66 protein-coding genes and 1 riboswitch (1 of these 67 running past the window's edge) are annotated in these 57671 nt (G+C 41.5%); of the genes, 18 read left to right on the top strand and 48 right to left on the bottom strand.

The window, feature by feature from the left end:
* Positions 1-282: 282 nt before the first annotated feature.
* A complete protein-coding gene (locus PH210_RS25605; protein ID WP_289989199.1) occupies positions 283-1482 on the bottom strand; it encodes a phosphoglycerate dehydrogenase in 1200 nt (399 codons plus the stop codon).
* 68 nt (positions 1483-1550) lie between these two features.
* Positions 1551-1629, bottom strand: a riboswitch (ZMP/ZTP riboswitch).
* Between the two features lie 60 nt (positions 1630-1689).
* The gene (locus tag PH210_RS25610) at positions 1690-2607 is read right to left on the bottom strand and encodes a DMT family transporter (RefSeq protein WP_289989200.1); all 918 of its coding nucleotides are present in this window, start codon (positions 2605-2607) and stop codon (positions 1690-1692) included.
* Between the two features lie 203 nt (positions 2608-2810).
* On the opposite strand from PH210_RS25610, the gene tagU reads away from it, so the two are divergent.
* A complete protein-coding gene (gene tagU / locus PH210_RS25615; protein ID WP_289989201.1) occupies positions 2811-3752 on the top strand; it encodes a polyisoprenyl-teichoic acid--peptidoglycan teichoic acid transferase TagU in 942 nt (313 codons plus the stop codon).
* 137 nt (positions 3753-3889) lie between these two features.
* Positions 3890-4807 (top strand): cell wall-binding repeat-containing protein, encoded by a 918-nt coding sequence (locus tag PH210_RS25620; protein WP_289989202.1) that lies wholly within the window; start codon positions 3890-3892, stop codon positions 4805-4807.
* 55 nt (positions 4808-4862) lie between these two features.
* Here the strand turns inward: PH210_RS25620 and PH210_RS25625 are convergent, their stop codons facing one another.
* From PH210_RS25625 to PH210_RS25635, 3 genes are read right to left on the bottom strand one after another with little or no spacing between them, the layout of a single operon-like run.
* Positions 4863-5495 carry a YcnI family copper-binding membrane protein gene (locus tag PH210_RS25625; protein ID WP_289989203.1) on the bottom strand — a complete coding sequence of 211 codons (633 nt, stop codon included), beginning with the start codon at positions 5493-5495 and terminating at the stop codon, positions 4863-4865.
* Between the two features lie 16 nt (positions 5496-5511).
* Positions 5512-7137 carry a copper resistance protein CopC gene (locus tag PH210_RS25630; protein WP_289989204.1) on the bottom strand — a complete coding sequence of 542 codons (1626 nt, stop codon included), beginning with the start codon at positions 7135-7137 and terminating at the stop codon, positions 5512-5514.
* On the bottom strand, positions 7134-7727 hold the full coding sequence (locus PH210_RS25635; RefSeq protein ID WP_289989205.1) for a DeoR family transcriptional regulator: 594 nt from the start codon (positions 7725-7727) through the stop codon (positions 7134-7136). The genes PH210_RS25630 and PH210_RS25635 overlap by 4 nt, the downstream gene beginning before the upstream one ends.
* Positions 7728-7947: 220 nt before the next feature.
* On the opposite strand from PH210_RS25635, the gene PH210_RS25640 reads away from it, so the two are divergent.
* From PH210_RS25640 to PH210_RS25655, 4 genes are all read left to right on the top strand, one after another.
* Positions 7948-8382, top strand: a complete 435-nt coding sequence (locus PH210_RS25640; protein WP_289989206.1) for a hypothetical protein — start codon at positions 7948-7950, stop codon at positions 8380-8382.
* Positions 8383-8538: 156 nt separating this feature from the next.
* The gene (locus tag PH210_RS25645) at positions 8539-8757 is read left to right on the top strand and encodes a DUF1659 domain-containing protein (protein WP_289989207.1); all 219 of its coding nucleotides are present in this window, start codon (positions 8539-8541) and stop codon (positions 8755-8757) included.
* A 114-nt stretch (positions 8758-8871) separates the two neighbouring features.
* Positions 8872-9090, top strand: coding sequence for a DUF2922 domain-containing protein (locus PH210_RS25650; RefSeq protein ID WP_289989208.1), 219 nt, complete (start codon positions 8872-8874; stop codon positions 9088-9090).
* A 259-nt stretch (positions 9091-9349) separates the two neighbouring features.
* Positions 9350-9487: a YvrJ family protein gene (locus tag PH210_RS25655; protein WP_223594024.1), complete on the top strand. Its 138-nt coding sequence runs from the start codon at positions 9350-9352 to the stop codon at positions 9485-9487.
* A 403-nt stretch (positions 9488-9890) separates the two neighbouring features.
* On the opposite strand, the gene PH210_RS25660 is transcribed toward PH210_RS25655, so the two are convergent.
* The 4 genes from PH210_RS25660 to PH210_RS25675 all read right to left on the bottom strand — a co-directional run bounded on the left by PH210_RS25660 (position 9891) and on the right by PH210_RS25675 (position 12041).
* Positions 9891-10031 carry a hypothetical protein gene (locus PH210_RS25660; RefSeq protein ID WP_289989209.1) on the bottom strand — a complete coding sequence of 47 codons (141 nt, stop codon included), beginning with the start codon at positions 10029-10031 and terminating at the stop codon, positions 9891-9893.
* Between the two features lie 224 nt (positions 10032-10255).
* The gene (locus PH210_RS25665; protein WP_289989268.1) at positions 10256-10681 is read right to left on the bottom strand and encodes an OsmC family protein; all 426 of its coding nucleotides are present in this window, start codon (positions 10679-10681) and stop codon (positions 10256-10258) included.
* A 178-nt stretch (positions 10682-10859) separates the two neighbouring features.
* Positions 10860-11450, bottom strand: a complete 591-nt coding sequence (locus PH210_RS25670) for a YiiX/YebB-like N1pC/P60 family cysteine hydrolase (RefSeq protein WP_289989210.1) — start codon at positions 11448-11450, stop codon at positions 10860-10862.
* A 12-nt stretch (positions 11451-11462) separates the two neighbouring features.
* Complete coding sequence (locus PH210_RS25675) at positions 11463-12041, bottom strand: YdcF family protein (protein ID WP_289989211.1); 579 nt, start codon at positions 12039-12041, stop codon at positions 11463-11465.
* 201 nt (positions 12042-12242) lie between these two features.
* Between PH210_RS25675 and PH210_RS25680 the strand changes: the two genes are divergently transcribed.
* Together PH210_RS25680 and PH210_RS25685 are read left to right on the top strand one after the other, a co-directional pair.
* Positions 12243-13307: a DUF3231 family protein gene (locus PH210_RS25680; RefSeq protein ID WP_289989269.1), complete on the top strand. Its 1065-nt coding sequence runs from the start codon at positions 12243-12245 to the stop codon at positions 13305-13307.
* An 80-nt stretch (positions 13308-13387) separates the two neighbouring features.
* A complete protein-coding gene (locus PH210_RS25685) occupies positions 13388-13573 on the top strand; it encodes a hypothetical protein (RefSeq protein ID WP_289989212.1) in 186 nt (61 codons plus the stop codon).
* A 175-nt stretch (positions 13574-13748) separates the two neighbouring features.
* Here the strand turns inward: PH210_RS25685 and PH210_RS25690 are convergent, their stop codons facing one another.
* From PH210_RS25690 to PH210_RS25765, 16 genes are all read right to left on the bottom strand, one after another.
* Entirely contained in the window at positions 13749-14756 is a 1008-nt protein-coding gene (locus PH210_RS25690; protein WP_289989213.1) for a MupG family TIM beta-alpha barrel fold protein, read from the bottom strand.
* The gene (locus tag PH210_RS25695; protein WP_289989214.1) at positions 14753-16114 is read right to left on the bottom strand and encodes a PTS transporter subunit EIIC; all 1362 of its coding nucleotides are present in this window, start codon (positions 16112-16114) and stop codon (positions 14753-14755) included. The genes PH210_RS25690 and PH210_RS25695 overlap by 4 nt, the downstream gene beginning before the upstream one ends.
* The gene (locus PH210_RS25700; RefSeq protein WP_289989215.1) at positions 16098-16349 is read right to left on the bottom strand and encodes a hypothetical protein; all 252 of its coding nucleotides are present in this window, start codon (positions 16347-16349) and stop codon (positions 16098-16100) included. The genes PH210_RS25695 and PH210_RS25700 overlap by 17 nt, the downstream gene beginning before the upstream one ends.
* Before the next feature lie 17 nt (positions 16350-16366).
* Positions 16367-17221 (bottom strand): MurR/RpiR family transcriptional regulator, encoded by an 855-nt coding sequence (locus tag PH210_RS25705; RefSeq protein ID WP_289989216.1) that lies wholly within the window; start codon positions 17219-17221, stop codon positions 16367-16369.
* A 15-nt stretch (positions 17222-17236) separates the two neighbouring features.
* A complete protein-coding gene (murQ, locus tag PH210_RS25710; RefSeq protein ID WP_289989217.1) occupies positions 17237-18136 on the bottom strand; it encodes an N-acetylmuramic acid 6-phosphate etherase in 900 nt (299 codons plus the stop codon).
* Positions 18137-18257: 121 nt separating this feature from the next.
* Positions 18258-19109: a Cof-type HAD-IIB family hydrolase gene (locus PH210_RS25715; protein WP_289989218.1), complete on the bottom strand. Its 852-nt coding sequence runs from the start codon at positions 19107-19109 to the stop codon at positions 18258-18260.
* 271 nt (positions 19110-19380) lie between these two features.
* On the bottom strand, positions 19381-20277 hold the full coding sequence (locus PH210_RS25720) for an acetamidase/formamidase family protein (protein WP_289989219.1): 897 nt from the start codon (positions 20275-20277) through the stop codon (positions 19381-19383).
* A gap of 21 nt (positions 20278-20298) precedes the next feature.
* Positions 20299-20826, bottom strand: a complete 528-nt coding sequence (locus PH210_RS25725) for a chromate transporter (protein ID WP_289989270.1) — start codon at positions 20824-20826, stop codon at positions 20299-20301.
* A complete protein-coding gene (locus PH210_RS25730; RefSeq protein WP_223593998.1) occupies positions 20826-21401 on the bottom strand; it encodes a chromate transporter in 576 nt (191 codons plus the stop codon). The genes PH210_RS25725 and PH210_RS25730 overlap by 1 nt, the downstream gene beginning before the upstream one ends.
* A 25-nt stretch (positions 21402-21426) precedes the next feature.
* Entirely contained in the window at positions 21427-23037 is a 1611-nt protein-coding gene (locus PH210_RS25735) for a gamma-glutamyltransferase family protein (protein WP_289989220.1), read from the bottom strand.
* Between the two features lie 162 nt (positions 23038-23199).
* Positions 23200-24192: an ABC transporter ATP-binding protein gene (locus tag PH210_RS25740; RefSeq protein WP_289989221.1), complete on the bottom strand. Its 993-nt coding sequence runs from the start codon at positions 24190-24192 to the stop codon at positions 23200-23202.
* Positions 24149-25180 carry an ABC transporter ATP-binding protein gene (locus tag PH210_RS25745; protein WP_289989222.1) on the bottom strand — a complete coding sequence of 344 codons (1032 nt, stop codon included), beginning with the start codon at positions 25178-25180 and terminating at the stop codon, positions 24149-24151. Before PH210_RS25745 ends, PH210_RS25740 begins: the two co-directional genes overlap by 44 nt.
* Positions 25177-25833: a DUF1028 domain-containing protein gene (locus PH210_RS25750; protein ID WP_289989223.1), complete on the bottom strand. Its 657-nt coding sequence runs from the start codon at positions 25831-25833 to the stop codon at positions 25177-25179. Before PH210_RS25750 ends, PH210_RS25745 begins: the two co-directional genes overlap by 4 nt.
* 10 nt (positions 25834-25843) lie before the next feature.
* Positions 25844-26737 (bottom strand): ABC transporter permease, encoded by an 894-nt coding sequence (locus PH210_RS25755; protein WP_289989224.1) that lies wholly within the window; start codon positions 26735-26737, stop codon positions 25844-25846.
* Positions 26734-27687: an ABC transporter permease gene (locus PH210_RS25760; protein ID WP_223593986.1), complete on the bottom strand. Its 954-nt coding sequence runs from the start codon at positions 27685-27687 to the stop codon at positions 26734-26736. The genes PH210_RS25755 and PH210_RS25760 overlap by 4 nt, the downstream gene beginning before the upstream one ends.
* Positions 27688-27772: 85 nt before the next feature.
* A complete protein-coding gene (locus tag PH210_RS25765; RefSeq protein WP_289989225.1) occupies positions 27773-29341 on the bottom strand; it encodes an ABC transporter substrate-binding protein in 1569 nt (522 codons plus the stop codon).
* 271 nt (positions 29342-29612) lie between these two features.
* Between PH210_RS25765 and PH210_RS25770 the strand changes: the two genes are divergently transcribed.
* On the top strand, positions 29613-30062 hold the full coding sequence (locus tag PH210_RS25770; RefSeq protein ID WP_289989226.1) for an Lrp/AsnC family transcriptional regulator: 450 nt from the start codon (positions 29613-29615) through the stop codon (positions 30060-30062).
* Between the two features lie 219 nt (positions 30063-30281).
* Here PH210_RS25770 and PH210_RS25775 read toward each other — a convergent pair whose 3' ends face one another.
* The 9 genes from PH210_RS25775 to PH210_RS25815 all read right to left on the bottom strand — a co-directional run bounded on the left by PH210_RS25775 (position 30282) and on the right by PH210_RS25815 (position 39271).
* Positions 30282-30713 (bottom strand): hypothetical protein, encoded by a 432-nt coding sequence (locus PH210_RS25775; RefSeq protein ID WP_289989227.1) that lies wholly within the window; start codon positions 30711-30713, stop codon positions 30282-30284.
* Between the two features lie 188 nt (positions 30714-30901).
* Positions 30902-31177, bottom strand: coding sequence for an amidohydrolase family protein (locus PH210_RS25780; RefSeq protein WP_289989228.1), 276 nt, complete (start codon positions 31175-31177; stop codon positions 30902-30904).
* An 835-nt stretch (positions 31178-32012) separates the two neighbouring features.
* Positions 32013-32507 carry a VanZ family protein gene (locus PH210_RS25785; protein ID WP_289989271.1) on the bottom strand — a complete coding sequence of 165 codons (495 nt, stop codon included), beginning with the start codon at positions 32505-32507 and terminating at the stop codon, positions 32013-32015.
* A gap of 141 nt (positions 32508-32648) precedes the next feature.
* Complete coding sequence (locus tag PH210_RS25790) at positions 32649-33455, bottom strand: prohibitin family protein (protein ID WP_289989229.1); 807 nt, start codon at positions 33453-33455, stop codon at positions 32649-32651.
* A gap of 187 nt (positions 33456-33642) precedes the next feature.
* The gene (locus PH210_RS25795; protein WP_289989230.1) at positions 33643-34650 is read right to left on the bottom strand and encodes a DUF3231 family protein; all 1008 of its coding nucleotides are present in this window, start codon (positions 34648-34650) and stop codon (positions 33643-33645) included.
* A 262-nt stretch (positions 34651-34912) separates the two neighbouring features.
* Positions 34913-35647: a ZIP family metal transporter gene (locus PH210_RS25800; protein WP_289989231.1), complete on the bottom strand. Its 735-nt coding sequence runs from the start codon at positions 35645-35647 to the stop codon at positions 34913-34915.
* Between the two features lie 439 nt (positions 35648-36086).
* Positions 36087-38219, bottom strand: a complete 2133-nt coding sequence (locus PH210_RS25805; protein WP_289989232.1) for a heavy metal translocating P-type ATPase — start codon at positions 38217-38219, stop codon at positions 36087-36089.
* Positions 38212-38580, bottom strand: a complete 369-nt coding sequence (locus tag PH210_RS25810) for an ArsR/SmtB family transcription factor (protein ID WP_289989233.1) — start codon at positions 38578-38580, stop codon at positions 38212-38214. The genes PH210_RS25805 and PH210_RS25810 overlap by 8 nt, the downstream gene beginning before the upstream one ends.
* 244 nt (positions 38581-38824) lie before the next feature.
* Positions 38825-39271, bottom strand: a complete 447-nt coding sequence (locus PH210_RS25815) for an ArsI/CadI family heavy metal resistance metalloenzyme (RefSeq protein ID WP_289989234.1) — start codon at positions 39269-39271, stop codon at positions 38825-38827.
* 178 nt (positions 39272-39449) lie between these two features.
* On the opposite strand from PH210_RS25815, the gene PH210_RS25820 reads away from it, so the two are divergent.
* The gene (locus PH210_RS25820) at positions 39450-39776 is read left to right on the top strand and encodes an ArsR/SmtB family transcription factor (protein ID WP_289989235.1); all 327 of its coding nucleotides are present in this window, start codon (positions 39450-39452) and stop codon (positions 39774-39776) included.
* 73 nt (positions 39777-39849) lie between these two features.
* Positions 39850-40017 (top strand): hypothetical protein, encoded by a 168-nt coding sequence (locus PH210_RS25825; RefSeq protein ID WP_289989236.1) that lies wholly within the window; start codon positions 39850-39852, stop codon positions 40015-40017.
* 387 nt (positions 40018-40404) lie between these two features.
* Here the strand turns inward: PH210_RS25825 and arsC are convergent, their stop codons facing one another.
* The 4 genes from arsC to PH210_RS25845 form a co-directional block, all read right to left on the bottom strand.
* A complete protein-coding gene (gene arsC / locus PH210_RS25830) occupies positions 40405-40824 on the bottom strand; it encodes an arsenate reductase (thioredoxin) (RefSeq protein WP_289989237.1) in 420 nt (139 codons plus the stop codon).
* A 13-nt stretch (positions 40825-40837) separates the two neighbouring features.
* Entirely contained in the window at positions 40838-41479 is a 642-nt protein-coding gene (locus PH210_RS25835) for an aquaporin (RefSeq protein ID WP_289989238.1), read from the bottom strand.
* Between the two features lie 21 nt (positions 41480-41500).
* Positions 41501-41848, bottom strand: coding sequence for an ArsR/SmtB family transcription factor (locus PH210_RS25840; RefSeq protein WP_289989239.1), 348 nt, complete (start codon positions 41846-41848; stop codon positions 41501-41503).
* A gap of 189 nt (positions 41849-42037) precedes the next feature.
* On the bottom strand, positions 42038-42916 hold the full coding sequence (locus PH210_RS25845; RefSeq protein ID WP_289989240.1) for a DMT family transporter: 879 nt from the start codon (positions 42914-42916) through the stop codon (positions 42038-42040).
* Between the two features lie 116 nt (positions 42917-43032).
* On the opposite strand from PH210_RS25845, the gene PH210_RS25850 reads away from it, so the two are divergent.
* Positions 43033-43902: a LysR family transcriptional regulator gene (locus tag PH210_RS25850; RefSeq protein WP_289989241.1), complete on the top strand. Its 870-nt coding sequence runs from the start codon at positions 43033-43035 to the stop codon at positions 43900-43902.
* Positions 43903-43943: 41 nt separating this feature from the next.
* Here the strand turns inward: PH210_RS25850 and PH210_RS25855 are convergent, their stop codons facing one another.
* The 4 genes from PH210_RS25855 to PH210_RS25870 all read right to left on the bottom strand — a co-directional run bounded on the left by PH210_RS25855 (position 43944) and on the right by PH210_RS25870 (position 46887).
* The gene (locus tag PH210_RS25855; protein WP_289989242.1) at positions 43944-44333 is read right to left on the bottom strand and encodes an MmcQ/YjbR family DNA-binding protein; all 390 of its coding nucleotides are present in this window, start codon (positions 44331-44333) and stop codon (positions 43944-43946) included.
* A 73-nt stretch (positions 44334-44406) separates the two neighbouring features.
* Positions 44407-45858 (bottom strand): 4-hydroxyphenylacetate 3-monooxygenase, oxygenase component, encoded by a 1452-nt coding sequence (gene hpaB, locus PH210_RS25860; RefSeq protein WP_289989243.1) that lies wholly within the window; start codon positions 45856-45858, stop codon positions 44407-44409.
* A gap of 174 nt (positions 45859-46032) precedes the next feature.
* A complete protein-coding gene (locus PH210_RS25865; RefSeq protein ID WP_289989244.1) occupies positions 46033-46155 on the bottom strand; it encodes a YjcZ family sporulation protein in 123 nt (40 codons plus the stop codon).
* A 456-nt stretch (positions 46156-46611) separates the two neighbouring features.
* On the bottom strand, positions 46612-46887 hold the full coding sequence (locus PH210_RS25870) for a hypothetical protein (protein WP_289989245.1): 276 nt from the start codon (positions 46885-46887) through the stop codon (positions 46612-46614).
* Between the two features lie 345 nt (positions 46888-47232).
* On the opposite strand from PH210_RS25870, the gene PH210_RS25875 reads away from it, so the two are divergent.
* A complete protein-coding gene (locus PH210_RS25875) occupies positions 47233-47802 on the top strand; it encodes a YitT family protein (protein ID WP_354670023.1) in 570 nt (189 codons plus the stop codon).
* A gap of 25 nt (positions 47803-47827) precedes the next feature.
* Here PH210_RS25875 and PH210_RS25880 read toward each other — a convergent pair whose 3' ends face one another.
* Complete coding sequence (locus PH210_RS25880) at positions 47828-48334, bottom strand: hypothetical protein (protein ID WP_289989246.1); 507 nt, start codon at positions 48332-48334, stop codon at positions 47828-47830.
* Entirely contained in the window at positions 48335-48808 is a 474-nt protein-coding gene (locus tag PH210_RS25885) for a hypothetical protein (protein WP_289989247.1), read from the bottom strand.
* Positions 48809-48918: 110 nt separating this feature from the next.
* On the opposite strand from PH210_RS25885, the gene PH210_RS25890 reads away from it, so the two are divergent.
* Both PH210_RS25890 and PH210_RS25895 read left to right on the top strand, forming a co-directional pair.
* Entirely contained in the window at positions 48919-49227 is a 309-nt protein-coding gene (locus tag PH210_RS25890) for a hypothetical protein (protein ID WP_289989248.1), read from the top strand.
* Positions 49228-49259: 32 nt separating this feature from the next.
* A complete protein-coding gene (locus PH210_RS25895) occupies positions 49260-49682 on the top strand; it encodes a hypothetical protein (protein WP_289989249.1) in 423 nt (140 codons plus the stop codon).
* Positions 49683-49712: 30 nt separating this feature from the next.
* Here the strand turns inward: PH210_RS25895 and PH210_RS25900 are convergent, their stop codons facing one another.
* The 4 genes from PH210_RS25900 to ftsZ form a co-directional block, all read right to left on the bottom strand.
* A complete protein-coding gene (locus tag PH210_RS25900) occupies positions 49713-50960 on the bottom strand; it encodes an SH3 domain-containing protein (RefSeq protein WP_289989250.1) in 1248 nt (415 codons plus the stop codon).
* Positions 50961-51108: 148 nt separating this feature from the next.
* On the bottom strand, positions 51109-52134 hold the full coding sequence (locus tag PH210_RS25905) for a serine hydrolase domain-containing protein (protein WP_289989251.1): 1026 nt from the start codon (positions 52132-52134) through the stop codon (positions 51109-51111).
* A gap of 123 nt (positions 52135-52257) precedes the next feature.
* A complete protein-coding gene (locus PH210_RS25910) occupies positions 52258-52776 on the bottom strand; it encodes an LURP-one-related family protein (protein ID WP_289989252.1) in 519 nt (172 codons plus the stop codon).
* Positions 52777-52858: 82 nt separating this feature from the next.
* A complete protein-coding gene (ftsZ, locus tag PH210_RS25915; RefSeq protein ID WP_289989253.1) occupies positions 52859-54118 on the bottom strand; it encodes a cell division protein FtsZ in 1260 nt (419 codons plus the stop codon).
* 1007 nt (positions 54119-55125) lie between these two features.
* Between ftsZ and PH210_RS25920 the strand changes: the two genes are divergently transcribed.
* The 3 genes from PH210_RS25920 to PH210_RS25930 all read left to right on the top strand — a co-directional run.
* Complete coding sequence (locus tag PH210_RS25920; RefSeq protein WP_289989254.1) at positions 55126-55851, top strand: TerC family protein; 726 nt, start codon at positions 55126-55128, stop codon at positions 55849-55851.
* Between the two features lie 86 nt (positions 55852-55937).
* On the top strand, positions 55938-56546 hold the full coding sequence (locus PH210_RS25925; protein WP_289989255.1) for a pyridoxamine 5'-phosphate oxidase family protein: 609 nt from the start codon (positions 55938-55940) through the stop codon (positions 56544-56546).
* A gap of 566 nt (positions 56547-57112) precedes the next feature.
* On the top strand, positions 57113-57671 hold the 5' portion of the coding sequence (locus PH210_RS25930; RefSeq protein ID WP_289989256.1) for an SIS domain-containing protein. It continues 176 nt past the right edge of the window; only the first 559 of its 735 coding nucleotides appear in the window; the start codon lies at positions 57113-57115; the stop codon falls past the right edge of the window.

Here is a 57671-nt window from a genome sequence, read left to right on the forward strand (position 1 = left end):
AGAGGCCTCCAAGCGAAGTGGATACGAAGCGCGGAAGAAAAAAATACGCCACAACCTGGCCGAAAAATATCTTTTTTATTGACGGAAGTCCAACAAAGGCATTAAAATACAAAAAAAAGACGACCTTTCGCATTCAATAGGCTTGAATGAAAGGCGTCTTTTTAAAATTTGAGGATATTTAGGACATTTCCTTTTTTATGAAGTCAGTTTTCTCCTCTAGGACCGAAGAAAAATGCCCAGGGCTATTTTCAGTTTACTTTAAATTTAATTACTTTTTCTTACTTATATAACCCGGACGTTAACAATACCCGCAATCTGCTTAATTTTTTCTTCCAAGCTAGGGATGATATCGCCGTTTACTTTGTTATCAATATCGATGATGGTATAGGCATAATCCCCTCGGCTTCTGTTGACCATGTCTGCGATGTTCAATTGGTAGTTTGAGATGGCAGAGGTAATCTGGCCGACCATATTAGGAACATTATGATGGAAAGCTGCAACTCGGCGCTTACCTGTAAACGGCAGGGAAGCGTTTGGAAAGTTGACTGAGTTTTTGATGTTTCCTGTTTCCAAAAAGTCCTTCACCTGACGCGCCGCCATAATCGCACAGTTTTCCTCTGATTCTTGAGTGGATGCACCAAGATGAGGAATAGGAATGACATTTTTCATTTTTAGCACATTTTCATTCGGGAAATCGGTGATATACTTGCCAACCACACCGCTTTCCAGGGCGGCAGCCATATCAGCTTCATTCACAAGCTCGCCGCGTGAGAAATTCAATATATGAACACCAGGCTTCATCAGGCTAAAAGTGGCTTGATTGAACATTTCCTTTGTATCAGCCGTTAACGGAACGTGAACCGTAATATAATCGGACTCCGCAAACAATTGCTCAATCGTCATCGCTCTTTGAACGTTGCGGGACAAGTTCCAAGCCGTATCAACAGAGATGAACGGGTCAAACCCAATCACATCCATATCTAAATCAAGCGCATCATTCGCTACAAGCGCGCCGATCGCCCCTAATCCAATGACCCCAAGCGTTTTTCCCTTAATTTCTTTTCCAACGAATTGCTTCTTTCCTGCTTCGACAAGCTTTGGAATCTGCGCACCCTCACCTTCCAACGTTTTGGTCCAGGCAATTCCTGCAAAAAGGTTACGGGATGAAGCCATCAAAGAGGTTAGCACCATTTCTTTTACCGCGTTCGCATTCGCACCAGGGGTATTAAAAACAACGATTCCTTGGTCCGTACATTGAGTAACCGGAATATTATTGACACCAGCTCCTGCACGGGCAATGGCTTTGACCTTGTCGCCGATTTCCAATGTATGCATGTTAAAGCTTCGAACCAAAATGGCATCTGGATTTTCACAGTCATTATCGATAGCAAATTGACCCTTTTGAAAAACCTTAAGCCCGCTATCGGCAATATTATTAAGCGTTTTAATCGTTTGAACCTTTTCTAAAGTGGTTGTGTTCATCCTTATTCTCCCCTTTTCGCTTGTGGTGGTTTCCTAGAAAACAGAAAGAGGCAAGGGATAATATCCCTTACCTCTGCCCAGGCGAACGGCTGCGACACTATGTGCTCCCTCACGGTGATCCGTGTTTCGCCAGTTACACATAGCCTTTTTCATTTATTCTAATTTACCAAATTGTCTATAAACTTTCAACCCTTAAAATATTTATTCTTAGGTTACATCGAACTTCTGTGGCTCCTTTGAAGCCGCCGACTGATGCTTTGACCCTAGCAAATTAACAACAATGACACCGGCAATCGCAATTGCGCCGCCGTTAATCGAAATCAGTGTTGGCCATTCATTCAGCCAAATTCCTGCCACGAGTATAGCAACTACCGGTTCAATATATAACATGCTCGTAACGGCGCCGGCCTTTCCTGCCCCAAGCGCAATTGCCCATGTGACATATCCGATTGCCGTCGGAAAAATCCCAATGTAAAGCGCAGATAGATTGGCCTCCATTGTCGCATGTTTGATATCGTCAAACAGCCCGGGAAAGAATATGAAAAATGGAAGTGTTCCGGCCCATGTGAAATAGGCAGTTAATTCCATTGATGTATAGCGTTTCAAAAGTGGTTTTTGATAAGCAAACAACACAGAAGTTGCCACAGCAGCCATAAGCACTAAATAGGAACCTTTTGATATTTGAAAAGACGGACCTGATGTTGCCATTGTTATCAATCCGATCCCGATAAAGCCTAAAGCTAATCCAATCCAGCCAAACAACCCCATGCGTTCTTTTAAAATAAATACCGAAATAAGAGCGGTAAAAATGGGTGCAGAAGATACTAACATACCTGCCGTCGCTGCTGAAACGGTTTGTTCACCGAACGTAACCCCAATATGATAAATGCTGATGCCGACCCAGCCAAGAACTAATATTCGGAGCAGATCCTCTTTTTTTGGCAGCCTGAATTTTGTCCCCGGCCATAAGGCATAAATAGCAAAAAGGGCCGATGCAATGAGATAGCGGCTGAGAATCAAGTGTCCGGAGGAATAGCCCCCTTGCAATCCTACCCGAATCGCTGCAAAGGTCGAGCCCCATATGGTGACAGTGATGGATGCCATGATAAAAGCTTTGGTGTTCAATTCTTCTCACCTCAATCCAATATATACAACCTCAAGATTATCATGGGAAAAGAATAGTTACAATAGTTTGAATTGTTGTGATTATTCCACAAGTCCTTTTGCTATTTACCATTTCCATATTTTATACATATCACTCGTGTCATAATTTTGCTAAACTAAATAGCAATTGCAATAAACTTTGTAAGTTTTTAGGAGGTTTTTTTATGAGATCTCAAAAAAGGAAAAGTAAAAAATGGATGAAAGTGACCAGTGCCATTCTTGCCATTATGTTACTAGGTGGAGCAGCATACGGATACACTGTATATAAATCTTTAAATAACGCGGTTGAAACAATGCATCAGCCGATTGAACGAACACAATCTGAAAAACGGGACAAGCCTGTCGAAGTAAAGGCCAAAGATCCATTTTCAGTCTTAATGCTTGGTGTGGACGAGCGCAAAGGAGACAAAGGCCGCTCCGATACGATGATTGTGTTAACCGTCAACCCTAACAACAATTCCGTGAAAATGCTTAGCATTCCGCGTGATACCCGAACCGAGATTGTCGGAAAAGGGAAAGAAGACAAGATTAACCACGCCTACGCTTTTGGAGGAGTTCCAATGGCGATGGATACCGTTGAAAACTTTCTTGATATACCAATTGACTTTTACATTCAAGTCAATATGGAGGGCTTTACGGAAATGGTCGATGCAGTTGGCGGCGTTACGGTCCAAAATGACCTTGATTTTACCCAAGATGGCACTCATTTTGCCAAAGGCCAATTAAACCTAAACGGCAAAGAAGCCTTAAGCTTTACAAGAATGCGACATGAAGACCCTAGAGGCGACTTTGGCCGTCAATCAAGACAACGACAGATCATTGAAGGAATTGTCAAGGAAGGCGCGAGTCTTTCAAGCTTAACCAAGTTTTCCGATATTTTTACCGTCCTTGGTAATAACGTTAAAACGAACCTGACATTTGATCAAATGGTTGCCATCCAACAAGGCTATAGGCACGTTGGATCTTCGATTCAGCAAATGGAATTAAAAGAACAAGGAAAAATGATCAATCACATCTATTATGGATTGGTTTCAACTGAAGAAAAGCAGCGCGTTCGTAACGAATTGAGGACACAATTAGAATTGGCAGGGAATAGCGAAAGCTGATTGGAGACGATCCAATCAGCTTTTCTTTTTGCCAAAGATTAAAATTAGATTAAAAATTGGGTGAAAATATCAATTTACTAGATTGATATTTTAATAGTAGAATACTCTCTAGAATCAGATAATTAGGAGGCACAACATTGAAAAAAACATTAAAAGCTGTAACTTTAGTTGCAGGTCTTACACTCCTTTCTTCACCAGTATCATCTTTCGCAGCAACTTACGGAACCACTGCTGTCCAGTACCATAATCAGTGGGTAAAGAAAGGTTCTTTCTGGACATACTACAATGCAAATGGGGCTTTGCAAAAAGGCTGGCTTTCGCTGAACAACAAGTGGTATTTCTTTGATGCAAATGGCTACATGAAGACGGGCTGGGTTTCAGTCAGCGGCAAATGGTATTATTTTGATGCAAACGGAGTTATGAAAACAGGCTGGGTTAAAGTTTCCACTCAATGGTATTTCTTTGATGCATCAGGTGTAATGAAGACGGGCTGGGTAAAGTCTGGTTCTGACTGGTATTATATGAATGCAAACGGAACAATGAAAACAGGCTGGCTGCAAACAGGCGGCAAGTGGTACTACCTAAATCCTACTTCCGGTAAAATGGCGCTTGGCTGGAATAACATTAACGGAAAAACCTATTACTTCTACAACACTGGAATTATGGCCGTCAATACAACAATCGAAGGCAAACAAATTGGTGCTGACGGTGCAGCAGTTGATCCAACTTTAAATAAAATTAAAGAAGTTGCTGCGGGTTACGGCGTAACAGTTGAGTATGACGCAGAAAATGATGTTTATGATTTATTCCAAGGTGATGAATACATCGCGAGTGTTGTGGCGGATGGAATAGTATTTGCAGATGCTGCTCACGAAGAGCTATTTAAAAAACTTGCTCTTGCTCTTGGAGCACCGGTAACAGAGACTGAGCTAAATGATTTAATCGCACAAGCTCAAGCTAGTGAAACACTTGATGTTGACACTGGCTCTGTCTACGTTGCTGCAGATGAAACTGGATTTGAAATCGTATGGGGAACGGCTTATTCAGGTGAGTAAGTTCCCTATAAAAAATGACCTATTCAGCTTTTTGAATAGGTCATTTTTTAATCATTTATTTTTTACGAGCCGCTACCACAAGCGCACCCAAAGATAACACCACTGCACCAATAGATAAAATCAATGGAAGTGAATTAGAATCTGAATCTTCCTTATCATCTGCTGCTTTAACCTCTTCTTTTTTAGGTTCTTCTGTTTTCGCTTCATGATGATCGGCCTCAGCCGCACCCGCCACGATATCCGTAATCGAATGAGGGGAATCTGATCCTTCGTCACCTGTCCATTCTACAACACTGCCATCTTTATAATATTGAAAAGCATCCCAAGCGGCCTTGCCTGCCGTATCAGGGTTTTTCCCCACAAAAGTAAACGACTGGAATTGTCCTGGTAAAATGCCCTCGCCTGTTGCTTCAAACGTAAACGTTTTGACTAGGCCCTTTTCATCTTTTTCATCCGAATACTTCCAGCCAGGAACCGGCTGGTATGACTTAATTTCAATTCCAGCTGGTGCCTTAATGGTTACCTTTGTTGTTGCTACTTCTTTTTCAACCGGAACCTTCACCGTATACGTTTCCCAGGCACCTGTTGTGGATGTTTTCGGAATAACGGTCACGTGCGCACTTGCGACACTCGCAAATAAGAATAACCCCAAAACTGTTGGTAAAAATGCTTTTAAAATATGTTTCATCCTCATATCTCCTCTTCTATTGGCTCCCTACAAGAACCTTGAAATCAGTATCCATTGTTTCTAAATCCTTGGTTAGGACGTGAACACGAACGTTCCAACGGCCCGACATATTGAAATTCAACCCTTTTGAGCCGTATTTGCCATCCTTGAGCTTCGATAACCGGACCGTGTCGTCCCCCATCTCCATCTCAAGCGAAGTAAACGTCAGCGTGACCTGCTCAACCGCCTTAATCGGGCGTCCGTTTCGGTCTTTCAAGGATACCTCGAAGGTATTTTTTCCAATGACATTCGGTGTCGCCGCAAACGTGATGCTGCTTCCTTTAACTTTATTCGTCTCCTTCACAGGCCCGGGCGACGCCATCGCGGTCGGCAAATTAGTCAGGATCACAGACAGTATCAGAACGATGATTCCGGCTGACATTTCCCCCCATAACGATCGTGCAATTCCTTTTTCTTTATTACGCTTTCCTTTTAAAAAATTAACCCCCGCAAACAGCATCATGATGACTAGGAGCAGCACTTTCCCTAACAAGGCCCTTCCGTAATCCGTAACGAAAAGCGACCGCCAATTTGGAATGTACAACAAGCTGCCGTAAACACCGGTTGCGGATAAAATGATCACTATAGCTATGCCCCATTTGGAAAACCGGCGGATCGTTTCAAAATAGGCTTGTTTTTTTCGCAATGGAAGCAAGGCAATCAGCGCTATTAAGCTGCCAATCCAAATCGATGCCGCAAGGAGATGAACAAAGTCCATGATCAACGGAAGCAAACCGCTTTTGGATGAGGCTGCGTGGCTGGTAAAGGTCTTCGTCCTTAACATCCCGATGCCAAACGCCAGCGAAATCCAAACCCATATTTGTTTTTGAAATGGTTTATAACATACTAAAAAGGTTGACGGCCAGAGAATCAGCAGCATCACAATAGCTGTGATCCATGTCTTCCCAAACACACTCTTCGTCAACAAATCCCCTAATACTTTAACGTGGAAAACCTTTCCCCACGATAAACCCGATTCAATCGTTGCCTGGAGCGGCAAGCTCATAATAATGCTGAAGCATAGGACTATGAACGAATAGACGATTACTTTTGTAAAACGATTTCGAACCCATGTGTCCTGACTCAATTCCTTTGGAAGGACGAATAGGTAAAAGAACAGAATCCCGACAAATCCGGCGCTGCTCATATATTGCAGCCAGCGAATTAGGATTAAATCCAGTTTGGGCTTATACCCTTTTGACCCCTGGGTGGTGGCAGAACCCTTGGAATCATGACCGATTTGGAAAGGAATTACCCCTTCAACCGGATGGCCATCACCGGATACCACTCTCCATTGGATGCTGTAGGTATCGTTTGGCAGGTTGCTAATTAAGTCCGCCTCGATGATGGAAGGATCATTCGAATTGATTCTTTCATTCTTCTGGTCCACCCGCTTTCCATTCGAATCGAATACCTCAATCGAATGATAATCAGGCTGAATTGGTTCATCAAACTGAATCGTTACTTTTTGCAGCGGTTCATCGAAAACCTCATTTTCGGTCGGCGTCGATTTTTTAATATAGGCATGGGCGGAAGGAAAGGTCGGAAATAGAAAAATAAATAGGACTGGAATAAAGAGAAGAAAATTCCTGCTTACTCTCATTCGACCATTCCCTCTCTATTGTTGCAGCAGCAGCCCTTCTTGCCGTTCATTCTCGCTTGGGTTTCTTCAATCGCTTCCTCAAACGAAAGAATCATTCCGCCAAAGCCCTTTTGAAATTGCTCGGCCTGTTTGAGCGAAGCAAAGGTTAATGCTTGCGGCTGGCAGCAATTCAAATTAAAATCCGCATCCATTAAAAAGTACGCCATTTTTGCGCTGATGGTCGTATTTTGGAGGAAATCCCGGCATATAATTTGCGAGACCTCTTTTTCAATATCTTTAAATCTTAATAACCCGCAATGTGGACAGCATAGCTGCTCAACCTTTAAATCATGGGTAATGATTTGAAACGGGTGACGGTTATTTCCTTCTTTGAGGCAATATGTACATGCAGTCGAGGAAACATCCACGGCCGGCACAAAACTGATTCCACCGGTAGTTTTGATGATTTTTTTCTCATCTATAAGCGGCTTAATGTCTCGATAAATGGTCATTTCAGAGACCTGGAGACGCTTACTGATTTCTGTAATCGAAAGTGTGCCTTCTTTTTTCAGCCATTCTAACAATTGTTGTCTCCGTTCTATTGGCAGCATTCTCGCACCCCCTCTTGTTAGGTTAAATTACTTTTTCTCTATAAACAACATTTAATTGTGAATAAAATGTGAAAAAACAACAACTTTTTCACACTTTTTAACATGATATTAACAATATGCACCGTCTGGCAGGACTATGACTAAAGTTGGATAGGTAACATAATTCTCAAAAAAGTATCATATATTGCTTTTAAAAAAGGGGGAGAAGGCAATGGTACTTTTGTTAAGCATACTGTTAGTTTTTCTCCTAACGAGTTATGTTACCTACCTAACGTATCAAAAGAGGAAAAGGATCAGCACGATGACGGGCATGATGATTAGCATGTCGAGCTCCATGATAGCAAGCGTCACCCTTGGAACGATTTTAGGCATTAGTCTCCAGGACAATGATTTAACCCTTCCCACCATTATCGCGGTATCTATCGGAATACTGGTCGGACATCTAACTGGAAAACCCGTCTCCCTTACCGCCTCATTAAACGGCGTACTTTCTGGCATCATGGGCGGAATGATGGGGGCGATGCTGGGCGTGATGTTAAATCCCAACACCGCCGTGGCAATGATTTACTTTATCATTGTTGTCTTTGTTTTTGTTAACATCTTGCTCATTTTATTAATCCACGAACAAACACAACTCTATGGCAGGAAACCATAAAGTTGTGTTTGTTATTCAAATTAATTGGGCTCACCCATTTTCTTCAAAGAGCGGCTTGCATAGCCGCTCTTTTTCTATTTAAAAAAAGAATTCCTCTCCACCCTATCCTTTCCGCCTCTAAATTCCTATATAAAAGGTGAAAGGAGGTGAGAGACAATGGCACAAACGTTATTAGAAGGAACAAAGCTGCGTATCGTTTTCGAAGCCGGCATGGACGAAAAGGGCAAACAGCTTTACAAAGCCAAAACATTTAGCAATATCAACAACCAAGCAACGGCTGACCAATTATTCCAAGCAGCCCAAGCCATCACCGCACTAACCAGCGACGTTCTAAACAAAGTAGAGCGAAACGACAGCTCCGAAATCCTAGCATAGGATTAGTTGTCCATGGTGTTGTCAATTTGGTGTCAGGCACCATTCGTGGACATTTGTCCACTCTACGTGGACACCATTAATAAGCAGTAACTTTATTGATAGGAGGTGAAGAAAATGGCTAAAACGTTGGAATTGCAGTTTGGTACGGAGTTTGGCAAGACTGCTCGTTTATCGATCGATAATCCAAAGGAACCGGTTGATGAGGCGGTTGTTAAACTTTCGATGGCACAGATTATTGCATCCGGGGTTTTCGCTTCTGCCAGCGGCAAGTTAGTGGAAGCAAAAGGAGCAAGAGTCGTCGACCGTAATGTAACTGAATATGAACTTATATAAAGAAAAGCGGAAGCGCCTTGACCAGGGAAAAAAGCAGTTCATTTTTTCCTAGGGGCGACAAGCATAAGACAAGCCGGCGGAAAGGTTGTTCTTTAACCTTTTCGACGGATTGGCTTATGACCTCGAGCCCCTAGGCGCTGTAGCTGGACAATTCTCAAAGTAGAAATATATTTTTTCATATTAAGAAGAGGCCGGATTCTCGTCAACGATGAAGCCGGCCTCTTTTTACAAACTCTTTATTATGAAAGGAGCGAATACCATGGATCAGATTATCCCGATCATTAACGAGGTGGGATTCCCCATCGCTGTGACCCTCTTCTTGCTTTATCGCGTTGAGTCAAAGCTTGATATGGTCGTCCAGTCGATTCAGGATCTTCCCGACAAAATGAAAGTGTAATTTTGCATCAGTGGTTCGTCGAGTAAAAAACTACGTGACGCAATTCAATCGTAATCTGAAATACGGTCACGTAGAAGCGGTCTACGTTACCCATTTCCATCGTAATCTGAAAATACGGTCACGTAGAAGCGGTCTACGTTACCCATTTCCATCGTAATCTGAAAATACGGTCACGTAGAAGCAGTCTATGTTACCCAATTCCGTCGTGATTTGAAAATACGGTCACGTAGAAGCGGTCTACGTTACCCAATTCGATCGTATTCTGAAATACAGCCACGTAGAGTCGGTCTACGTTACCCATTTCCGTCGTGATTTGAAAATACAGTCACGTAAAACAATTTATACAAATAATTTCATTTATAATAAATGAAAATACCCCCCATTTAAAATGGGGGTTTTGATTTTACTCAGGATGATCCATTGGTTTTCGTCGCGGCTGGGATTGAGCCAGTTTCTCCTTGATCCTTGGATCAATCTCATCCGTCCGCGTCTCCCAAATACTATATTTAATTGAATTTGGCGGATTTGTGCTTTCATTTGTCATCCATGCCCACCTCCATTAAATATAGTTTCTACAATAAATAATTTAGATTATAAGTGGAAAATTATATAAAAACATATTATTAGGAGCTGAGCAGATGGATCTATCCATCATTTGGAAATCATTAATTTTAATTGCAGCAGGGACTTTCCTGCTAAGAATATCCGGCAGAAAATCGATTGCCCCAAAAGACCCTTCTCATTGGGGAAGGGCTTTTTCCATGCGATCTAAATTTGATTTTCCCCTTTAACCCCATTAATAGAATAGCTCACGGTTATTTCGGCATTTAGGGAATGAGAAACGGAACAATATTTATCCTTCGACAATTGAATCGCCCGTACAACCTTATCCTCAGGCAGTTGCCCTTCTAGCGCATAATGAATGTTAATCCCTGTAAATCGCTTTGGGTGTTCTTCGGCACGTTCGCCTTTAACCTCCATTTGAAAAGACGAAGGCTCAAGCCGCATCTTATGCAGGATGGAAATAATGTCGATTCCGGTGCAGCCCGCAACTGCCTGCAGCAGCAGCTCCGTCGGCCTGGCGCCGGAATTCTCCCCCCCCACCTCGGGAGCCGCATCCATGGTAATTTCATGTCCGGAGGGCGTCACACCCGAAAAGGCCATTTTCTCTTTCCATTTAATTGTTAACTCCATATTCATACCCCTTTCTCCTGATATTCTTACCAATCGGTCGATTCCATATTTGTTCTTTGTCTATTTTTCAAGGTGCTTTGTCTATTTTTTTGGGGGTTTTGTCTATTTTTGATTGCACTTTGTCTATTTTTAAGGTTAGATTGTCCATTTAGACAAAAATTGGAAATCCTTCTACCAATCACGGCTGAATTTCAAACAACGGCCTAACTTTCGCATCCGCGGCAATATGCTCTGGAAAAATAAATCCCATCGGATCGCGCCCAAATACAATATCCATTTGCTTGAAGCATACATCCACAAATTCCGAACAAATAAACGCCTTATCATCCTTGTGCTTACCAATCCCTAAACCGACGCGGGCCACAATCCTGGCGATTTCGTCTTTATCATAATTATAATTCAGCAGGTCCACTGCATTTCCGAGCATTTTATTGATTTTTCCTAAATCAAAATGAGGATTTCCCACCTCTTCATGCCGGGCCAAGTACAATTCCCCCTTATACTTTTGGTTACTATTTTCATAGTTATAAAGGTAATGAGACAACGGAACGGCCCTGACCCCGTCATTCTCAACACTTTCTAAAACCACTACACGATCATTCCAATAGCATAACAAGGCCACATGGCTAAACATCGAATCCGAAACCTTCTTGATCAATTCACTAACAATATGGCGGCCGCTGCAAAATAACAGGTCCCCTGTCCTGATCTCTTGTCGTGCCAATTGATACGGCAGCTGCTTAACACCAATGAATTTACTTGTCCCCATTAGATATCCCCCTCAATAGTTCTTCCCTAAGGCATATCCCGCCATTTTTATATATTCATTAACGGTAATCATGATGCTTTTGTTATTACTCCACCACTTCGTCTTGTTAAAATAACGATCCTTCGCCCCGGCGTAATAAAGCTTGACTCCACTATGTTCAAAATCGCGTTCAAAAATCATTTTGACTCTTTTCATATGATAATTGGACGAAACCACAATAGCAGAATCGATTGGATAAGACTTAATAACCTTCCGGGTGAAATCAGCGTTTTCATAGGTGCTATCCGCACGGTCCTCCAAAATAATCGCACTTTCCGGAACCCCAAGCTTTAATGCATGCTCTTTCATCAGCTCGGCAGCCGTCACATCGTTATAGATGATGCCGCCAGAAATGACAAAATATTTGCCGTATCCCTGATGATATAACTCAGCGGCTTTTTCCACGCGTTCGCCGCGGTCCCCGCTTAAGACAATAATCGCATCTGCTTTTTGAACGGCCTCCTCGACGACCAGGAACTTCCCGGCATTCACCAGCAACAGGAGCAATACCACTGCCAACGCTATTAAAATGACAAATTTCTTTTTATTCATGAATTCCCTTTTCCTTACCTAATCTATTATTTTTAGTATATTAAAGGCAAGGGCCAGATTCAATTAAATCTGGCTCTTTAATAATTTGTATAATGGTAGATATTTCAAATTGTGCAAAATTCATTTTCCCCAACAAACGAATAAATTTTTCCAAAAGGAGCAATATAACTAAAAAATGGTAAGGTGAATGTTTTGGCAAAAATGATTAAACCAATAAAGATTGGTTCCAAAAAGACTAATCCCATCGAAAATCTTTTAGTTTCAGAAAAATTTTCCGTTTCCGAAAAACTAACTTCAGCCGAAATAGCGAAGCTTTGGGCGACCTATATGGGAAATAGCATGTCTACCTGTATATTAAGATACTACCTGAAGCACGTAGACGATGAAGATATAAAAAAACTGCTGAATCATGCTCTATCATTAGCAACGGAATTTTTGAGTACAATCACAGGAATTTTTAAAAAAGAAAACTTTCCAATCCCAGCTGGTTTTTCAGATGAGGATGTTAATCTTAGTGCTCCCAGGTTATTTGAAGATCAATTCTACGTCCATTATTTAAAATATGCCGCCAAAGCGGGGCTCAGCATTTATAGCGTGGCCATCCCTCTAATGTATCGAGCAGATGTAAAGGAATTTTTTATTCACTGCATGAATTCCACCATTGAATTGGTGGAACACATAAATGATGTATTAATGAAAAAAGGGTTTATTATGAAACCGCCTGCCATTCCGATACCGGAAAAAGTAACATTCGTCCATCAAGATTTTCTAAATGGGTATTTTGGTCAAGTACGGCCTTTACACGCCATGGAAATCACCCATCTATATGACAATATTGAAAATAACGTGGCAAGCAAAGCCCTGATCTTAGGTTTTAGTCAAGTAGTAAAATCGGAAAGGGTCCGAGATTTATTTTTAAAAGGCAGAGATATTACCCATAAAGATTTAGAGCGGTATATGCATAAGCTGAATGAAGAAAACTTACCTGCGCCGTCTTTTCTTGATCATTTAGTCACAACATCTACCCATGCTCCCTTTTCGGATAAATTAATGTTGTTTCATAAAGTAGATATGTTCTCGATGAAGATTCGGGCATTTGGAAATTCCACAGCTGTAAATGGAAGACATGATATCGGGTTCCTGTACACAAGAGGGTTAATGAATATCTCCCTTTTTGTAGAAGAAGGGGCAAAAATCATGATAAATAACGGCTGGATGGAACAGCCGCCCGAAGCAGTCAATCGAGACAACTTAGCATCAAAATAAAATGGGCTTCCCGTTTAATCTATGAAAAATTTGTCCATCCTTAAAGTAAGAAATAGATTAAAAACTTGGGAGGCTTCAAGATGGGGAGAGAATTAATCAATATTTTTAACGAACTTAAATTAGTTAAAAACAAGGAACTGGATGAATGCAATGAGGAGCTTAGCAACGAAGATTATAGCTCCATCGTCAAAAAAGCATTGCTTGCCTACAAACATGAACTTCTAGAGAATCTGGAAATGTATGATCACTATCTTGATTTAAAATAAGAATTATCAAAAGACTCCTGCAAAATGGAGTCTTTTGCTTTTACTCTTATTTATCCTTCGAATGAATGAATTTTGAGGAGTATCTTTTACTCGCGAAAAAATTTGAAATACTCGCGAAATTTCCCATTTTACTCGCCAACTCAACAAAAAAAACCAAAGGAATATATCCCTTGGTTCAAACTTGAATTAATTTCACCATTTGCCCGGGCTGCAGCAAGGAAAGCAGTGGCAAATCAGCCTCGATAACCCTGCCGACTACATTCACCCGCTCATCCGCCGGCAGATCATGAAGTGCAATTTGCACCTCGCCTCGATACCGGCCATAACGGTCATTGTCCATCGCAATCGTTCCCCTTGGCCGCACAACCGTATTCTCAGGGACTATTGCCTCCGAACTCCTCGTATCCATGAATCTTAACACATCGCGGGAAAAATCAGGACGGAGCCGGAACTCACCTTCCTGGAAGCCTTCAACATGAATCGGAATCAGACCATTACGGTCAAAATCCAATAACTGTCCAAGAAGCTTCTCACTTACCCCGGGATCGCCGATATAAACGTCCTCTACACCAGCTTGGAACAACTCCAGCGCCGCCACAAAAGAGTCAACAGCACGATGCGCTTCCAATGTCGGCAGTCCTTCAAACAGCGGACCACGTTTCTCTCCGTCCCCAGGAATATACGCACTAACCGGAATGCCATACCGTCCAAAAAGATCATTTTGCGCTTGAAAAAAGGATTCCGATAATCCCGTTTCGCGCCTTGGATAGAAATTATGCCAGGCCAGCAGCTGACTTGCCTCAAGACCGCCGTCCAATAGTGCGCGCAGCTCTTCTTCAAACATAATGCTGGCATTAAGTGCGAGCTTAAAATCCTTCGCTAACTCCAAAATCGTTTCATTATCAAAAAAATCATCCAACCGTAAACCGCCAACCCCTAAGGATTTTAACGAAGACAGACTTTCCAATCCCAAATGCGCAGGCGTTCTTGCTGACACATCCGCATAAACCTGGATTCCAGCATCCTTTGCCGTTTGCAGCAATCTTTTCGCACGACCGGCTAAATCCCCGGACTCTTCAGGAATGTGAAGCGAGGTAAACGCCCGCTTCACACCCATTTTTCCTGCAAAGATAATCCGCTCTTCCGCCAAAGGATCATTTAAGTAGAAGGAAATGCCGATCAATCAAATTCACCAGCCATCTCATCCTTGAAACCGAATAAATAAGTGAATAGGAAACCAGCGGCATAAGCAATGACGACCCCTACTAAATATAGCAGCACCTGACCAGTTACAACTAGGAAGGCAAGCGGTAAACCAGATACCCCTACTGCGATCGTCGCTACATGGAAGGCTGCCTGGAAGGCACCGCCGACACCGGCTCCTAAACACGCAGTTAAGAATGGACGTCCTAGTGGCAGCGTCACACCGAAGATTAACGGCTCCCCGATACCAAGAATACCGGCAGGAAGTCCTCCGCCAATCGCTCTTTTTAAGCGAGTTTTCTTTGTTTTAAAATAAATCGCAAACGCCGCACCGACTTGGCCTGCACCGCCCATTGCCAGGATTGGAAGAAGCGGGTCATTGCCTAATGAATTGATCAATTCAAGATGGATTGGGGTTAAGCCCTGATGCAAGCCCGTTACAACGAGCGGCAGGAAGGTTGCCCCTAGGACGAAGCCTGCAACGATACCACCCATATCTAGTAAAGACGTTAATCCTTTTGTAATCGCGTCTGAAATAAAACCACCAAGCGGCATAAAAACAAGATAAGTTACAATACCAGTAATCAATAAAGCAACCGTTGGTGTAATAAACAGATCAAGTGACTGTGGAACAAATTTGCGAACTCGTTTTTCAACAAGGGCAATGAAAATAGCGGCAAATAGGACACCGATCAAGCCCCCGCGTCCAGGAAGCAGCGCTGTATCAAACAATTTGATGCCTGCAACAGCCGGGTTAATAATCAAGATACCGGCAATCGCTCCAAGTGCTGGTGAACCGCCGAATTCTTTCGCTGCATTGATCCCCACTAAAATCCCAAGGTAACCAAACAAACCGCCGCCAATGACAGACAAAATTGTTGCCAGCTGTGAATCTCCTGCAAGCCATCCCGCCTGAACGATTGCTTTCGTGATCCCTGTGATCAAACCAGATGCGACAAGAGCAGGGATTAGCGGAATGAAAATACTAGAGATTTTTCGTAAAAACAGTTTAAATGGAGTAGCATTTTTTTGATTAATTTCCGCCTTCTTGCTCGCGGCCTTTTCTTTCAAGTCAATTCCGCCGGCTTCATCTATTAATCTTCCAAACTCTTCAGTCACTTTATTTACTTTTCCAGGGCCAAGGATAATTTGCAGAGTTTCCTCTTCGACTACTCCAATGACTCCTTCTATTTTCTTAATGGCCGCTTTATCGATAATCGAATCATCCTTCGGTGTGACACGAAGTCTTGTCATACAATGTGTGTAATTGCCGATATTCGCAGGGCCGCCTAATTGTTCGAGAATCTTTTCTGCTAAAATTTTATTTTCTCCAGCCATGTTCTTTCCCCTCTCTCTGTTGTTTTATCTTTTTGCTTTGTTGAACTTGGTTGTTGATTTGCGCTCCAGGCGCTTTGCTTTCCGCGGGCGTGCCGGGGAGCCTCCTCGGCGCTTTGGCGCCTCCGGGGTCTCCCCTGCCCCGTACTCCCGCTGGAGTCTTCGCGCCTTCCGCTCCAATCAACAAAGTTTCGAAATCAACATACCCTTTAAAAAAAGTCAACGGAATGGTCGTCACATCACCCCCCGAAAGGATTATTTGCCTTCCTTAATAAACCGGATGGCTTCTCTTGTTTTATCAATCGAGTGAATCGTGTCCTCATATTGAACTGTGGCCATCGATAAAAACAAAATATCCATGATATATAACTGGGCAAGCCGTGATGACGTGGCGGCACTTCGAAAAGGCGCCTCGCTCGAATAAGAGGTAAACAACTTAATGTCCGCCATGGATGAAACCGATGATTGTCCGTATTTCGTTAAACTGATCGTTTTCACGCCGCGCTCTTTCGCCAGTGCCATAATTTTCATCACTTCAGAGGTTTCGCCTGAATGAGAGATCCCAAACACGACATCCTCCTGACTGGCATTTGCGATTAACGTAGCGACAAGATGGGTATCCGTGAAAGCGGTCGCATTTTTATGAATCCGAAGGAGCTTTTGCTGAGCGTCCTTCGCGATAATGCCGGATGCGCCAATGCCAAAGAAATGAACATTTTGCGCAGCCGACAAGGTGTGAACAGCACGTTCCAATTCTTCAAAATTGATCATCTCTTCAGAATCGCGGATGCTTTGGATACTGTTGGAGGTCGTCTTCTGAACAATCGAGAAAAACGATTCCCCCGGCTCGATATCACGATAGCCTTGTTCGACCGGCTTCACTAAATCCCCAGCGATCCTCACTTTTAAATCTTGAAAACCATTTAATCCTAGTGACTTACACAATCTGATAACCGCGGCACCGCTTGTATGGGCCTGCACGCCAATGTCCTGCACGGTGCTGTTTAAAACCGTTTGCGGATTCTCAAGAATAAACTCTGCAATTTTTCGCTCTGAAGCGGGAAGCTGTTCCATCATATTTTGAATCATTTTTAAACCGCCTGCTGCCACACCAAGGACCACCTTTTACATTTGGATTGCTTTTTTTACATAACCGTTTGCTTTTATTAATAATTGTTCTGCTTCTTGTTTCGTTGTATTCGTCTTAATCATGACAATCGCCGTTTTCACCTGCAGATCGGCTTGTTCCAATGTTTCCGAAGCCGTTTCATAGGAAACTCCGGTAATTTTGCGGATGATGCCAATTGCGCGTTCCTTTAGCTTTTGGTTGCTCACATGAACATCCACCATCAAATTCTCATAAGCTTTTCCTAAAAGAATCATCGAGGAAGTGGAAATCATATTCAATATCATTTTGTGGGCTGTGCCCGATTTCAAACGCGTCGAACCGGTTAGTACTTCTGGACCGACAATCACTTCAATGGCTTGATCAGCTTCTTTACTGATCGCCGCATTTTGATTGCAGGAAAGTGCGACGGTTTTTGCGCCGAGGCTTCGTGCATAGCACAGCGCTCCGATCACATAAGGCGTCCGGCCGCTGGCTGCGATGCCGATGACGGTATCGTCCTTTGTCAGCCCCAACTCTTTCAGGTCACGCTCGCCAAGCTCTGGCTGATCCTCTGCCCCTTCTACTGCTTTTAGAAACGCGCCTTCTCCCCCTGCGATCAATCCCCGCACCATTTCAGGATCTGTGCTGAAGGTCGGCGGACATTCGACGGCATCCAGTACTCCTAAACGGCCGCTCGTGCCTGCGCCCATATAGATGAGACGGCCGCCTTTTTTAAAGGAAGCCACTACAAATTGAACAGCTGCCTCCACTTCTGGCAGCACTTCCTTGACCGCTAAAGCGACCAATTGATCCTGCTCATTCATGATTCGTAATATATCAAAAGGATTGGCTGTATCGATTTGCATCGATTGTTCATTTCGCGATTCTGTCGTTAATAATTCGAGATTTTCGTTCATTGCTGCGTCTCCTCCTGTTAGTTTGTCTAAGATGTAAGCGATTACCTGTACCTTTATTATATCCTCTTTGAAACTACATTTCAATATTTTTATAAAAATATTGAAATGTTATTTTAAAATCTTATTCTAATAAATAACGGCGAATCGCCTGGGCAACTCCCGCTTCATTATTTCCCCCGGTTACCTGATCCGCCAATTGTTTCACTTTTTCCGGCGCATTTCCCATGGCAATTCCCAGGCCAGCAGCTTTAAGCATGAGCGTGTCGTTATAATTATCCCCGATTGCTGCGGTTTGCGAGATAGGAATCCCGAGTTTTTCGGCGAGTTTGACCAGCGCGGATGCCTTCGTCACACCACTCGGGGTAATTTCTAAATTAAGAAAATCGAAACTGCTGCTGATTTCCATGTCGACAATTTGTTTGGAAAAATCATCGAGCCTGTCTTGATCATCAAAGACAGCAATTTTAGTTATGCCTGGTGTTTGTTCCTTCAGGTATTGGTAAATATTATCAATCACCTTCACCTGGCACCGCTGCCGGAATTGCTCGCAGTTTTGCCGGCTGCCCCCTGAATTTTCAAGAGTAGGAATGTTATTTTCAATCCATCTTTCGTTCCATTTATTCACTTGCGGAACCAGGAGCGTATCCCCTTCATAAAAATGCGCATAAATGCCCTCTGCCTCACACAGTTCCCAAAAGTTGATTAGCGATTCTATGGAAAAAATGGATTGATCACTGATTTCTCCGTTCTCATCCATGAGGATCGCCCCATTATAAGCAATAATCGGCTCACCCTTAAGGCCGATGGTACTGGCAATCCATTTGGTTGAAAGCGGCGTGCGGCCGCTGCAAATCACGACTCTTCCGCCTCTTTGGCGATAATCCTGGATCGCCTCGATCGTCTCGATAGCAATTTCCTTTTGATCGTTTAATAATGTCCCATCTAAGTCCGTTGCCAATAGGCGATACTTCATTTTTATTTCCCCTTCGTCATATATTTTAGTATTATTATATTTTTTATGGAATTTTATTTCAAAATAGAAGTTGGATGGAGGGGTGCATGGCTCTTTAGAAATGATTGGGCATTTTTTGGAGTGGTTTGGACATTTTTTGAGCTGCTTTGGACAAATTTACATGCACATTGGACATTTTATGCGGTTCTTTGGACATTTATTTAGGTTGTTTGGACACTTTAACAATAATTGGAAAAATAATAACAAAAAACCGAAGGAATACCCCCTCGGTTTAAAAAATTCCAGACCCATACTTCCCTAAAACCCACTTTGGAAAAAGAAACCGTGCTGTAACCAGCGGGTCTACCACCTGGCAGATTTGTGTCTGGCCAACGGCACTGCACAACATATTGATTTGATTAAAAGAAAGATCAATCCGCTCCTCCAAAAAGGCAACCATGTCTTCCACTGAGCGCTTAACCGCCAGATCCAGCGTCTCCTCAGAGGCAATCGTACTAATAAATTCTTCCGATTCCAAAATCGGATTTTCAATACTAAAGCCTTTAATGACCTTTAAAGTGACAGTTACCTTGGCAGCAATTTCAATTCCCGTCACGCCAATTTCTCCGTCCCCCATAGCAGCATGCAAATCGCCGAGCGCAAACAGCGCACCATCTGCATGAACCGGAAAATAAAGGGTAGCCCCTGTGGTAATCATTTTATTATCCATATTGCCGCCATGAGAACCTGGCGTCCCGCACGAAACAGCTCCATCCTTCGGCGCCACCCCGATTACCCCAATCATCGGGTTTAAAGGGAATTCAATTTTATCATTAAAAACCGCTTTGCCGTCCCGAATCGGGATGAGCTTCGCTTCGAATTCTTCAATACAATCACCAAGTACCCCCATACCAGGACTGACCGCCATTACCCCTTGTTCCGCAAGCTCGATCTCATCAATCGTAACAGCAAGAATATCTCCAGCCACAGCGCCGTTTACAAAAATAGGGCCGGTCGCTGGATTGACCTTATCCCAATCCATCGCATGATAAGAAACATCCTCTGAAACGATTTGGTTCTCAAAACAGTCACAGGTCTCGATGACAACCTGTGTGCCGGAATCCACCTGTAAAACCGGTTTGTTTTCCTTACTAAACGCATAAATCAAATTGGACTGATTGACAAACATGCATTTATCCTCCCACACTCTTTATAAAAACAGCGCCCCATAAGCTAATGAGCCCATAATCACGTATGCAGGGTGCACCTTAAATTTTTCCAAAAGCAAAAAGCTCGCTGCAATTAAGAAGACCGTTTGGAGCACACCAGAATTATGGTAGGACGTGAAGAAAAAGTTAAACGTCATCACACCTAGCAGAACCGCAATCGTTGGGCGGATATAGGTCGTCATCCGCTTCACCCGCGGTGATTCCTTATACTTATATAATATACCTAACAGAACAATCATTAAGAACAGCGAAGGGGCAACCGTCGCAAACACCCCTACCACCGAACCGATGACTCCGCCCACTTCATAGCCAATATAACCGGCCATTTTCGTTGCAATTGGTCCCGGCAGGGCATTACCGAGCGCCAATACTTCACTAAACTCCTGAACCGTCATCCAGCCGTAGTGGCCGACAACTTCATTTTCGACAAGCGGGATCGAAGAAGGACCGCCGCCATAACCGACGATTCCCGGTATGAAAAAGGCAAGGAAAATATGCCAATATAACATCATCCCACCCCTCTTTCCACATTTTTTTCCGCAGCCTTAGGGGCCTTATCCTTTTTAACAAGAGCAAATATTAATATCGCTGCAATCAGGATCCCTGGATGGATCCCTAAAACCTGTAATAATAGCAAGCTGCCAATAACAACTAAACCGGCTTTTATTTTTCCAAGCGTTTGGTACGATTTCTTGAAAAAATCCCAGGTTAACGTGGCCATCATCACACCTACAACTGGAACAACAGCCTTCGTCATTCCCGCCACCCATGGCAGGTCCTTCACAGAGGACAAGGAGGTAAGCAAGATGATCATGAGTAAAATGGTTGGGAGAATCGAAGACAGGATGGCATTGATCATTCCCAAATATCCTCCAACCCGGTAACCGATATATCCTGCCATTTTGGTATTAATCGGACCAGGCAGCGTATTCCCTAACGCTAACACATCTGCAAATTCATCATCATTCATCCACTTAAACCGCTCGACCACCTCTTTATGAACGAGCGGGATGGAAGAAGGCCCTCCCCCGTAGCCTAAGATTCCAGAACGAAAAAATGCAATACTGATATCAAGCTGTTTCATTATTTATTCAACACCTTTTTTGGATTTACCAGGCCGCAATCGTACCGTCCGTTCTCGATTCTGTTCCGCCTGAAAGCACACCTGTACTTGGGTCGCGCCAAATGATCTGTCCTCTTCCGAATGGACCGCCTTCTAGAGCAATTTCGATCTCATGCCCTTTTCTTGCCAGTGCTTGTGCAATATGGGTAGGGAAGGTGTTTTCAACGAGAATTTTCTTGCCCTCCATCCATTGCCATCTTGGCGAATCCAAGGCGGCTTGCGGATTTAAATGGAAATCAATCGTGTTCATAATGACTTGAGCATGCCCCTGCGGCTGCATATATCCACCCATGACACCAAATGGTCCAACCGCTTCATTATCCTTCGTTAAGAAACCTGGAATAATTGTATGGTACGTCCGTTTACCCGGCTCAAGACGGTTTTCGTGCGAAGAATCCAACGAGAAATCGGCGCCGCGGTTTTGCAGGGCAATGCCTGTTCCCGGAACCACGATTCCCGAGCCAAAGCCCATATAGTTACTTTGGATAAACGAAACCATATTGCCTTCGCCATCGGCTGTTGCTAAATAAACAGTACCGCCTTTTGGAGGAGTTCCTGGTTCAGGCGTCAGCGCTAAATCCCCGATCAAACTTCTTCTTGCAGCCGCAAATTCTTCCGATAATAATTGCTCGGATGTTACTGACATTTTGTCTGGGTCTGTCACATACTTCTTGGCATCAGCAAAGGCTAGTTTCATCGCTTCCATTTGTTTATGATAGGTTTCCACAGATTCTTTTTCCGCGATATCATAGCCTTTTAGGATGTTAAGCGCCATCAGGGCAACAATCCCTTGGCCGTTTGGCGGAATCTCCCAGACATCGTAGCCTTTGTAATTCACTTTAATCGGCTGGACCCACTGAGGCTTATAAGCCGCTAAATCCTCTTTCGAAAGGAAACCGCCGTGCTGCTTAGAAAATTCGTCAATTTTCTCCGCTAATTCGCCGCGGTAAAAGCTTTCAGCCTTCGTTTCCGCAATGGCGCGCAGTGTGCTTGCGTGGCCTTCCGATTTCCAAATCTCCCCGATTTGCGGTGCCTTGCCATCTGGAGCAAAGGTTTCGAACCAGCCTTTATACTCATCACCCGTAAACAAATCTTTAAATCTATTAAAAGCAGAGTTCCAGTACTTTCCTAATACAGGGGAAAGCGGGTATCCCTTTTCGGCATATTCAATGGCAGGCTGGAGAACCTCGGTTAATGGCAGCTTGCCAAATCGTCTTGAGAGTTCTGCCCATGCTCCCGGTACACCCGGAACCGTTACAGGCACAAGGCCAAACGTTGGCATTTTTTCATGTCCCTTTTCCTTTACGGCTTCAATCGAAATGCTTTTTGGTGCTGGGCCGCTTGAATTCAAGCCGTGAAGCTCGCCTTTTGTCCAGACTAACGCAAACGCATCGCCGCCAATCCCATTGGAGGTCGGCTCTACCACTGTTAAGCAGGCAGCTGTGGCAATTGCCGCATCAATGGCATTTCCGCCCTTCTTTAAAATATCGAGGCCGGCTTGTGCAGCTAACGGCTGAGAAGTGGCGACCATTCCATTCCGGGCGATGGTGGCTGTTCGTTGGGATGGATACGGATAATTTAAGTAATCAAATTTCATGATGTTCCCCTCTCAATCATATCGTATGTTAAGTAGTTTATTTAATTTCCTTTTGTAAACAATTTTATCTTATTTGCCTTACAAATGAAATATACCTTTTTGTAAAATATATGTTATTTTAACGAAAACGTCCTTACCATTACCGGTAAGGACCCATCCGATTTATGCAAAATGACAAGCAACAAAATGATTCTCGCTTACTTCATTAAAGGCCGGTTCCTCTGTTCGGCATTTATCTGTTGCTAATGGACATCTTGTATGAAAACGGCAGCCACTTGGAACATTGATCGGACTTGGAACATCCCCAGTCAAAATGACTCTCTCACGTTTCTTTTCCTCCTTCGTCGAAGGAATCGCTGAAAGCAAGGCTCTCGTATACGGATGAAGCGGATTGTCATACAAATCCTTTTTATCTGCTAACTCTACCATTTTCCCCAAATACATGACAGCAACCCGGTCGCTGACATGCTTGACGACGCTCAAATCATGGGAAATGAACAAGTAGGTCAACTGGTGTTCCTTTTTTAAACGCTGCAGGAGATTCAGAATTTGCGATTGAACCGATACATCCAGCGCGGATACGGCTTCATCGCAAACGATTAATTTCGGATTCGTACACAACGCGCGCGCGATACTGACCCGCTGGCGCTGCCCGCCGGAAAATTCATGCGGAAAGCGGTGATAATACTGTTCGTTTAAGCCAACCTCTACCAGCAAGCGGCAGACATAATCGTACAAATCCTTTTTCGGAACAATCTTATGTGTCTCCACGATTTCCGATAACATGGCCCCTACAGTCATACGCGGATTTAGCGAACCGTATGGGTCCTGAAAAACAATCTGCAGGTCCTTCCGGTGAGCCCGCAATTCTTTTTTCGGAGCCTGTGTAATGTCATTTCCTTCATAGATAATTCTTCCAGAGGAAGGTTCATGGAGCCTTAGGATGGCTCGTCCCATGGTCGATTTCCCGCAGCCGGACTCTCCGACAATCCCTAAGGTTTCTCCCTTTTTCAATGAGAAGGTGATGCCATCTAAGGCTTTAACCACCTGTTTTTCTTTTGAAAAAAATCCTTGGTCGCCTACAGGAAAGTGTTTTTTTAAATCTTGGACCTCAAGAAGATTTTGCTGCTGCGATTTCTCTAATTGAAGACTCATGCCCTTCACCTTCCCATTTATCAGTGTATTTCCAGCAGCTTACCGAATGCTGCCCATCAATCGAAGTAATTCCCGGTGCGTTCATTTCGCAAATTTCCTTTGCATGTGAACAGCGGTCAAAAAAACGGCATCCCGCAGGCATGGCGTCTGGAGATGGAACAGAACCTTTTATCACAAAAAGCTCTTCAACCTCTTCCTCCGAATCCACATCAGGTATACATTTCATCAGACCTTGCGTATAAGGGTGGGACGGATTGTTAAAAATGGCATCCCTGCTGCCATATTCGACCGCTTTTCCTGCATACATCACAAGGACGGTATCGGCCATTTCAGATACAACCGCTAAATCATGGGTGATCATAATAATTCCCATGTCCAGGTCGATTTGCAATTTCTTCATTAGGTCTAAAATCTGCGCCTGAATCGTCACATCAAGCGCTGTCGTTGGTTCATCGGCAATCAGGAGCTCCGGGTTACAGCTTAAGGCAATCGCAATCATCACCCGCTGTCTCATCCCGCCGCTCAATTCATGCGGATACGCATCGATGCGTTTTTCCGGCGAAGGAATCCCTACAAGCCGAAGCATGTCAATCGCTTTTTCACGCGCTTCTTTTTTATTGAGGTTTTGGTGAAGAGTAATTGTTTCGGCTATTTGCTTGCCGACCGTCTGTACTGGATTTAAGGAAGTCATCGGTTCCTGGAAAATCATCGAGATCTGATTTCCGCGAATCTTACTCATTTGCTTCATGGACTTATTCGTTAAATCGTCACCCTTCAACAGGATTTCTCCTTCGATTTTTCCTGTTTTCGGAAGCAGCCCCATGACAGAAAGGGAGGTCATACTTTTTCCACAGCCGGATTCGCCGACAATACACAAGGTTTTTCCCTTTTCCACCTGAAACGATAAACCGGCTACAATGTTTGTTGTTTTCTTTTTCCCGACAAAACTTACCTTTAAGTCTTTAACCTCTAACAACGTTTGCGTCATAATCTTGACCCCTCCTTTCTTTTTACTAGATTTACCGTGTATGGAAAAAGATTTTCCTGGCATTTTTCATAGACACGAATCAATTCTTTAACGGGATCAGCATGTTCATCGACACGGATGTCTACAAGAGGATACTCTTCCTCGTGCACCACATAAAGCGCCGCCGACTGCCTTCCCCGTTTGTCACCGCCAGCTTCCTGGCCGCTGCTTAAGGCCGCCATTAGCCGCTCTGGTAAACTTACATTCTCTAATCCTTGAAAAGTTTCAAACATCGCTTCTAAAGTTTCCGGTCCGGTCAGCATGTTCCCGGCCACAACAAATTGATCACCAATTAAATGCCCCTGCCACGGAACGGTTTCGGCACCGGTAAAACCGGCCGCATTCCCGTTCTTATCGACGATGGCACACTGTCTTCTTTCACAATGCGGGTCATCTTTCGTAAGCCGCTCTATGATTTCATCAACGGATAGCCCTTCAGCCAAAAGCTTCAACCCATCAATTCCGTAAAACGGATTGACCAGGGCCTGGGTCGCAACCGCGCCAACGCCTGCTTTTACATAAGGAACTAAGGAGCCGACCGCCGGTCTTGCCGTCGAAACAGCAACCCCTAACATCCCCGTTTTCTCACATCGTGCTGTAATTGAAAAAGTCATGTTATTCCCCTCACTTCAGCTTTGGATCTAACGCATCGCGCAGGCCATCACCAAATAAGTTGATCGATAAAACGGTTAAAAAGATGAATAATCCCGGAAACAAGGAAATCCACGGTGCATCTTTCAGATATCCCTGACCCATTGACAGCATCGCACCCCAGCTTGGTGTTGGCGGCTGCGTGCCCAATCCTAAATAACTTAATGAAGCTTCAGAAATAATCGCCGCTGCAATCGATAAGGTCGCTTGTACTAGAATAGGAGGCAGACAGTTCGGAAAAATATGACGGAACATAATTTTCACATCGCTGATACCGGAAGCCTTCGCAGCCGTCACATATTCGCGCTCCCGCTGACTCAACACTTCGCCCCTGACAAGTCGGATAAAGTTCGGTGTAAAAATGATCCCAATCGCAATCATTGCATTTTGCAAGCCGGCTCCAAGCACCGCAGCCAAAGAAAGAGCCAAGACTAGCGGCGGGAACGAAAGCAAGGCATCGGTAAAACGCATAACCACAAATTCATCCAATACGCCTCGGTAATAACCTGAGAAAAGACCAATCGGAATCCCAAGCAAGAGTGCAATTCCTACAGAAATGATACCAGCCTGAATGGAAACCCTTGCTCCATAAATAATTCTGCTGAATATATCGCGGCCAAGTTCATCCGTACCCATGATATTGGAAGCACTTGGGCTTTGCAGGAATTTCGCATAATCCTGATGGCTCGGGCTAAATGGTGCGACCATTGGCGCGAATACAGCCATCAAGATTAATAACAGAGTAAATACGCCGCCTGCCACCGCTAATTTATTTTGGAAAAAACGAGCACTCATTTCCTTCATTCGCCGTTTTTTCGGACTTTCAACTTTTGGTAAAACTTGCTCTAACTTTGCTTCCATCGTCATTGTCCTCCTGTTAGCTTAATTCTCGGATCAAGAATGGAATAAAGAATATCAATTAAAAAGTTTACGATCACAACCGCAATCGCCATAAATAAGACGGCTCCTTGAACCACTGGGAAATCTCTTGTTAAAATCGCATCGACCACCAAGCGGCCAAGACCCGGAACGGCAAAAATGGTTTCGGTAATAACGGCTCCTCCCAAGAAGGTGGCTAATTGCAAACCGCTGACCGTTACAACGGGAATCAATGCATTTTTTAAGGCATGTCCTAGGACAACACCCTTTTCAAGAACCCCTTTTGCGTAAGCTGTCCTGATATAGTCAGCTTGCAAAACTTCCAGCATGCTCGAGCGCAGCATTCTCGTAATTTCCGCACTCAATCGGACTCCGACCGCCAGCGCTGGCAAAATCATTAATGAAATACTTTTTCCAAAATTCACCCATGGCTCTACATACCCGGATGGAGCAAACCAGCCTAATGAAATGGAAAAAATGAAAATAAGCAAAATTCCTAAGAAAAATGGGGGAATCGAAACCCCTGATAACGCAAACGTTGTGCCGAAGTAATCAAAAATCGTTCCTTTTCGAGTAGCTGAGATAATTCCGGCTGGAATCGCGATCACCATGGCAATAAAAAACGACATAACCGAAAGCTGAATCGTTACCGGCAGTTTCTGAAGCAGCACGTTCAGAACCGGTGTATTATCTTTGACGGAGTAGCCTAGATTACCTTGAAGAACATTCGTTACCCAATGGATGTATTGTAAATAAAGCGGATCATTCAAGCCCATTTTTTCACGCAAGGCATTGAGAGCTTCTTTCGTTGCCTCTTGGCCTAAAATCATTCTAGCTGGGTCACCTGGTGTGAGATGGACTAATGAAAAGACAATAATACTGACTAAAAAAAGAATCACGACCATAAGACCTAATCTTCGAATTAAAAACTTGACCACGTATGTCCCTCCCTTTCTCAGACTCTATCGATGATAATGAAAGACATCGGCTTGGAGAATCCTCCAAGCCGACGCAAGCATTTGCTTATTTAAATGAAACGTCTTGGAAGCGCATCATGGTGTCTGGGATGTGCTTGTAACCTTGTAAATTATTTTTATATGCTTTGTAATCTAGTTCGTGATATAGGAAGATGTAAGGTACTTCTTCTTGTCCAAGCTTTGCTGCTTGTGAATAAATCTCTTTACGTTTCGCTTGATCGGTTTCAACACGGGCTGCTTCTAATAGCTGGTCCATTTTCGGATTGGAATAACCGTAGTTAATGGAACCAGTAGTATGGTAAAGAGCAAAAATATTACCGTCTGGATCGGTTCTTCCGCTCCAGCCTAAACGGACTGCATCAAATTTATAGTTATCCATGTTATCTAACATCGTTCCAAATTCAACTAATTCAAGCTTTACTTTAATTCCTGCCTCCGCAGCCATGGATTGAATCATTTGACCCATTTGCTGTTCCACTGGTTTCGCAGGAAGCTGAAGAGTAAACGAGAAGCCGCTTGGGAATCCGGCATCCGCCATGATTTTCTTTGCTTTTTCAATGTTTTGTTTTGTTGGTTTTAACGTTTTGTCAAATGCCCATGAGCTTGGAGGAATCGCTCCCGCTGATGGGACAGCTGTGTTTCGAAGCGCAACCTTAATGATGGCATCGCGGTCGATGACTAAATTTAAAGCTTGACGAAGCGCCTTATTATTAAATGGTGCATTTTTGTTGTTCAAATATAAACCTTGGAATCCTAGTGCTCCTACTTCAGAAAGCTTAAGATTGGAATCCGTTTTGAGCTTTTCAACATCTTTTGGCGGAACCTTGCTGATGATGTCTACATCACCAGATGTTAAGTTCGTTAAACGTACGTTTTCATCCGCATATGGACGGTACGTGATTTTTTCAAATTTCGGAGCTCCGCCCCAGTAATCTGGATTTTTTGCCACTTCGATTTTATCCTGCTTCACTCGTGATACAAATTTGAAAGGACCAGTACCTACTGGTGAATTCGCAAAATCTGCTCCCTTTTCCTTTACGGCTGTAGGAGAAACCATCATGCCAGCACGGTCAGAAAGGGCCGCCAGGAATGGGCTGTATGGCTTTGAAAGCTGTACCTTTAACGTATTTTCGTCTATTACTTCAATACTTTGAACAGAGGATAATTCAGACGCACGAGGTGATCCAGCTTTCGGATCCATCATTCGCTCAAAATTGAATTTTACAGCCTCCGCATTAAACGGTGTGCCATCATGGAACTTTACATTTTTACGTAAGAAGAAAGTATAAGTTTTGGCATCCTGGGAGATTTCCCATTTTTCTGCTAGTGCCGGGACGAAGTTTAACTTCTCATCCACATCAACCAATGTGTCATAAATACTATGGAAAACTTGGCGGTCAACAGCCGCTGTCGAAAAATGCGGATCTAGTTGGGGCGGATCATCATCCAGTCCAACCACCAATTCGGATTTATCATGTTTTAATGCTGCTGTCGTGCTTTCTTTTGTAGTCTCCTTTGCAGCTGAACTGGAAGATTTGCTGTTACTGCCACACCCAGCTAAAAGTAACATAAGACTTAAGAATAGTGCTGATATAACTTTTGCTTTGTTGCTCATTCCCTTTCTCCCCTTTCGCATCACGAAATATCATTCATTTAGCAGAGTTTTATTGAATGACTCCTACGTTATGAAGGAATTTTCCGCTTTTGCATTACATTTTGGTATGTGCTTTATTATAATACAGTGTTTTTTAAAAATCTATATATTATTCTGAAAATATTAAACTTTTTTGCTAGTATAATTATTCTGCTTTATCTTTTATCCGATTGATTATTTATCGCAATCTAGTTAAGATTAGTTTAGGAAAAAAAGGAAATGTGGTGGGCGGATGATACTAGATGAAGTCGATCGAAAAATACTTCAGTTGTTAATTGAAAATGGCAGAATGTCATATGTTGATATAGGAAAAGAATTGAACCTATCCAGAGTCTCCATCCGTGAACGGGTTTCTCAATTAATTGAAAATGGCGTGATTGAAAAATTTACAGTCGTCGTTAATTCCGACAAAGTGGGAAAAGGCGTTTCCGCTTTCTTTGAGGTAGATTGCGAGCCGGCCTCCCTGGTGCGAGTAGCGGAAAACTTAGCGAATAATCCCGTTGTAGCAAGCTGCTACCAGATGACCGGTCCAAGTACCTTACATATGCACGTACTGGTGGAAGACTTTGTACGGCTGGAAAAATTTATTAATGAGGAATTATATAGCTTGGAAGGCATCACACGAGTAGAAAGCCATATTTTATTACGCAGATTTAAAAGCAGGACGGGGTTGAAATTATAAACTTGTCCGGTTTTGGAGGGTTTGTCTATTTTTTAGGCCAGTTTGTCTATTTTTTGCGTGGGTTTGTCTATTTTTCATGGCACTTTGTCTCTTTTTTAAGGGGTTTTGTCTATTTTTTGTGGTGGTTTGTCTATTTTTACAAAAAAAGGTAACAAGAGACATAATAAAACAAAACGAAACCGAGGAGAATTCCTCGGTTTCTGTTTATGACTGGCACCATCAAAACAAATACCAGCTCTGAATAAACAAAGTGGTTAGTAATAGGACACCAACACCAATATGTTCCACATCCGGTATAATGTGATCCTTTATAGAAGGAAGAATTTTATATGTCCTGCTAAAATATTTCTCGTAATCAGCTTTAACCGTCAGCGGAAATCCAAAGAGATAAGGCAGCCACCAAGCGAATAAGTGCATAATCATGATAATGCTTGTTAATGTATACCCAACCCAGTTCGCAATCACATTATCAAAAAAGAAACAAGCTGAAATGATGATAAGAGGCGGATAATTACCTAAAACTTCAAACTTTCTCAGCCGTTTGTCTCGTGAGTGAATATCGTTGAAGGGATATAAATCCAAAAAATCAATGACAATCTGATACAAAAGAAAGACTAATGGCAAGACCCAAGCAAATGTATGCAAACTCATTTTAAGCAACTCCTATTAAAAATTCAGTTCAACATCCGACAAATTTTGAGCGGAAGCGTGCCAATTGGTTCACACCTTTCGAGCTCTATAACGTTTTTTATAGTTCTAATGTAACAAGGTTATAGTAATTTGGAAAGAAAATTTTTCCATCATTTCATAAAAAAAGAGCTGCTTAGAAGCATGCTCATTTACTTTGTTATATTAGAAGAAAAAGCGATTATCCCTTTACAAAAAGTCATCAACACATCCATTGTTTCATCTAAAACTACAATATCGGCATCTTTTCCGACTTCCAAACTTCCTTTTCGATGAAAAAAATTTAACTGCTTAGCGGGATTCACAGAAGCCATAAAGACCATATCCCTTAAAGTGCAGCCCGTAAAACGCATGGTATTTCGAATGGACTCCTTCATCGTTAAAATACTTCCCGCAAGCGTTCCATCCTTCAAGCAGGCTTCGGGCACTCTTGAACTCTCCTCAGTGCCCGAGACCTCTTTTTAAAACTATCACGGGCACTCTGAACTCTCTACAGTTCCCGTGGACTTCTTTTTGAAACTGTCTCGGGCACTCTGAGCTCTCCACAGTGCCCATGATCCTCTTTTTTGAACTGTCTCGGGCACTCTGAGCTCTCCACAGTTCCCGTGGACTTCTTTTTAAAACTGTCTCGGGCACTCTGAGCTCTCTACAGTTCCCGTGGACTTCTTTTTGAAACTGTCTCGGGCACTCTGAGCTCTCCACAGAGCCTGTAGACCTCTTTTTAAAACTGTCTCGGGCACTCTGAACTCTCCTCAGTGCCCGTAGACCTCTTTTTAAAACCATCACAGGCACTCTGATCTCTCCTCAGTCCCCATGATCCTTTTTATGAAACTGTCTCGGGCACTCTGATCTCTCCTCAGTGCCCGTAGACCTCTTTTTAAAACCATCACAGGCACTCTGAACTCTCCTCAGTCCCCATGATCCTTTTATGAAACTGTCTCGGGCACTCTGATCTCTCCTCAGTGCCCGTAGACCTCTTTTTAAAACATCACGGGCACTCTGAGCTCTCCACAGTGCCCGTAGACCTCTTTTTAAAACTATCTCGGGTACTCTGAACTCTCCACAGTGCCCATGATCCTCTTTTTTGAACTGTCTCGGGCACTCCGACCTCACCACAGTGCCCGTGGACTTCTTTTTAAAACTGCCTCGGGCACTCTGAGCTCACCACAGTACCCATGATCCTCTTTTCAGAACTGTCACAGACACTCTAAATAAAACACCACCAAAACAAAAAAACCAAGGCTCCCCCTTGGTTTCTTTCAGCTATTTATCTTTAGTCCTGCGGCCGCAAAAAAATTGATTGATAACATAATAGATTCCGATGCCCAATAGAGCTCCCGAACTATCGATGAAAACATCCTTCACCTGCGGCCCCCGGCCTGGTACAAATATTTGGTGTGTTTCATCCGACGCGGCATAGAGGACGCATATCCCCTGAGCAAGGAGCATCATCAAACGGTCTAACTTTCCGCCTCTCCTCAAAGCATGCACCGTCAAAACTGCAAGCATCAAATAAGCAAAGAAATGCGCATTTTTTCTCACCACATGATTGACATTTTCCAAGTTCAAATCTTCTCCCGGCTTCACTTTGTTCACCGTTTCAATCACTTTCTCGGTTACTCCCATACTAAGAGAGTTAGATTCAGTAGCCGGTTGAGCGGACATATGAAATATAAGAAACATCCAAAGGAATACCAATACCCATGGTAATAGGGCTTTGATCCTCTGATTAACAGATACCGTCTTTTCCATTCTCATTTGCAAATTAATTACCCCTAAACGATTAAGATAAAACCTATTCTATCATTTTTTAAAAAAATGTCCTATTAACAGAGCATAATTTCCAGTCAATCCCAAAACTATAAAAAGGAGAAGTGTAAAGAACACTTCTCCATACAACTACTTTTTAGCGCCGGCCCCGCCCAAATCTATAAACGGTGTAGCCCCGCCCGTTACACTTGGCAAATGCCCATCCCATTTTTCCAATGCCTTCTCCTGGACCTCGATTTGCTTCAATTCAATTAACTCAGGTGTCACTTCCTGCTTTTTCAGCTTTAACGCTTCCGCCTCAGCACCGGCCTGCGTGATTTGCTGCTGGGCTTCGATTTTGATTCTTTCTAAATCTCTTTGGGCCTTTAATGCATTTTGTTCAGCGGTTTGTTTCTGTTCAATCGCCTTATTGAATTCCTCGCTAAACGCAAATTCCTTAATATTGATATCTTCCAGTTTCATATAATACTTGGTTAGTTTTTTCGCCAGCATATCCTTCACCTGCGCCGAAACCTCCGGCCGTTTCGAAATCAGCTCTTCTGCAGTGTACTGCGCCGTAATCGCCTTAAGGGATTCGGCAATGGCCGGGTCGACAATTCGGGAGCGATAATCCAAGCCAATTTCTTGATAAAGCTTATTCACGGCCTCTGGATCTACTGAAAAGTTAACAGCCACCTTTGTCGTCACCATTTGCAGATCCTTAGAGGCAGCCGACTGCGAGCTTTCTTCCTTTTGAACCCTGACCTCGACCTCTTGAACAGATTGAAGAAACGGAACCTTAAAGTGAAGCCCTTCTGTTAAAATCGTTGGCTTAACCTCACCCATTTGCAACAGAACTCCCCTATTCCCAGCAGCAACCGTAGTAATCGAAGCAGCAATAAGACCCAAGACAACGACCACGATAATACCAGTAACGACATATCGTGTGTACTTCATGCTTACTCCCCCTCTACAAACGGATCATGCAAAAAGAGTTACATTTAGATAAATTTATGAAAATAGTACCAAATTTATACAATATTTTGTTGTTTGAACCAGTCATTTCTCTTAAGATAAAGAAAAGTAAAAATGAGTTTGGAGCACTTCTCCAAACCCATTTTTGAAACGAAATATTAATTTAAACCTAATTTTCTGCCAACTCCTTCCTATTCGGGGCGTGTGGTGGTTCTTCCATCCATCCCCTTTCTATCAGAATGTCAGCGCCCTCCTTCCCATACTGCAATATTTCAGGAATTAGTTTTGAATATTCAATAGCAAGGTCTATTCGAGCTGATGTAGCTAGTGCATGACCAATATAGGTTATTCCTTGTGTATTGAGTATAGTTACAAGGTTCATGATGAGCTTTTCTGAAAAAGGAGATATAGTAGAAGTTGACACTTCTGAGTTAACCATTATTGTGCCAAGCAGATCATCCTTGATTAAAGTATCGTTTAGGAAATGAATTTGTTTTTGAGCTAAGTCTTTTCCTTTTATCAAAAATTTCTTTATTTGTTCATCTTTCACAACTTGAATAAATCCTGTGAGTAAGACTACCCCAAAATAGTTCCTTTCAATGTTAAAAAATATTTCAGATAGTTCAAGAACATTTAGAGGGCGTTTCTGTTCGAACCATTTGGATAAAAATGTTTCTTTCTTTTTAACAAATTCAACTTTATCGGGATAAGGGATCATTGTTGGGCGATCGTAGATCCCTTTAGAAAGCATTAGATTTACTGAGGTATTATAAAGATCCAATGAGGAAGTTAAACACTTAGAGAAGAAAGATCGAATATCTTCGCGGGCAACATTAGAAATTAGCATACTATAGGACATCAAACCCATACGACTCATCCCGTAAGCGTAGCTAACAGGAAATAAATCGAAAAACAAAGGTGGAGCTGAAAGATCAATGTCTTCATCGGAAAATCCCTTGGGGATAGGGAAATTCTCCTTTTCAAAAATATTCTTGATTTCCTCAATATGTTTCTGTGATATATCTAAGGCTAGTTTAATTATGGGTTTAACATCTTCATTGTTCGACTGTTGTAGGAAATGCTTAGAGAGACAGATATTTAAGCTATCCATAATATAAGTAGCCCATAATCCTGCAATTTCTGTTGATGATAAACCAACATTATGTTTTGTATTCATTGAAGATTATCTCCTCTTAATATTGGATTTTACTAATTTAAGTATTACTCTTACCAATACAACTTATTCTCCCTTTCATATTTGTGTAGAATAAGCGAAAAGGCTCAGTATACGAACTGAGCCATTTTATTATTAATTGTAAAAACAGATAAAAAAAGCAATGCATTTTCGGGTTTCTGCGATAGGAAACGCAACCCGTTAGTAGTTAACGTCTCTTTTTTGGGGGAGGAATTATTTATATTGTTTTTCTTATCTTATAGTCTTATTGATGAGCAGGAAGAATCCGCAAGAAAAAATGAATACCCACAATTCCTAAAATAACAAAGAAAGCGACTTTTGCTTTCGGTAGGTATTTTGATTTTTTCCAAAGAAGTTCATAAAAGGTGACATAACCAATCGTTCCAATTGTCATTCCCATCATGATGGTAGACCACTTTATGGAATCTACTCTCATATTCAGGCCCATAAATATGTTAAGACCGATTACAATGGAGAGGATAAAACAAAAGGTTACAAACCATTTATTTTTCTTTTTTATTAGTGGCATGGATGCCATGATCACCATACCCTCTGGTACATTATGAAGAAAAAAAGCAATCAATAATCCATAGTTCATCATTTGACCTGGTTGTAAGCTCATGCCAAAAGATATTCCAGTTGGAATGCTATGAATCAGCAAAGCAACTAATAAAAGAAAAATGGTATCTGTGTGCTTCGTTTGAAAAGTATTCCTATGTAAGAAAATTTCCATCATAAACATAATAAAGATGCCAATTGAGATTCCTGTAAAGATTCCGATCATCTGAAAATCCCTATATACATCTGGAAGTAATTCAAAAGCAAATAAGCCTACTAGCAATCCTCCGCAAAAAATCTGTAAATACAAGGAGTTTCTTTTTAATAAAAGGGACATGACTTGGATTGAACTTCCCCCTAAAAACATGCCGCTGAAAATAAGGAAAGTGACAAAAGAACTTAACTTTATTTCTTCAATCATTCAAGTCCCCCCTTATAACCATCATATGCGACCAACATTATGCTTAGACGATTCTAAGGTTTTCTAGCTTAATAAAGAGGTTTCATCAGACAAAAAGTAAAAAAGATTCGGCTCGGTGCCGAATCTTTAACAAAAGGGGGTTGGTTAAAAGGGCTTGCAAATTGTCCTAGTTTGCAATAATTATATTACACATAAAATATGAATATCATATGAACAGAGTTTTACAAGATAATAAACGTTTAATAATTTTTCTTCACAGTAAATTCCACTTCATGTGGTGGCGATAACGTTCCCATCACCACTGTGAAATAGAAGACAATTAGTAATATAATGCTTTCTGCTTTTATCCATGGTTTAGGATTAAATCAAAATCCTTTCTCTTTACAACAATTTTTCTGTACATCCCATTAAAAGGCTCCCCATAATGGGAAGCCTCATGTTATTTATCTTTAACTCGAAGAAGCCGTAAACCATTTAGTGTAACGATCAGTGTTGCTCCCATGTCTGCAAAAATTGCGATCCATAATGTAAGCCAGCCTGGAATCACTAATAACAGAGCTAACAGTTTGATTCCAAGTGAGAACGTGATATTTTGTTTGATGATAAATAAGGCTTTTCTACTTAACTTAACCGTAAATGGCAGTTTGCCTAAATCATCAGCCATCAAAGCAATATCTGCAGTTTCGAGAGCCGTATCCGTCCCAGCTCCTCCCATAGCAATACCGACAGTGGATGCTGCTAAAGCCGGAGCATCATTCACACCATCTCCCACCATGGCCACACGTTCGTATTTATTTCTTAAATCTTTAATAAAGGTAAGTTTATCTTGAGGTAAAAGCTCTGCCTGAATATCAGAAACCCCTACCTGATGGCCAATTGCATTAGCAGTCCCTTTATTATCGCCAGTTAACATGATTGTTTTATTAATACCTAACGAGTGAAGTTTCTGGATCACCGATTGGCTGTTTTCTCTCACTTCGTCGGCAACTGCAATCAGAGCTAAAATTTCTGATTCAGAACCAGCTGCCATAACCGTTTTGCCTTTGTTTTGCAGGTCAGAAATGTTCGTTTTAAGATTTGATGGAATTCCGTCAGGTAAAATTTCATCAAACAAATTAGGACTGCCCACATAATACACTTTATCGTTGACTCTACCTTTGATCCCTTTACCTGTAATGGATGAGAAGTCTTCAATAGCAAGGTCTTGATAAGGTAAATTTTCCTGTTCGGCCTTTTTCATGATTGCTGAAGCTAATGGATGCTGCGAACCATTTTCTAAAGCAGCAATAATGCCAAGAAGTTCATTCGCATTTGTATTACTTTGAGGAAGGTAATCCGTGACAACTGGAATTCCCTCCGTTAATGTCCCTGTCTTATCAAAGGCGACCGCTTTAATCGCTCCCATTTCCTCTAAGTGAATTCCACCCTTAATCAATACCCCATTTCGGGCTGCATTACCTATTGCCGTCACAATCGAAACAGGAGTAGAAATGACCAGTGCACAAGGACAGCCTACCACTAAAGCTGCTAGACCTTGATAGATCCATTTACTCCAATCCCCATCAAATAATGGTGGGATTACCGCAACTAATAAAGAAACCAACATGATGACAGGTGTATAATACTTAGCAAAGCGATCGACAAATGCTTGAGATGGAGCTCTTTCTCCTTGAGCTTCTTCGACAAGATGAATGATTTTTGCAATCGTTGTATCGTCTACATGTTTGGTGACTTTAACTTCAAGAAGCCCTTCTTCGTTAAGAGTTCCCGCGAAAACTTCATCATCCATTGTTTTAGAAACAGGGACAGATTCCCCTGTAATCGCAGCTTGATTGACAGACGATAACCCTTTTACAACCGTTCCATCCATGGCAATTTTCTGCCCAGGTTTTACGATTAAAATATCACCGATTCGGATATTATCCACTTCAACGTTAAACTCTTGATTTCCCCGACGAATTAAAGCTTCCTTTGGAGCAATATCCATTAAGGAACGAATGGACTGTCTCGCTTTATCCATCGAGTAAGACTCTAGAACCTCACTAATGGCAAACAAGATGACAACGGTTGCGCCTTCTCCCCACTCCCCGATAATAGCTGCTCCAATGACAGCGATGGTCATCAAGGTTCTCATATCAAAATCTAAACGGAATAAATTTTTCAATCCCGTGGTAAAGAGGCGATAACCACCAATTAAAATAGCAGCTCCATAAGCTAAAATCGAGGATATACTCTCTTCCCCATTCATTTGTGCAGAAAACCATCCAATCAGCAAGAAAACCAATGAAACAATAACATTTGAATGTTTTTTCAAGAAAGGCTCTTTTTTCTCTTCAAAGCGTTGCTTTTCAGGAATGACTTTTATATTTTCAAAAGCGCCTGCTTTTTCTATATCCTGAATGGTTGTTTCACCATAAACCGTCAGTTTAGCAGCCCCGAAGTTAACACTTGCATTAACAACACCATCCAGGTGTTGGACGTTCTTTTCGAACTTTGTCGCACAGCCAGCTCAGGTGAACCCTTGTACACGGAAAACAGTTTTTTCCATTGATTTTTCATTTGCTTCACTCATGAGGTTTCACCTCCTTTTGATGCTCAAAAGCAATTTGGATCAATTGTTTTACATGGTCATCATCTAAGGAATAAAAAACCAATTTGCCTTCTTTTCGATATTTCGCTAATCCTAAATTTCGAAGAAGTCGTAAATGATGAGAGGCAGTTGCCGTTGTACTCCCTACGATGTTGGCCACATCACATACACACAATTCATCTTCCTCCGTTAAAGCATAAGCAATCTTAATCCTAGTGTCGTCGGACAACGCTTTAAATATTTGTGCCACAGACAAAGTATCTTGTTGTGAAATTGATTTTCTTACTCTTTTTACTTTATCTCCATCCACGCAGGTAACTTCACATACATCATCGTGCTTCATGATTTGCTGCACCTCCATAATCAAACGCCTATTTGATTATTAGTATATGAACTACCGTAAAAATGGTCAAATAATTATTTGAATGTTTTTTCAGGATGGCTAAACGAAATAGCCTTATAAATGGCCATATGGATCACTACCAGCTCCTACATCAATCCAGAGGCATAAAAAAAACGCTGAACGATTTCAGCGTTTTCTATTTTATACGATTTGATATTGTTTTAATTACATTTTAAAACGTTAATTAACAACATGAGGAAATTTTAATTTCTACATTTGATGATGGTGTTGTTGCGCAGCAAGTCTTTTCAGAAACCACGGTCTCCACATCACCTTTTGTATAAAAAAACTCCCATTCATTCCCATCAGGATCCGTTACCCAAAATTTATCTTGTGTCGCATAGCAGCAATTAACATCCATCTCTTCACGAGCAAAGAACCCTAATTTCTCTAAACGGTCTTTTTGCTGTAGAACTTCTTCATGATTTTCCACTTGAAAGCCAAAATGTCCGACTTGGTTACCTGAAACCTCATTCTTCAAATTTAAAGTGAAATTGAGACCCGGATTATCAAGTAAAAACTTCGCATAATCCTGTTTTACTTTTATTGGCTCTGAATGAAATACTTTAGAATAAAATTCAATCGACTTATTTAAATTTGTGACATTAATCCCTACATGCATTTTCATCATAATTCCCTCCAATTTTATAAATCAACTTTTTTTGATTTAACAATTTAAGTATATTAGCAATTTTTTCTAATTACAACTCCTTAATCAAAAAAATTTGATTAAAACAATTGACACAAGAAAATATTGGTTATAATATAAATGTATCAAGATTATTTGATTTAAGAAGCAGGTGAACAACGTGAATGAAGAAATCCAATTACAGGACATATCCTTAGAAAAAGTATTTGAAAAATACGAGCTAAAATTCAAAGCAATTGCTGATAAAAAGAGACTACAAATCATGAATATTTTAACTCAAAAGGGTGCAATGTGTGTCTGTGATCTTGCCCCGATGATGGATATGGCCCAATCTAAGCTTTCTTACCACTTAAAGATTTTATTGGATGCCAACATTATCACAAAAGAAACCCGGGGAACCTGGAGTTATTATGAACTGAATCAAGAGGAACTCAATCATCTGTTATCCCATGAACTTTGTTGCCTATTCAAGCCGTCAAGCAGCTAAATTTTTTTAATTGATTCATCAATTTTTTTTGATTAATACATCAATATAATTTGATTAATAGGAGGAATTTAGGATGTTTAATGATTATTTAGTATTTCAGATGATGAAATTACGCCAGGAAGAAATCGAGAGGAAAGCCAACGAAGCTTGGAAATTTTATGACCAAATCGAGGATAAAGAATTAATGATGCACTCAGTCCCTTCGGTGAACCTAGACTGCCAGTGTGCGTGTGCACAGTAATATTATTTCCGGCCACAGAAATTGAAATCTTCTGTGGCCGTTGGTTTATTTAGTATGCTTTCACTAGCAGCATCTTCCAGTATCACCAATCATAGAAATCCCTTTTCCATCCCCGCTGCGATCGAGAATAAGGTCTTCTACGTTTGGTTCAATGATGGGGTCAATGGCAACTTTTACTTCATTAATGGTAACTATGATATCATCTGCTTCTGGCTCATCCAGAGCCAGTCCAATTCGCGGCTGTCCTCAGCCAAAGCCATCAAAAAAGATACGAATGCAATTAACATTTTCTTCTTTGAACATTTGTAAAAACATATCACGAGCATCATCTGTGATTTTCATGTCCAAGTCCTCCTGTCTTTATAATTTCTTCTCATTTTACTCTAATTACTCTCCAGTTACAGCAAAACGCTTTATTCGATCTCCGATTTCGTCACGGACCCGCTGGAAAAATGCCCATTTTTCTTCGTCCGTTCCTTCCGCTTTAGCAGGGTCATCAAATCCCCAATGTTCACGTTTTACGTGAGGTGGAGTGACAGGGCAATGGTCTGCTGCATGTCCACATAAGGTAACCACTAAATCTGCGTTATTTAGAATTTCAGGATCGATAACATCAGATGTTTGTTTTGAAATATCAATACCGGTTTCTTTCATTGCTTTCACGGCATTGGGGTTTAATCCGTGCGCCTCAAGACCAGCACTTTTTACTTCCCACTCATCACCTAAATGCTTTTTAGCCCAACCTTCTGCCATTTGGCTTCGGCAGGAGTTACCTGTACATAAGAAATAGATTGTTTTTTTAGTCATGGTGTATTCTCCTTTATTTTTCGTGAAGTATTTTATAAATCAATGCCGCACAGCCTGCTCCTAAAATAGTTGCTACAATATACAGCCATAAATGCTGAGTTGCTCCCGATACGAGTGCTGGGCCAATGGATCTTGCCGGATTCATTGAGGCGCCGCAAATTGGACCTGCGAACATGGCTTCTAAGCCGACAGTTGCTCCTATAGCAATTGCGGCAAAGGATTTTACAGCTTTCCCATGTACAGCAGAACCGAAAATAACCATCATTAAGAAAAACGTAAGGATAAATTCCAACAAAAAAGATTGTGACCATGATCCGCTTGGCAGGGTGGCACCAAGTGATGCAACATTCCCAAATAAGCACAACAAAGTTGCACTAGCTGCAATCCCTGCCATGATTTGAATCATTATATAATATAATGCTTCCTTCTTAGTTATATCCCCATGTATGAAAAAACCGATAGTAACCGCCGGATTAAAATGGGCACCTGAGAGATGGCCAAAGGTGAAAATCAATGCCGTTACCACCAGCCCAAATGTAAGGGCTACACCCACATGAGTTAGATTTTTAGTAATCGAATCGATGACGACTGCACCCGTTCCAGCAAATACAAGAAAATAGGTTCCTAAGAATTCACTGATTAGCTTTTTTCTCATTTAAGTCTTATCCCCTTGATGTTAACAACCACAACGAAGCGTAGGATTGCTGTTTTCAATCTGTTTGATTTTTTCTGTCTGAACTGGTATATGCTCTAATATATCTTCAATAAGTCCATATAGATCGCTCTGTGAATTCAAGGAATAATAGATCCACTGTCCTCTGCGTTCCTCTTTAACCACCCCTAAATCCTTCAGTTTTCGAAGATGCTGACTGATTGACGGCTGACTCATATCAAACACTTCAAGAAATTCACACACACAGCATTCCCTTTGTTTTAATATAGCTACCATGGTTAAGCGTGTTTTATCGCCTAATAGCTTTAAAACGGTAGCGGCCCTATCTACATAAATTGTTGATTTCAACAAATGAAACACCTCCAATCATATAAGCAAATAACAATTAACTTATATACTATGACTTAGTATTGCTTGTATATTAATATATAGCTATATGCTTATATGTTAATTCGACATTTATTCAATTTCAAGCACTATAATTGTAAAGTTATTGTAAAAAAGGATTGATAACCGTAGTTACCAATCCCTTTTTTTCCCTTATAATTTTATTTCCTTAAGTAAAAGTTGTTTTTTAGATATAGAGTTCGCTATAAAAACACCAGCCAAAATGAGCAAAGCACCTACATACCCTTGCATCCCCATATTTTCATGCAGGAAGAGGAAGGCAAATACGGCTGAAAAAATGGGTTCGAGAGAAAAGAGAAAACCCGTGCTTTCAGGTGTCGTGTACTGCTGCGCAATGGTCTGCATGACAAAGCCATAGGCAGAGGAGATGAGCGCCAAACCAAGCAGAGCAAACCAATGAATCGCTTCATGCGGCAAAACAGGTGTTTCAAAGATAAAAGTCCCGATAGTGGCATAAAGGCAAGAGAATCCAAGCTGATAAATCCCTAGCTGTAAAGCATCAACCTCTCGTGCAAAGAAGTTTGTGACGACAATGTGCACCGCATAAAGGAGGGCGGCAGCCAAGCAATAGAGTGAGCCGTTAGCAAAAGTAAAACCATCCCGAATAGTAAGGAATGCTAAGCCGATCGAAACAACGAGAACTCCCGATATAATTTTATTACTTGGCCTTTTTCGCGTAATAAATGCTTGTAAAATCGGCACTAAGATCACGGTTGTGCTCGTCAAAAAACCTGCAGATGAAGCAGTGGTATTTTTCATACCATACAATAGTGCCAGGAAAATTCCGAATAGCAGAGCGCCGACAATCGCGCTGTATTTCAAGGTTTTAGCGTCGATATGTATCATTTTTTTGAAAAAGATCGCCATCATCACGATAAAGGCAATGCCAAATCGTAAGGCAATGATGGTTAATGGAGATACCGTATCCACACAGAGTTTCATAAAAATATAAGAGGTTCCCCACCCCATCGAAACCGTAACTAAAATCAGGTTTGCCTGTTTTTGTGTCATCTGAGTCAGCCCCAACCTTTCAAGATTGGCTCTATCGTATCACCCGGATTTACATTAGTAAAACGAATATTTATTATAGAACTATTAGAAATACTTATGAAGGGAGGCCCTTGGTGATGAATTCCTATTACGCTTTTATCAAAGCGATCGAAACAGGCAGTTTTACCAAAGCGGCGGAAGAGCTGGGCTATACGCAATCCGCCATTAGCCAAATGGTCCATTCCTTAGAGGAGGAACTTTCTACGACTCTTATTCTCCGTTCTCGGACAGGTATTACCCTGACGCCGGATGGCGAGGAATTTTTGCCTTTTATTAAAAACATTTGTAATTCTCATAGAGAATTGCAGGAAAAGCTTAAAGAGATGGAAGGACTGCACAGCGGACTTATTCGCATTGGCACCTTTTCTAGTGTTTCCTGTCATTGGCTTCCCGGTTTGATGAAAGATTTTAAGAAACAATACCCGGCTGTACAGTTCGAGTTGCATCAAGGGGATTATACGGATATTTTCCATTGGATTAAAGATGGGAGCGTGGACTTTGGCTTTGTGAATCCAAAGGCAGTCTCGAATCTGATGACCATTCCCTTGCAAGAGGATGAAATGCTCGCCGTATTGCCAACCGAACATTCTTTAGCCGCTCATCCCAAAGTCGCCTTAAAGGAATTAACGAATGACCCTTATATCCTTTTAGATGAGGGCGAATTCAGTGAACCATTAACGATCTTTAACCAACATAACTTCCAACCCAATATTCAATACCGTGTATATGATGATTATTCGATCATGTCGATGATCGAACAGGGACTTGGCATTTCCATTTTGCCAAAGCTTGTCTTAAGCAGATGTCCCTATCAGATTGTCACAAAACCCATCTCACCAGCTATTGTACGGACAATCAGCCTGGCATACAAGGACAAAAGAGTTTTGCCGATTGCCAGCAGGTATTTTATCGATTTTATCATCGAGAGGTATAGCAATCCTATATGAAAAGCGTTCCTCAAATAGCAGGAACGCTTTTCATATGGAATTTAATGGATTTCTGTATTGGAGATTAATTTGACCAAACGCTTCGGCGCTGCCCGGCAATACCCTTCATAAATGTATCCCTTAAGCTCTGCCCAGTTTTGATTTTGAGTGATGTAACGAGAGGTCCAGCCGTGCTGGCCGATATAAGGTGTCTTAAAATACCCTGGCTGCTGAATCAAAAACTCTTGCGTGGTCGGCAATGTCTTGATTGCTGCCGAAACACCCTCCTTACTCTCCCCCATCATGACAAACGGTTTATCCTTCACACGGAACGAAGTATGGCCAAAGCCATCGATTTCCTCTGTGACCTCCGGCAGTTCCATACAAATTTCTCTAATCTTAACCAGTACCGCTAAACCTTCATTGGATGAAATCTGTTTATGGTGTTCCATTCATTTAGCCCCCATTATATATTGATAAAATCATACCCCAATGAAGGCTAAAACTTCCATATGAACAACCTGTTCAACATTCATTTTTCAAATTTAAAAATTCACTTATTCCCTGAACATAATCTCCTTTAGGATAGTTATGGTACAGCAGACTCGCTAACCGCACCGGATCGCCAAAGAAATATCGTTCATAATGGGTTTGTCTAGTGCCAAACGAGCTCATCGTCAAATCCCATGCTAAGCGGAAGATTTTCACCCGGTCGTCTGCGGGCTTGCTTGCCCCTTGCAAATATTTATCAAGATCTGACCGAATTTCAGATTGAAAGTCTTTTTCGGTTGGCAGTGATACCATTCCGCTTGCCCCGATTAACTGAATGATTTCACTGAAGCGGGGATAAATCCGCGGGAAGACGCTATTGGCCACTTGAAGAGGGATCATACTCGGTCTCATAAATCCCCATTCATCCAGAGCCGCATCATTTTCGGATTTCTCTAAGAGTGCTTTCATCGTTTCAATACCTGTAATAATTTCAGACAGCTTTTCCTGAATGTGCTGATACTCACGGACATTAATCGTCTCGACCAACAGTTCGGCGACGCCGAGCATAAATTCGGTTTTGGCAATCTGCCTTGTCACTGCTTGATGGGTAGCAAATGGCTGAAACGAGCATTTCTGCATAAATTCAGAAGCTGCCTCGACATTATCGTAAAAAAAGACACGTTCCCATGGCACCAGGACATGATCAAAAACAAGGATTGTATCCATCTCTTCATATCTTGAGCTAAGCGGATGATTAAAAATTGATTCACCGCCGACAAACGATTCGCGGCAGATAAATTTTAATCCTTTTGTATCTGTTGGAATCGAAAAGGCAAATGCTTCATCTGTATCAAAGTACATTCTTGGTGCATTATATACCAGGATTTCATCTGTTAATCCTCCTTGAGTTGCCAGGAGGCGGGCCCCATGAATCACGATTCCCTTTTCATTTTTATCAATGATCTTAGCCGAAATCGGTTCTTTTGAACTTCCATAATAGAGCTGGGAACGATTCACCTGCGGGGTAATAAAGGTATGGGTAAACGAAAGGTCGTTTTCCCTGGCTCGTTCGTATAACGCCTGGATATTTTCAGGAAAACAATTCTCTTTATTTTTTAGAATATCTGCTGAGGAGGCAAAGCTCATGACCACCGAGTTCATGTAGTCAGGACTTCTCCCCATCATGCCATGCGTGTGCCTTGCCCAGATTTCCATCATCCTTCGCCTGCGCCTTAAATCCTCTTTCGTTTTTGGCTGCAAAAAAGAAAGACCAATTGACTCCTTGGTTTCGGGTGATGTATAGGTCAGGATCTCTTTTAGATCAGCGTTTTGCTGCAAATCATAAAGGGATGCTTTTGTTTGGAGGATCCCTTTGAAAGCCGGATGTTCCGAGATGGTACCGGCAATTCTTTTTCCGTCATACCAAATTTCCGTCTTCATTCGATTTATTCGCTCAATAAATTCTTTTCCATTTATAACACCCATAATTCCACTCCCATATTCGTACGAGTTAGCTAGTTTTATTTTATTGACAAACAGTGAAGCCTGTTCCTCTTTTTTCAGAAAGGATAAGCCTTGATTTAAATCGACTTTTTATCAAAAATAAAAAAGGGCACGATTCTAATTTGAATCGTGCCCTCTCTTCACCTGGTTAGCCCATTACAAGAATGAAGCACCAACGATGATTAACAGAATGAACAATACTACAATCAATACAAAGCTTCCGCCGCCGTAGCCGTAGCCGCCGCCGTAGCCATAACCGCCGTATCCGTACCAACCCATACTTTTCACCACCTAACTGAAAAATATTCTTCTTTCACTTTTATATGTATTGCGAAAGACAAGTATTGATTGGACAAAATCACTATGATTTCGACAAAATAAGTAATTTGACTACATAAGCTCAGCTTTTTTTGATTCGACTAGGCTGGATTTAAGTACTGTACACGTTTGATTGGGAGCCTATGGGACAAAACCTCTTTGATTTCTTCATGAAATGTCCCATAGACTGCTGCTATGAGACAAAACCGCATAGATTTCAGCTCAAAATGTCCCATAGATTGGTTCTATGAGACAATACCTCCTTGATTCCTGCACAAAATGTTCCATAGACTGCTTCTACAAAACCTCTTTGATTTCTTCACGAATTGTCCCATAGACTGACTGCTTCTATGAGACAATTCAAACAAAAAACGGCCTGGTGAGAGAGCGTCTCACCAGGCCTGGATCGGGCCATTTTTATTTATGCATATGATGCCATTTTTGAAATTGTTCATGACCGGGTCCGTGTCCATGGTGATGATCGGAATGGGAAGCGGCTCCGCCGCCAAAGCCAATCACCAATCCAACGGCGAACACACATAATGAATAAATCACTCGGCGTTTCCGTTTATGACGAAAATGGCTAAATTCCTCTTTTAATTCATTTTTGATTTCATTTTTCAATGCTTGGATATCAACTTGAGGCTGTTCCTTAGGCTGCTCTTGAGCCTGTTCTTGTGGTTCATCGGGCATTTTACCACACCTCCTTTTCTCTAATATATGGAGGCAAGAACGAATCCTTTATGAACAAATTGTTAATTTTTTCGAAATTTAATTAGGAATGGGGATCAACAGTATAAATTTCACGGTGGATTGGACAATTTTTACGGCACTTTGGACAATTTTCTGAGTGGTTTGGACAATTTCGAGGTGATTTTGGACATTTTTTCCTAGCTTTGGACATTTTCCAAGCCGTTTTGGATATTTAGACAAAAAATGGAAACAAAACCTTTATCCGCTTCAACCCAACCCGGTGATAGGCACCCGCTTCTTTTTTTCAAAATCCAGTCATATGATTAATCAAAAAGACTGGACAAGGTGATTGTTATTATTCAGACATTATTAGCGACGATTATCGGCAGCTTACTGGTTGGAATTGGGGTGAATGGGTTTCTTGTCCCCCATCATTTAATAGACGGCGGAATCCTTGGAATTGCATTAATCCTTCACTATTTCTACGAGTTTCAAACAGGAATTACAATGGTTGCATTAAGCCTCCCTATCTGTATTTTTTCAGCCATGCACCAAAGAGGTTATTTTTTCACCAATATCCAAGGATTACTAGCTTCTTCGTTTTTCATTGATTTGCTCGCTCCCTTAAGAACTCAATTTCTCATCTCCCAGTTTGCAAGTGCCATAATCGGGGGAGTCGTCATTGGAACGGGGGTGGGCCTCATGCTGCGCTACAAGACCAGCACGGGAGGCACCGACCTGCTTGCCAAAATTATTTCGAGTGTTATCCCTATAAATCTGGCACTTGCTATTATCTTCCTGGACGGACTCATCATTTTGTCAGGGTTTGCTGTTCTCGAAGTGGACAACTTCCTTTATTCCTGTATGGCGATATGCACTGTTGGGTTAGTGACGGCCTTAATTGAGGGGAGATAATTTTTGCATGTGGGTTTGACCGACACTAATGGGAGTCAGCTTTTTCAATTGGCTGCCTTCTCATTACCCAATGAAAAAAGAGCAACACTAAGCATTGAATCGCTAAATATACACTAAAGGAATAAGAGAGGTGCCAGCCTTTATAGGTAAACACACCAAACTTTTGATTAATCCATTCAAACAACGTTCCTCCAGCCGTGCAAAGAACGAGAAAAAGCAAAATCCAATACCCTCTAATGTTCCATTTGTCATAGAAATAAAGAAACAAATAAGAAAAAGGGGCATATAAAAAGTAGGTAATCAAATCAAATAAATCGTAATTTGGTGTATCCATGATATTATATAAATCAAGCTTAGGCGAAGCGAGCAAATGATCGGAAAGCCTCGCAATCGTTGTGCCGATTAACAAAAAAAGGACCGTTATACTTCGAGGAAATCTTCTCGGCAAAAGAAAAACAACAAGATAGGACAGGCCGACACAAAGAAGCAGAAACCATTCGTTTTCATCAAATTTCTCTGGCAACGGAAGCATCTATTCGGGAATCCCTTCTTTTCTCATTAAATTTCGGTACCATGCTAATGCCAAGTGGACAATCAACACAATCAAGGTTTGGAGGATGAAAGAAAGCCAGAATGGCCAGCCCTTATAGGTTATGACATCCCATTCTACCAGCCAGCGTTCAACCACAGATTGAATGCCTACAAATAAACCTGTCCATATCCATTTAGACAATGCAGATTTAAAAAAGGGCTGTAAATTGAAATAACTCAGCCAGATAAACGGATAGATAATGGTTTCATACACCCGGAAAATAATAAAGAGTTCCGTATCATTCGCAATAGTCCAAACATCTAAATTGATATACAAGATGGCGCAATAGCTGGTAACGAGGAACTCCAAAATCATGAGAATAAAAATGTTTTCAAATAAGTGAAGTCGCTTCTTCATGATATAATATGAAACCAACAGTATAATTGCGGCATCTATGATTAAGGTAAGTTTCATATTTATAGTATTCTTAAAGAAACTGAAAACTATGCAGCGAAAAAAGGAAAATAGAAGGATTTCACTTTCCTCTATCATTTTTTACAATACATACAAGGGGGTAAAAGAACATGTTAAAAAGAATAGTCATCCTTGCGATACTTTCATCTATATTAATTGTTTTAGTATTAGTAAAATCTCATTCAGTTGCGCCTGTTGACAAAACAAGTACTAATGCCGCGCAGTACACAACGCTAGAATACAAGATTAGCGACATTAAAGGCAATCAATATTACGGAAAAAGTGAAGACGGGACAGGAATCCAATTTTCTGCAGATAAAATCGTCTCCGGTGACAAGATAAACGTTGATGATGAGGTCATATGTTATTTTGAAAAAGATAACTTAGGTAAAGGAATAGTGAAAGTCGAGAAGAAATAATAATACCGGTTGAAAGGGCAGGGAGAGAATAGATGCTGTACATATGGGATATCGAGAAGATCATTGAAAATACATTGCGTGAGCACAATTTAAAGATTAATTATGAATTTAACAATAATCTGCCTGCTCCGATGAGTTACAATGTATCGACAAATACAATAAAGTTTAACTACATACAAGTAAACGGCTACTTGGCTAAAATTAATTTTAAAATAAAAGAAACCGACGAAAACTTAATTAAAATTATTCTTTATCATGAAATCGGATATTATTTAGATTTTAAGAAAAACAAACATGATTTAAGGATTCTAAAGTACGGTGAAGATGAAGAAATTGAACAGCTTAAAACAAAAATAGAAACGAATGCTTGGGAATATGGCAGAACAATGGTGCCTGAACAACTCGTGAAAGCCTATGATCAAGTCCGGGAATTAGATAAACTAATGCTAAAATAAAAAAGCCTCACATGGAGGCCCGTACTAGATTTATTGTAAATCGACCAGGGTCATGGTTTGACCCCTTTTTCCCTCAAGAGTCAATGTTGCATGTCCCCCTTGACGGTTAAATAATTCATTGATCATATTGCCTAAGGCTTTGGCACAATTCGTTTTCCCATCAGCCGTGATAAAACGAAACGTTCCATGCGGTTCTACCCCGCTTATATAAGCTTTTACTTGAAGGCGATAGGTGTCAGCTTCAGCAGCAACTGGAACTTTAACTTTTTGTCCTATACTCAGCTTGGATGGATCCACCGCTGGATTCAGTTCTTGAATTGCTGAAGCAGGAACCCCTAAAGCTTTCGCAATTTTCGTGAAAGTATCTCCGCCTTTGACCACATACTCGGACGCATTCGTTGTTGATGCTGCCTGTTCCTTTTTCGTTAAATAGGCTGCACTCACAAACCCCGTTTGGCCATGAAAACTTACCTGAGCCCATCCATTCACCGTCGATTTCACCATCACAGAATCATTTAATTTTAACGATCCTACAACCGCACTAGTCGTGGAAGCAGCCGCTCTCACTCTTAACGAATCTGCCGTTACATACATGATCTGTGATTCAGCTGTGTCAGTCGTTTGGCTCGGGACGGATGAAAGATAATCAGCATTCACAAAACAAACTCGTCCTTTTATCAGAATGCCTGCCCATCCGTTTTCTACGAATGAAACCTTCACCATATCCCCTTTTTTATATGTACCAAGAATACTGCTTTCCGTGCTCGGGTTTGACCGCACATTAAGGGCTGTCGCGTTAACCATTTTGTTTTCCACTTTAGGTAAAAGAATTTTTTTACCGTCAATCGCAGTCAACCCATTTGCCTCTAGTATTTCTTGTGCTGTCACCCCATGTTCCGCGGCGATCGCTTCTATACTGTCACCGCTTTTAACCTGATACGTATATTCCTGAATAAAGGCGGCATTGGCACTCGTTCCTAAAAAACCAAGTACAATCGTAAAAATACCCGTCACGACCAGTTTTTTTAGAGAACTCTTTTGAATCCATTGGTGAACCTGTGAAACATAAGTATCCCAATGATCACGAATATCACTTAAAATTCCTTTTATATCTAATACATGACGAATATGAAAAATATGCTCGTTATAATATTCACGTTTTTCCATCCTGGAAGTGAAAACAGGTGCACTTTGGGACCGCTTGCTTTTCCCATGCGTTACCTTCCTGCTTAATGTTAATTCCCCACCGGTAAAAACTTCTTTAGTTGTAATAGTCAATTCTCTTTCTCCCCCACAAAAATACTGCGTTCTTTTTATAAAATGAAGTAAATCCCACATATATATGTATAATTCGACGCTATCCATCATTTTATGTCCATATTTGCTATAAATAGTCGAATATGGGTATGGGGGAATATTATTCCTATTAAAGTTTTTCCTTCACAATGCGATAAATGTCAGCCGAAATCTTCTGGATATCTCTCTGTTTATCCCGAACATTCAGAAGGACGACAATGGAGGTTTTATCCTTGTAATACACATGGAGCGACTCCCAGCCCCCGACAACGCCTCTGCTGTAAATGTGGTCGTCTATATGGTAAACACCGAGACCATAACTCGATTTTGGCCCGGGTGTGACCATTTCCTTTACACTTTGCTTGTTTAGGAGCTTCCCGGTCATTAGGGCTTCATCAAACCTAGAGAGATCCTGTGCCGTTGCATAAATATCACCGCATCCAAAAAGCAAAGACGGATTCAGTTTACTTGAATGTATCAACTGCCCTGCCACCTTGAAATAACCCTTAGAAGAAAATGTACCAGAGTTGATAAAACCTGCATTTACCATGGAGGCCTTATGAAAAATATTTTTTTCAATATAATCATGCAGCGTGCCGCCTGTTACCTGTTCGACAATATAACCTAGGACTATATAGTTGATATCGTTATACTCCCATTTGGTCCCCGCTGGGAATTTAACTACGGTCTTCTTAATAATGTCCTTAGGGTTTTTGACCCCGGTGTGCCAAATGGGCCCCTTGATTCCTGAGGTATGATTTAACAAATGGGCAATCTGCACATTTTTTGGAAGGGTCGGGACATATTTGGATACGGAGTCTTGTATCCTCAACTTTCCTTTTTCCTGAAGCTGAAGGATACAAACAGCAACCATGGTTTTCGTAATCGAACCAATCGGAAAGGTGGTCGTTGGACGATTTAACGTCCGTTTCGAAATATCTGAATACCCCGCCCCCTCAGAAAACAACGTGCTGCCGTTTTTCGCGACGGCAATACTGCCACTAACATGGTTGGCAACCAAATACTGTCTGATTTTTTGCTGCATTTCAGAATCGGAGACAGCAGCAGGCTTTATAGAACCTTCGGCAATAAGAGATTCTGAAACTGAGCTATTGAAAAAACCGAACGAAATTATGGCTATTAAAAGAAATTTCATTTAAAAACCTCATTTTCAGGTATTTACTCAGTTATTATATTTAAAAAGTTTCACCCATATACTTCCATCACCAAATCAAAAAAGGCAACTGCACACCATGTGCAGTTGCCTTTTTTGATGATCTTAATTTACGCCGCCTGAATTTGAAGCAGCGCTTGCATTTCTCTTCTGAATAGCATTGATTCCCATTACGACGGCGATAAGCTCCTCATTCGTAACCTTTTCATTAAAATTACTCAATTGGAAGGCAGGTGATGCAAAGAAGCCGCTAACCTTCTCAAACCGTCCAACTGGGTTGGATTGCTCATCCAAAATTTCATACTGTTTAGAGAAGGGTTCTGCTTTAATATGATAGACACCACGTTCATAGGCATCGTATTCATATTTTTTCGACAAAAAGGTCAACTTTTCTTTAAGGACTCCGATTTCTTCCTCAATAGAATTGTAGATTCGCCACTTACTACTAAAGAAGGTGAATTTACCGGTAACGACAATATTTTCGTTCTTATCCAGCACATCAATACTCGAAGAAAAGGCACTCTTTAAATCTAGCTCTCCTACCATTTCTTTTGAACTATTAAAAATTTCCGTCCTTCCGGCTGAAAAAAAATTATCTTTAAAATAAAGTGCTCTATCGTTCACCTATCTTCCCCCCAGTTCTTTTCCTAAAATACGATTATCTTAGAAAAAAGTTCCATAGTGAGGTGGAAAACAGATAGGATTTTTATCTAGATCGTCTTTTTCTGTTTCGCAAAAACGTAGGAACATCCAGTGATTCTTCTTGTGCTTCAGAATGTCGGCCATAATCCTGATCAGGTTCGAAATGGTTTACCCGATTATGTTGCGTACGTGGTTCCCTTTCATAACCCTGATCACGTTCGGCATGGTTTACCCGATTATGTTGTTGTGTACGCGGTTCCCGTTGATACGGATTAGACCTTTCCATTATAGGCTCCTGGACAGATGGTTGATACGGATTAGACCTTTCAATAACAGGTGGCTGGGCAGATGGTTGTACTACTGCCTCTACTTCCTCATTGAATCCAGTAGCAATAATCGTGACAATGATTTCATCTTTTAAGTTCTCATTAATGACTGAACCAAAAATCATATTTAATTCCTCATGAGAAGCAGCAGCAACGATTTCAGCTGCCTCCTGGACTTCAAAAAGGCTAAGATTTCGACCGCCAGTGATGTTCATAATCACACCATGAGCTCCATTAATGGATGTTTCGAGGATCGGGCTGTTTAAGGCTTTCTCTGCAGCATCAGCGGCACGATTGCTGCCAGTAGCAACCCCAATTCCCATTAAGGCAGTTCCTTTATGGGACATGACCGTTTTCACATCAGCAAAATCAAGGTTGATTAATCCTGGCACTGCAATTAAATCGGAAATCCCTTGAACACCCTGGCGGAGGACGGCATCCGCTTCACGGAAAGCTTCAACAATGGGGGTATTTCGATCAACAATCTCTAATAAGCGATCGTTTGGAATAATAATTAAGGTATCCACTGCATCCCTCATGGCCTCAATTCCACTTTCCGCGTTCATTGCCCGTTTCTTGCCTTCAAATTTGAACGGACGCGTGACCACTCCAATGGTCAGGGCACCAAGCTTTCGGGCGATTTTCGCAATGGCTGGAGCTGCACCTGTCCCAGTACCACCGCCCATTCCAGCTGTAACGAAAACCATGTCAGCTCCTGCTAACACTTCTTCAATCTGCTTTTTGCTTTCTTCTATAGCTAATTTTCCTATTTCCGGATTAGCACCTGCTCCTAACCCCCTTGTTAATGATGAACCAATTTGCATCTTGATCTCTGCCTTAGATTGATGTATAGCTTGGGCATCCGTATTGACGGCAATAAATTCTACACCCTCCACTCCGTCCTCAATCATCCGGTTCACGGCGTTGTTTCCTCCGCCTCCAACACCGACAACTTTAATATTGGCCAATTGGTCCATATTTGCAGCAAATTCCAACATGATCCTTCCCCCTCGTCTCCACTGAATTGTTTTACTAAGAATCAAGGCTATCTGTTTTTTACTTAGTAGTCTATGAAACATTAATTTGCCTGTCCAGTTAAGTTTTACCTAGTTTTTATAAAACAGGAAAATAAGCACAAGAGGTAATTGGAAAAAAGGTCCTGCTAACGTAGGGATTCTACAATAATGAGGAAGTATCCTGCAATTTTCTGGTTACATCCTACAAATTTGAGCGGGGATTCTACAAAAATTAAGCCCTATTCTACAATTGCGGTTATATTCTTTTATTTAAGATGGTGGATTCTACAAAATTGGGGAGGGTTTCTACAATTATCAGGACACTTCCTACTAATTTGAACGGGGATTCTACAAAAATTAAGCCTCGTTCTACAATTGCGGTTATATTCTTTAAATTCGTAGGTGGGATTCTACAATATTGGGGAGGTATTCTACAATTTTCAGATTACATCCTACGAATTTGAGCGGGATTCTACAAAATTTAAGCCTTAATCTACAATTGCGGTTATATTCCTTTATTTAAGATGGTGGATTCTACATAATTGGGAAGGGATTCTACAATTATCAGGACACTTCCTACAATTTGAGCGGGGATTCTACAAAAATTAACCCTTATTCTACAATTGCAGTTATATTCTTTTAATTCGAAGGTCGAATTCTACAATTGGAAATTGTTGTTTCTTTTATTAAAGCGAGATGAAAGTTTTTTTACAATTTGGTGAATTTCTGTTAATTCGACAATATCTTCATAATTCCTTGTTATAATGGCTTTGTTTAATAAGAAAGAGATTTAAATTTTAATGTAAAAAGAGGAGGAATCATGGCGGAGATTTTACTTGGTCTTGGTACATATCTGACAGTGGCTCTTGCTCTTGGCTGGCTAGTTTCACTTGCCTTTGATCTTTTCATTAAATAATCTTAAACTCTTAAAAAATAATATCTCCTTTCTCCCCTGAATATATATGTACAAGCGATAGGGGGAGGAATTTATGGAGGTATCGTTATTTTTAGAGTATGGCTGGATTTTCATTATTTTGATAGTTTTAGAGGGATTACTCTCAACCGATAATGCATTGGTGTTAGCGATCATGGCTCGGCATTTACCTGTTAAACAACAAAGAAAGGCGATTAACCTTGGGTTGACATTCGCGTTTATCTTCAGGATTGCGGCGATCTTTATCATTTCGTCTCTTTTCGGCCTGTGGCAGATCCAAGCGGTCGGCGCCGCCTATTTAATTTTTATCGCATTAAAACACTTGCTTAAAAGTGACCACGAAGAAAAGGTCCATAAAAGAAAAAGCTATCTCGTCACGGTTGCGCAAATTGCCTTTGCCGACATCGCCTTCGCTGTAGATTCCATTTTAGCGGCAGTCGCCCTTGTCATTGACTTGCCAGATACGCCGCTAGGGGAAATCGGAGGGATGGACGGCGCTCAATTTATCGTTATTGTACTAGGAGCGATTGCAGGATTATTGGCGATTCGGTTTGCCGCCGGATTCTTCGTCAAGGTCTTGGCAAAACGCCCAAGTCTGGAAAAGGCCGCCATGGTGCTAGTCGGCTGGGTCGGGATAAAGTTATTCATACATACGCTTGCCCATCCATCTGTTCACATGATTCCACTTGGATTTATCGAAGGCTCCCTATGGAATACAGCTTTCTGGTCCGTATTAATTCTTATTGCCCTTGGCGGATGGATTTTAACTAAGGATAAATAATTTCTAAAACGCAGTTCTGAGAGTAAATGTGCTTATTTAATTCTAGCAGCGGCAGGCACCTGTGGTAAAATGATTTGGTTAACACGATGAAGGGATTGGAATTAATGGTGATGACCAAAGGAGAGCATATCCTGCAGGAGCAATATGGGACAACAAAGAAGGCTGCTGCTTTTTATAATAAGCAAATGTTCGATCATTTAAATTGCATGATGAAAAAATTTATCTCGGAGCAAAGCATGATGTTTATTTCAACGGCTGATTCAAATGGCAGCTGTGATTCATCATTTCGGGCAGGATTGCCTGGATTTGTAAGGATTATCGATGAAAAAACGTTAATATATCCCGAGTATAAGGGAAATGGCGTAATGGCCAGTCTAGGAAACATCATAGAAAACCCGCAAATTGGACTTATGTTTATCGATTTTTTTGAGAATTGCATTGGGCTGCACGTAAATGGCAAAGCATCTATAGTTGAAAACAGCCAATTATCGTCGTTAAACATGCCAAAGCATTTATGGACTGACATTCTTGAAAAAGGAGAAAACAAAGCCGAACGATGGGTAGTCATTGAAGTTGAAGAGACGTATGTACACTGTTCCAAACATATTCCGAAGCTAAAACACGATAAAAAAGAAATATTTTGGGGAACAGATGACGAAGAACAAAAAAGGGCAGACTTTTTTAAAGGAAAGTAAAATAATATGTTCATGGTCTCACAGGAATAAAAGAACAAGCCCCCTAAGGCTTGTTCTTTTATTCGACTTCGGCAAAAATCGGGTGGTGACTGGCATAAATATCAGAAGTAGGATTAGATTTCCAATTCATTTCCAGTAAATGTCGTAAGTTTCGAAAAATCGGTAGTAATCCCCCGAAAATACGTCGTAAGTGGAGAAAAATATGTCATAAGTTACTGTAATACAAAAGGATTTCTAATTCATTTCCAGTAAATGTCGTAAGTTTCGAAAAATCGGAGTAATCCTCCGAAAATAGGTCATAAGCATGGAAAAATATGTTATAAATAACTGTATTACGAGAGGATTTCTAATTCATTTCCAGCAAATGCGCCGTCCCTAACACATATCCAGCCATTAAATAAAAAAGGTGGAGTCCTCCTTATTCATTTTTAATCTCCCTTAACACAAAAAGCTATTTTAAGGCTGAATCTATTTTTTGTTTTACTTAATATTTTCCAGTTAGGGAAATGTTATACACAAGAGTATAGTATAGGTAAGCAAGCTATTCGTAGTCAGGAGCTGATGAAATGCTTTCACAATATTTTGCAAAAGCAAAGGAAAAAATCGAGCAAGTGGAGATAAGTGAAAAGGAAAATCTCAAGAAAGCGGCTGAAAAAGTAGCAGAGGCCATTCAAAATGGCGGGATCGTTCAGCTATTTGGCTGCGGTCACTCACACATCTTAACAGAAGAAGTTTTCTACCGCGCCGGCGGCCTTGTCCCAATCAAGCCCATCCTTGTGGAACCGTTAATGCTGCACGAAGGAGCCCTTCGTTCCTCCCAGCTCGAAAGACAGAATGACCTTGCCGAAGAATTTTTGACGGAACAGGATTTCCGCCCTGAGGATGTGGTTTTCGTTTTATCCACATCGGGTCGTAACCCTGTCCCGGTAGATGTTGCCCAAGAAGCACAAAAAAGAGGAACCTTTGTGATCGGAATCACGTCAAAGGAATATTCACAAAGCCAGCCATCTAGGCATAAAAGCGGCCGACATCTCTACAATTCCGTGGACTTAGTCATCGATAACCATGCTCCTAAAGGCGATGCAGCCTTATCGTATGAAAAGGTCGCCGTTCCCTTTGCTCCGA

This window comes from Paenibacillus sp. BSR1-1 (assembly GCF_030403775.1).
Lineage (GTDB): Bacteria > Bacillota > Bacilli > Bacillales > Cytobacillaceae > Neobacillus.

Excerpts from the sequence above, each read along its gene's own strand:
- PH210_RS25605 (WP_289989199.1), bottom strand. The coding sequence starts at position 1,482 with ATGAACACAACCACTTTAGAAAAGGTTCAAACGATTAAAACGCTTAAT.
- tagU (WP_289989201.1), top strand. The coding sequence starts at position 2,811 with ATGAGATCTCAAAAAAGGAAAAGTAAAAAATGGATGAAAGTGACCAGT.
- PH210_RS25625 (WP_289989203.1), bottom strand. The coding sequence starts at position 5,495 with ATGAAACATATTTTAAAAGCATTTTTACCAACAGTTTTGGGGTTATTC.
- PH210_RS25630 (WP_289989204.1), bottom strand. The coding sequence starts at position 7,137 with ATGAGAGTAAGCAGGAATTTTCTTCTCTTTATTCCAGTCCTATTTATT.
- PH210_RS25635 (WP_289989205.1), bottom strand. The coding sequence starts at position 7,727 with ATGCTGCCAATAGAACGGAGACAACAATTGTTAGAATGGCTGAAAAAA.
- PH210_RS25645 (WP_289989207.1), top strand. The coding sequence starts at position 8,539 with ATGGCACAAACGTTATTAGAAGGAACAAAGCTGCGTATCGTTTTCGAA.
- PH210_RS25650 (WP_289989208.1), top strand. The coding sequence starts at position 8,872 with ATGGCTAAAACGTTGGAATTGCAGTTTGGTACGGAGTTTGGCAAGACT.
- PH210_RS25655 (WP_223594024.1), top strand. The coding sequence starts at position 9,350 with ATGGATCAGATTATCCCGATCATTAACGAGGTGGGATTCCCCATCGCT.
- PH210_RS25660 (WP_289989209.1), bottom strand. The coding sequence starts at position 10,031 with ATGACAAATGAAAGCACAAATCCGCCAAATTCAATTAAATATAGTATT.
- PH210_RS25665 (WP_289989268.1), bottom strand. The coding sequence starts at position 10,681 with ATGGAGTTAACAATTAAATGGAAAGAGAAAATGGCCTTTTCGGGTGTG.
- PH210_RS25670 (WP_289989210.1), bottom strand. The coding sequence starts at position 11,450 with ATGGGGACAAGTAAATTCATTGGTGTTAAGCAGCTGCCGTATCAATTG.
- PH210_RS25675 (WP_289989211.1), bottom strand. The coding sequence starts at position 12,041 with ATGAATAAAAAGAAATTTGTCATTTTAATAGCGTTGGCAGTGGTATTG.
- PH210_RS25680 (WP_289989269.1), top strand. The coding sequence starts at position 12,243 with ATGATTAAACCAATAAAGATTGGTTCCAAAAAGACTAATCCCATCGAA.
- PH210_RS25685 (WP_289989212.1), top strand. The coding sequence starts at position 13,388 with ATGGGGAGAGAATTAATCAATATTTTTAACGAACTTAAATTAGTTAAA.
- PH210_RS25695 (WP_289989214.1), bottom strand. The coding sequence starts at position 16,114 with ATGGCTGGAGAAAATAAAATTTTAGCAGAAAAGATTCTCGAACAATTA.
- murQ (WP_289989217.1), bottom strand. The coding sequence starts at position 18,136 with ATGAACGAAAATCTCGAATTATTAACGACAGAATCGCGAAATGAACAA.
- PH210_RS25715 (WP_289989218.1), bottom strand. The coding sequence starts at position 19,109 with ATGAAGTATCGCCTATTGGCAACGGACTTAGATGGGACATTATTAAAC.
- PH210_RS25720 (WP_289989219.1), bottom strand. The coding sequence starts at position 20,277 with ATGTTTGTCAATCAGTCCAATTTGATTTATGCGTTTAGTAAGGAAAAC.
- PH210_RS25725 (WP_289989270.1), bottom strand. The coding sequence starts at position 20,826 with ATGTTATATTGGCATATTTTCCTTGCCTTTTTCATACCGGGAATCGTC.
- PH210_RS25730 (WP_223593998.1), bottom strand. The coding sequence starts at position 21,401 with ATGAAACAGCTTGATATCAGTATTGCATTTTTTCGTTCTGGAATCTTA.
- PH210_RS25735 (WP_289989220.1), bottom strand. The coding sequence starts at position 23,037 with ATGAAATTTGATTACTTAAATTATCCGTATCCATCCCAACGAACAGCC.
- PH210_RS25740 (WP_289989221.1), bottom strand. The coding sequence starts at position 24,192 with ATGAGTCTTCAATTAGAGAAATCGCAGCAGCAAAATCTTCTTGAGGTC.
- PH210_RS25745 (WP_289989222.1), bottom strand. The coding sequence starts at position 25,180 with ATGACGCAAACGTTGTTAGAGGTTAAAGACTTAAAGGTAAGTTTTGTC.
- PH210_RS25750 (WP_289989223.1), bottom strand. The coding sequence starts at position 25,833 with ATGACTTTTTCAATTACAGCACGATGTGAGAAAACGGGGATGTTAGGG.
- PH210_RS25755 (WP_289989224.1), bottom strand. The coding sequence starts at position 26,737 with ATGACGATGGAAGCAAAGTTAGAGCAAGTTTTACCAAAAGTTGAAAGT.
- PH210_RS25765 (WP_289989225.1), bottom strand. The coding sequence starts at position 29,341 with ATGAGCAACAAAGCAAAAGTTATATCAGCACTATTCTTAAGTCTTATG.
- PH210_RS25770 (WP_289989226.1), top strand. The coding sequence starts at position 29,613 with ATGATACTAGATGAAGTCGATCGAAAAATACTTCAGTTGTTAATTGAA.
- PH210_RS25775 (WP_289989227.1), bottom strand. The coding sequence starts at position 30,713 with ATGAGTTTGCATACATTTGCTTGGGTCTTGCCATTAGTCTTTCTTTTG.
- PH210_RS25785 (WP_289989271.1), bottom strand. The coding sequence starts at position 32,507 with ATGAGAATGGAAAAGACGGTATCTGTTAATCAGAGGATCAAAGCCCTA.
- PH210_RS25790 (WP_289989229.1), bottom strand. The coding sequence starts at position 33,455 with ATGAAGTACACACGATATGTCGTTACTGGTATTATCGTGGTCGTTGTC.
- PH210_RS25795 (WP_289989230.1), bottom strand. The coding sequence starts at position 34,650 with ATGAATACAAAACATAATGTTGGTTTATCATCAACAGAAATTGCAGGA.
- PH210_RS25800 (WP_289989231.1), bottom strand. The coding sequence starts at position 35,647 with ATGATTGAAGAAATAAAGTTAAGTTCTTTTGTCACTTTCCTTATTTTC.
- PH210_RS25810 (WP_289989233.1), bottom strand. The coding sequence starts at position 38,580 with ATGAAGCACGATGATGTATGTGAAGTTACCTGCGTGGATGGAGATAAA.
- PH210_RS25815 (WP_289989234.1), bottom strand. The coding sequence starts at position 39,271 with ATGATGAAAATGCATGTAGGGATTAATGTCACAAATTTAAATAAGTCG.
- PH210_RS25825 (WP_289989236.1), top strand. The coding sequence starts at position 39,850 with ATGTTTAATGATTATTTAGTATTTCAGATGATGAAATTACGCCAGGAA.
- arsC (WP_289989237.1), bottom strand. The coding sequence starts at position 40,824 with ATGACTAAAAAAACAATCTATTTCTTATGTACAGGTAACTCCTGCCGA.
- PH210_RS25835 (WP_289989238.1), bottom strand. The coding sequence starts at position 41,479 with ATGAGAAAAAAGCTAATCAGTGAATTCTTAGGAACCTATTTTCTTGTA.
- PH210_RS25845 (WP_289989240.1), bottom strand. The coding sequence starts at position 42,916 with ATGACACAAAAACAGGCAAACCTGATTTTAGTTACGGTTTCGATGGGG.
- PH210_RS25850 (WP_289989241.1), top strand. The coding sequence starts at position 43,033 with ATGAATTCCTATTACGCTTTTATCAAAGCGATCGAAACAGGCAGTTTT.
- PH210_RS25855 (WP_289989242.1), bottom strand. The coding sequence starts at position 44,333 with ATGGAACACCATAAACAGATTTCATCCAATGAAGGTTTAGCGGTACTG.
- hpaB (WP_289989243.1), bottom strand. The coding sequence starts at position 45,858 with ATGGGTGTTATAAATGGAAAAGAATTTATTGAGCGAATAAATCGAATG.
- PH210_RS25865 (WP_289989244.1), bottom strand. The coding sequence starts at position 46,155 with ATGGGTTGGTACGGATACGGCGGTTATGGCTACGGCGGCGGCTACGGC.
- PH210_RS25870 (WP_289989245.1), bottom strand. The coding sequence starts at position 46,887 with ATGCCCGATGAACCACAAGAACAGGCTCAAGAGCAGCCTAAGGAACAG.
- PH210_RS25880 (WP_289989246.1), bottom strand. The coding sequence starts at position 48,334 with ATGCTTCCGTTGCCAGAGAAATTTGATGAAAACGAATGGTTTCTGCTT.
- PH210_RS25885 (WP_289989247.1), bottom strand. The coding sequence starts at position 48,808 with ATGAAACTTACCTTAATCATAGATGCCGCAATTATACTGTTGGTTTCA.
- PH210_RS25890 (WP_289989248.1), top strand. The coding sequence starts at position 48,919 with ATGTTAAAAAGAATAGTCATCCTTGCGATACTTTCATCTATATTAATT.
- PH210_RS25895 (WP_289989249.1), top strand. The coding sequence starts at position 49,260 with ATGCTGTACATATGGGATATCGAGAAGATCATTGAAAATACATTGCGT.
- PH210_RS25905 (WP_289989251.1), bottom strand. The coding sequence starts at position 52,134 with ATGAAATTTCTTTTAATAGCCATAATTTCGTTCGGTTTTTTCAATAGC.
- ftsZ (WP_289989253.1), bottom strand. The coding sequence starts at position 54,118 with ATGTTGGAATTTGCTGCAAATATGGACCAATTGGCCAATATTAAAGTT.
- PH210_RS25920 (WP_289989254.1), top strand. The coding sequence starts at position 55,126 with ATGGAGGTATCGTTATTTTTAGAGTATGGCTGGATTTTCATTATTTTG.
- PH210_RS25925 (WP_289989255.1), top strand. The coding sequence starts at position 55,938 with ATGAAGGGATTGGAATTAATGGTGATGACCAAAGGAGAGCATATCCTG.